Raw genomic sequence first — 55708 nt, 5'->3', positions numbered from 1 at the left:
GCCCCAGTGCAGGCATGTCGTGGCGCAGTGCGAGTCCGTCGCCGGGCCCAGGGTGCCGAGCACTGCTCCCGCTGCCACCTCGTCGCCCTTCTTCACCGAGGGCTCGACCGGGCCGTACGTCGTGCGCAGGGGAGGGTCGCCCGTCCCCGAGAGCTCGACCGAGACGACTCCGCGTCCCGCGACCCGGCCCGCGAAGGAGACCCGGCCGGGGGCGACCGCCCGTACGGCATCGCCCGGTGCCGCGGCCAGGTCCACGCCCCGGTGGCCGCGGCCGTACGCCGTGACCGGGGGTTCCCAGCCGCGTAGAACCGAGGGGCGCGGACCGGGACGCCCGCCCACCGGCCAGGCGCGGCCCACCGCCGGCACCGAGACGTCGATCCCGGGCGCCCCGGGCATTCCGTGCGGCCCCGGCGGGCCGGCCGCGCCCCCTTCCGGCGCGTACGTGTTCTCCGGCGTGTCCGTGCTCTCCGCCGTATCCGCGCTCTTCGCCCTGGCCGGGGTGGCGTCCGTCCCCGGCCGCCCGGCCCTCGCCGGCTTCCCCTCCGCACTGACCGTCGCCGGGTTTCCCGGTCGGCCCGGAGCTTCCTTCGGGCCCGGTGCGGAGAGGAAGGCCGCGCTCATGGCGTGGGTGACAGGCGGAGCCGGGGCTTCGGTGGGGAGAGTCGTCAGCACGGCCAGTAACACCAGCCACGTGAGGACGCGTTGTGTCGCTCGCATGCCGGAACCGTCCCGCACCTGGGCGGATCATGACCGGGATCTGTGGAGTACCCGCCGGTTGTGGACATCGGCGTCACCCGGCGCTCCGCGGGTCCCGTACACTTCTTGTGGCGATCCGGGTCACCGGGTCGACTTCGCACGCCCCGCATCCGGCCCACGTCGTTCGACGAAAGCCGGTGTCAGCGCCCCTCGGTCCTTTGTGGCAAGGCGCATCGCGGGCGTCAGGCGCGAGTGCCGTCCGGCACGCGCGGCACAACCGAGAACCTCAAGGAGAACGGCCATGGCCGTCGTCACGATGCGGGAGCTGCTGGAAAGCGGCGTCCACTTCGGTCACCAGACCCGTCGTTGGAACCCGAAGATGAAGCGCTTCATCTTCACGGAGCGCAACGGCATCTACATCATCGACCTGCTCCAGTCGCTGTCGTACATCGACCGCGCCTACGAGTTCGTCAAGGAGACCGTCGCCCACGGCGGCACGGTCATGTTCGTCGGCACGAAGAAGCAGGCGCAGGAGGCCATCGCCGAGCAGGCCACCCGCGTCGGCATGCCCTACGTCAACCAGCGCTGGCTGGGCGGCATGCTCACCAACTTCTCGACCGTCTACAAGCGTCTGCAGCGCCTCAAGGAGCTCGAGCAGATCGACTTCGAGGACGTCGCCGCGTCGGGTCTGACCAAGAAGGAGCTTCTCGTGCTCTCGCGCGAGAAGGCCAAGCTGGAGAAGACCCTCGGTGGTATCCGCGAGATGCAGAAGGTGCCCAGCGCCGTCTGGATCGTGGACACCAAGAAGGAGCACATCGCGGTCGGTGAGGCCCGGAAGCTCAACATCCCGGTCGTCGCCATCCTCGACACCAACTGCGACCCCGACGAGGTCGACTACAAGATCCCGGGCAACGACGACGCGATCCGCTCCGTCACCCTGCTCACCCGCGTGATCGCCGACGCCGTCGCCGAGGGCCTCATCGCCCGCTCCGGCGCCGGTAAGGCCGAGGGTGACAAGGCCGCGGGCGAGCCGCTCGCCGCGTGGGAGCGCGACCTGCTCGAGGGCGAGAAGAAGGCGGACTCCGAGGACGCTGCCGAGGCCCCGGCCGCCGAGGTCCAGACCTCCGCCGAGACCGAGAAGGTCGCCGACGCCGAAGAGGCCGAGGCCCCCGCCGCGGCCGAGGCCGCCGAGGCCACCACCGAGGCTCCGGCCGCGGACGCCGAGCAGGCCTGACCCTCACCCCTTTCGGGTTGTCGAACGGCGGGGGCCCACGAAGCCCCCGCCGTTCGGTCCGTAGATCTTCAGACTTCGAGAGAGATTCCAGGAATCATGGCGAACTACACCGCCGCCGACGTCAAGAAGCTCCGTGAGCTCACCGGCGCCGGCATGATGGACTGCAAGAAGGCGCTGGACGAGGCCGACGGCAACGTCGACAAGGCCGTCGAGGCGCTGCGCATCAAGGGCCAGAAGGGCGTCGCCAAGCGCGAGGGCCGTTCCGCCGAGAACGGCGCCGTGGTCTCCATCATCGCCGACGACAACACCTCCGGTGTGCTCGTCGAGCTGAAGTGCGAGACGGACTTCGTCGCCAAGGGTGAGAAGTTCCAGGCCGTCGCCAACCAGATCGCGCAGCACGCCGCCGCGACGTCCCCCGCCGACATCCAGGCGCTGCTCGCGTCCGAGATCGAGGCCGGCAAGACCGTCCAGGCGTTCGTCGACGAGGCCAACGCCAACCTGGGCGAGAAGATCGTCCTGGACCGCTTCGCCCAGTTCTCCGGCGCGTACGTCACCGCGTACATGCACCGCACCATGCCCGACCTGCCCCCGCAGATCGGTGTCCTGGTCGAGCTGGACAAGGCCGACGCCGACCTCGCCAAGGGCATCGCGCAGCACATCGCCGCCTTCGCGCCGAAGTACCTCTCCCGTGAGGACGTCCCGGCCGAGGTCGTCGAGTCCGAGCGCCGCGTCGCCGAGGAGACCACCCGCGCCGAGGGCAAGCCCGAGGCCGCTCTCCCGAAGATCGTCGAGGGTCGCGTCAACGGCTTCTTCAAGGAGGCCACCCTCCTCGGTCAGCCGTACGCGCTCGACAACAAGAAGTCCGTCCAGAAGGTCCTGGACGAGGCCGGTGTCACCCTGAAGCGCTTCACGCGCATCAAGGTCGGCATCTGAGTCCGTACCGCGATCGACGCGCGACCCCGCTAGGGTCGACAGCAGTCGTCCGCGTACGCCGGCACGCGTGCGTGCGTGACGGGCGACAGCAGATCTGACGAGGAGGCCATTGCCGCGTATGGGAGCCAACACCCCACCGGCAATGGCCTTCTTCGTATGTGCGACACGTAAAGAGGCGAGATCTTCATGACCACCACCCAGGCCGACAACGGCGAGAAGACCGACGACGGCAAAGGCACCGGACGCTTTCTGCTGAAGCTTTCCGGTGAGGCGTTCGCCGGTGGCGGCGGACTGGGCGTCGACCCCGACGTGGTGCACAAGATCGCCCGTGAGATCGCGGCCGTCGTGCGCGGCGGCGCGCAGATCGCGGTCGTCATCGGCGGCGGCAACTTCTTCCGCGGTGCGGAGCTCCAGCAGCGCGGCATGGACCGGGCCCGGTCCGACTACATGGGCATGCTCGGCACGGTCATGAACTGCCTGGCCCTCCAGGACTTCCTGGAGAAGGAGGGCATCGACAGCCGCGTGCAGACCGCCATCACCATGGGGCAGGTCGCCGAGCCCTACATCCCGCTGCGCGCCGTGCGCCACCTGGAGAAGGGCCGTGTGGTCATCTTCGGTGCGGGCATGGGCATGCCGTACTTCTCCACGGACACCACCGCCGCCCAGCGCGCCCTGGAGATCGACGCCGAGGCCCTGCTGATGGGCAAGAACGGCGTGGACGGGGTCTACGACTCCGACCCGAAGACCAACCCGGGGGCCGTCAAGTTCGACGCGCTCGGCTACGGCGAGGTCATCACCCGGGACCTCAAGGTCGCGGACATGACCGCGATCACGCTCTGCCGGGACAACAAGCTCCCCATCCTGGTCTTCGAGCTCCTGGCGGAGGGCAATATCGCGCGAGCGGTCAAGGGTGAGAAGATCGGCACACTCGTGGGTGACCAGGACAGCCGGGCCTGACCGGGGACGGACCCCGACGGGGTACGCACCCGGGCGGGGACGGACCCTGACCGGGGGATGGACAATGTCCTGCCGGTCGGGAACCGTGCAGGAACAAGACGCGACGCAGCCGGCCGCCGACCCCGACGAGGAACAGCTGCCGGGCCTACTCAAGACACGCAGGAGCAAGTGGTGATCGAAGAGACCCTCCTCGAAGCCGAGGAGAAGATGGAGAAGGCCGTCGTGGTCGCCAAGGAGGACTTCGCCGCGATCCGCACCGGTCGTGCGCACCCGGCGATGTTCAACAAGATCGTGGCGGACTACTACGGTGCGCTGACGCCGATCAACCAGCTGGCCTCTTTCTCGGTGCCGGAGCCGCGCATGGCCGTGGTGACCCCGTTCGACAAGAGCGCGCTGCGCAACATCGAGCAGGCGATCCGTGACTCCGACCTCGGGGTCAACCCGAGCAACGACGGCAACATCATCCGGGTGGTGTTCCCCGAGCTGACCGAGGAGCGCCGCAAGGACTACATCAAGGTCGCCCGGACCAAGGCCGAGGACTCCAAGGTGTCGATCCGCTCCGTGCGCCGCAAGGCCAAGGACGCGATCGACAAGCTCGTCAAGGACGGCGAGGTCGGCGAGGACGAGGGCCGCCGTGCGGAGAAGGAACTCGACGACACCACCCACAAGTACGTGGCCCAGGTGGACGAGCTCCTCAAGCACAAGGAAGCGGAGCTGCTCGAGGTCTGATGAACGACTCTTCCTGGGGAGCGCCGCCACAAGCCGGGTACTGGGGGCCGTCCGAGCAGGGGCCTGTCCAGGGGGCAGCCCCGGCGGGTCCCACGTACGATGCGCATGACGCCCAGCAGACTCGCCCCATGCCCATCGTGCCCGAGGTACCCGCATACGGCGGAGACCAGGATGACGACCGGGGGGCCGCTCGGCTGAGCGGCCCCTTGTTCCGCGACGAGACACCATCGGCGGCGCCCTACGCGGGCCCGTCGCACCACCCGCAGAGTCCGCAGGAGCCCATGCCCAGCGCCGCCCACCAGCCAGCGCCCGCACCTCAGAAGAAGAGTGCGGGCCGTGACCTGGGCGCGGCCATAGGAGTGGGCGTCGGGCTCGGTGCGGTGATCATCGCGTCGTTGTTCGTCGTCAAGGCCGTGTTCATCGGGGTGATAGCGGTCGCCGTGGTGGTGGGCCTGTGGGAGCTCACGTCACGGCTGTCCGAGCGCAAGGGCATCAAGGCGCCTCTCGTGCCGCTCGCGATCGGCGGTGCGGCCATGGTCGTCGCCGGGTACGCGCGGGGCACCGAGGGCGCCTGGGTGGCGATGGCGCTGACCGCGCTCGCGGTCCTGGTCTGGCGGATGACGGAACCCCCCGAGGGGTACCTCAAGGACGTCACGGCCGGGGTCTTCGCCGCCTTCTACGTGCCGTTCCTCGCCACGTTCGTCGCCCTCATGCTGGCGGCCGACGACGGTCCCTGGCGCGTCCTGACGTTCCTGCTGCTCACCGTCGTCAGCGACACCGGCGCGTACGCCGTCGGCTGGCGTTTCGGCACGCACAAGCTGGCGCCGCGCATCAGCCCCGGCAAGACCCGTGAGGGTCTCGGCGGCGCCATCGCCTTCGCCATGGCGGCGGGTGCGCTGTGCATGGAGTTCCTGATCGACGACGGCAGCTGGTGGCAGGGACTGCTCCTCGGGCTCGCGGTCGCGGTCAGCGCCACGCTCGGCGACCTCGGCGAGTCCATGATCAAGCGGGACCTCGGCATCAAGGACATGGGCACGCTCCTGCCGGGGCACGGCGGCATCATGGACCGGCTGGACTCGCTCCTGCCGACCGCGCCGGTGGTGTGGCTGCTGCTGGTCCTCTTCGTGGGGTCCGGCTGACCTGCGCCGCTGAGGCTTTGCTCCGAACGGGGGGCCCGCTGTCCACAGGACGGCGGGCCCCTCCTTCGTAGGGACGGGTCCCGGCGTCAGTCCGTGCCGTACTCGTGCGGCCGGCCGCCCTGCCACTCCACCCAGTCCGGGTCGTCCAGCAGCTCCCAGGCGTCCGGGAGTCCCGCGCGCCGCAGAAACTCGACCACGTCGGCGTCGCTGTGCGCGAGCCCGGCCACCTGGGCGCGGATCGTCACCCGGCGCCCGCCGGTGCCGGTGACGCGTTGGACGACGATGGGGCGAGACATGTTTTCGTACACCCGTTCGATACTAGGGGTAGGTGTGCCTCCGGCGACAGCGCCCCGCGTGACCGAGTGACTCCGGGCCCACTGCCGGGCGCAACGCGGCCCCCGGATCACACCATTGGATCTGCGACACTGGTACAGCCATGCCTAAGCCCGGAGAACTCACGTACTCCGGGCACGAAGAAGCCCCCTACCAGCGATGTTCTCGCCGGTAGGGGGCTGTCTTGTGCCCGCTGGGCCGTCTCTGGGCCGTCAGGGCTCCTGGGCCGTGTCGAAGACACTATTCAGGGCCCGGCGGGCTCGCTCGCTGCTGGTGGGCATCAGGTGGGCGTACACCCGCAGCGTCATCGCCGGGTCGGAGTGCCCGAGGTACTCGCTCACGGCCTTGATGCTCTCGCCCGCGTCCAGGAGGACCGAGGCGTAGAAGTGGCGAAGGGCGTGCATTCCGTGTTGCCGGGCGGAGGCGTACGGCTTCCCGGGATCGGGCGCCGGGATGAGGCCGGCGGCCGCAAGGGCGGGCTTCCACTCCTGGATGTTGAAGTTGCTCCGCCAGACGATTCCGTCGGCCGTGTTGGTGAAGATCAGTCGCCGCTCAGTGAGCGGGCCGTCCGGCCTGCCCCATGGCAGCTTGATGCCCACGGGCGGGTGACACTTCATGTGCTGCCGCAGGGCCGCCGCCACCGAGGACGGCAGCGGTACGTCCCGCTCCTTGTTGCCCTTGGGAGGGGCGAAGACCGCGACGCCCCGGATCAGCTTGATCTGAGTGGTAACCCGCAGCGTGTCGCCGCCGACGTGCACGGCATCCTCGGACAGACCGATGATCTCGCCCTGCCGGAGACCGCAGCCGCTGCCCACGGAGACCATCGCTTGGTACCGCTCGGGCAGAGCATCGCGGACCGCGCGCACCTGGGACGGGAGCCAGGGCACGACTCGGGCGGCCGAAACGGCCGGCGGACGGACCGATGCCGCCGAGCACGGATTGCGGGCGAGGTGGCCGTCATCCACGGCGGCCGACAACACCGCGCGGACGTTGGCGTAGATGTTGCGGGCGTAGCTGCCGCCTATCGAGGCGTTCTCCAGGTCGCGCACGAACTCGCGGATGTGGACTGGGCGGAAGGAGCCGAGCGGACGTGCCCCGATGCGGGGGAAGGCGTGCAGCCGAAGACGGGTCTCCGTCCCGATGCGTGTGTTCAGGTCGGTCGTCTGCCCGGCGATCCAGCGTTCCGCGTACTGCTGGAAGGTCGTCCGGGCGGCCTTGGGGTCGACGTACTGACCACGGGACATGTCGGCCGCCGTCTCGGCCAGCCACTCTTCGGCCTTGCGCTTCTGACGGTCGGGGAAGGACCGGCTCTTTTCGGTGCCGTCCGGCCCGACGTATCGGGCTCGGTAGCGAAGGCCGCTGCCGTAGCGATCGGTCTTCACCTTCACCGGGTTGCCGTCCGGACCCGCTTCGGTCCTGTACCAGCGGTCTTGCACGTGGCCAGGCATCAGGCGGCCACTTCGGACAGAGCGTCGACCCACTCGCGAAGTCGGACGGGGTCGTAGCGAAGGTGCCGGCCGACGCGGAAAGCCGGAGGACCTGTGCGCTTCCGCCGCCACTGGTACAGCGTCTCAACCGGAACGCCGAGCAGCTCGGCGACGTCGGCCGGGGTCAGGTACCGCTCGGGAAGCGCGTGAACGGTCATACGGCGACTCCTTCCAGGGCCAGGTCTTGCAGGGCTTCGCGAGCGGTTTCGCGGTTGAGTTGGAGGCCGCGGGCGATGGTGGCGGCGAGGGCGGATTCGCCGGGGGTGTGGCCGTGGCCGGCGTACTGCCAGTCGGCGAGGACGAGGACGGTGTCCGGCTCCTGGTCGTCGAGGCCGAGGGCGGCGTGTTCCTGGGCGGCGCGGTAGTCGGCGCGGGCCTGGCGGAGTTCGCCGAGGGTGGTGGAGTAGCGGCGGGACTTGGAGGAGAAGTGGCCCCGGAAGCCGAGCATGTGAGCCCAAGCCCACAGGCGACGATCGGGATACAGGGGGTCGAGCTGCTTGCAGGCTTCGATCAGTCGGCGGGTGTGTTCGGGGACGCCGTGGCGGTCGAGTTCGGAGAGTTCGCCGATGCGGCGGTCGAGGGTGCCGGTGTTCTCTGCGGCCTTGGTGGCGTACTTGGCGACGTAGGAGGCAACGGCCTGTTCCGTGATGTCGGAGCCGTCCCCGAAGGCCTTCACGGGGCGGACGTCGAGCTGGGTGCCCCAGCGGAAGGTGCGGGCAGGTTGGTCGGCGGCGGCCGGGACGGAGACCGAGGTGTAGGAGTGCGCGGCGGCGGCCCGGATCGCGTCCTCGAGGAGGCCGACGGTTGCCCAGGCCGGAGGCGGGGTGTCTGGTCCGTCGGGGCCGTCGAGCCGGATCACGGCATGGAAGTGCAGTGCGCCCCGTTTCTGAAACTCGGCGACCTTGCCGTAGGAGATCCGGGCGGCTTCTTTCAGCTCCCGTTGCGAGAGGCCGGCGCGGGCGGCGACTTCCCGGCGGAGCCGGTTGGTGAACCGCTGCCAGAGCTGTCCGGCGTGGTTGTTGAACAGCACCGCGCCCGCGTAGTCGTACGTGCTCGGGTCGAGGGCTGTGCCGAGGGCGGGATCGTCGGCGCTGTGATGGGTGCCGCAGCGGCAGATGCCCCGGTCGGGCCGGTTGTGGACCGGGCCGAAGGAGGGGGCGGTGAGGGTGGCGAAGACGCGGGGATGGTCGCGGACAGCGGCGGGGATGTCTCTGCGGTCGTCTCCGGCGAGGCCTGCGCGGATCAGGTGGTAGGTGTCGCCCGCGTAGGTCCAGGCGCAGGACGGGCAGCGGGAGGCGCGGCGGTTGCCACAGGCGAGGCGGAGTCGTCCGCCGGGCTCGTTCTCGGTGGAGTAGTGGTGCAGGGTCTCGCCGGTGGTCTTGTCCTTGGTGAGCGTCCAGCCGGTGAGGTGGATGGGGTCGGAGCAGCCGCCGGTGCGGCGGATCTGGTCTTCCCAGCGGTCGTAGTCGGACGCCGAAGCCACCCTCAGCAGGTCGCCGAGGGTGACCGGGTCGAGCAGCTGCTCAGGCACGGGCGCCCTCCCGGCTGCGGCGGGTGGGGGCGATGCCGGTGCCCTGGCAGGCCGTGCAGTGCGCGGTGATGGTGCGGAGGTGGCCACGGTTATCGCGGCTGCCGAGGGTGACGGCGACGGAGGCGAAGCCGTCGCAGGCCGGGCAGATCCTCGGCGGGCGCGGGCTGGGGTGGGCCATGATGGTGGTTCCTTTCGATTGCGGTTGGAAGGAACGGCCCCGGGTGGCGGCGTGCTTGGCGGCTTGTGCGCCACCCGGTGGCCTTTCAGCGCGTGGTGCGGGAGCCCCGGCGAGTGCGGCCCTTGGCGGCGTACATGGCCGCGTCAGCGGCAGCGAGCGCATCGGTCAGGACGGGCACCGCGAGATCCGCGAGGGGGCAGACGCCGACCGAGGCGGCCAGCGGCAGCGAGGCGCCTTCGTATCGCAGCGGCCGGTGCAGTGCGGCGGTGAGCGCGTCGAGGTCGACGGCGGCCAGCTCCCGGATCACGGCGACGAATTCGTCTCCTCCCAGGCGTCCGGCGGTGCCGTTGTGTCCGCACCAGGCGCGCAGGCGTTCGGCGGTGGCGATGAGGGCGGCGTCCCCGGCGGGGTGGCCGTGGGCGTCGTTCAGGTTCTTGAAGTGGTCGAGGTCGACCAGGAGGATGGCGGCGTTCGGGTGCCGGCGGATGCAGTGTTCGGCGCGGGCGGTCCATCCGGCGCGGGTGTGCAGGCCGGTGAGCGGGTCCCGGCGGGCGCAGGCGAGACGGCGGGTGAGGATGCCGCCGTGCACGGCCCAGCCGAGTAACGGCACGATGCTCGCAGCGGTGTTCAGGTCCATGACGTTCTCCCTGGCGATGGCGGTTGGCGTTCCGGACGCGGTCCCAGAGGCGGCGGCGTGCTTGGCGGCTTGTGCGTCGCCTCCAGGGCCTTTCAGCGGCTGTGCTGGGAGGAGATGAGAGAGCGGATAACCAGGGCGCAGACGGCGACCGAGGCGCCGGTGACGGCAACCGCGAGGAGCATCGAGACGATGACGGCGCCGACGACCAGGACCACGGCCGTGCCGCCACCGACGAGGGCGAGCACGGACCCCGGGGTGAGCTGCACCGTTGGCCGGGGCAGCGAGGCGGGCGAGACCTGGGCGGGCGTGACGGGGGTGTGCTGGATGACGGCGGTCGGCTCGACGACGGCGGGCCGGGAGACGAGCCCGGTCGGCGTGGGCATGGTCGGGATCTTGGGGCGGAGCATGGGGGTTCTCCCTACTTGATGGCGGTGTCGATGACCGGGGCGAGGAGGGTGTCGGCGATGAGGTAGCCGCCGAGAAGGAGCACCAGGACGAGCCAGAGCGGCGGGCGGATGAGCTTGCAGCCGAGGTAGCCAACGACGGCGAGGGCGAACCAGAGCGGGACCTGCATGGCGGTGATCTCCTAGCGGACGCGGCAGCGGTGGGTGCGGGCGGCGAGCTGGGCGGCGGTCTGGCTGGAGTAGTCGGCGGACCAGCCGCAGCGGTCGGCGGTGCACACGGCGGCATGCGCGGTCCGGCCGTGGCGGTCGCGGTGGGTGCCGATCTGCACGGGGCCGATCCGCATTACGGAGTGGAAGTGGTCACGGGCGGGCACAGCGGTTCTCCTTCCTGGTCAGGCGAGTTGAGCGGCGATGGCGTCGGCCAGGTGGGGCGGGACGCCGAGGCGGGCGCGGAGGGTCTCGGTGTCGATCGGGGCGCCGGTGCGGTCGCGGTAGTCGGCGGCGACCTTGCGGGCGTGGTCGATGAGGACGGCGGGAACCGCGGGCGCGGGTTCGGCGGGCGGAAGCGCCGGTGGTTCCTCGACCGGGGCCGGGACGGGCTCCGGGTCCGGCACGGGTCCGGGTGCCGGTTCGCGGTCCTCCGTCGGGTCGGGTTCCGGGGTCGGGATGGGTGCCGGCGGAGTGGGCGTGTTGGGGTCGGCGGAGTGGGCGAGGAGGGTGCCGCCGAGGAAGGCGAGGGCGGGCCATCCGGCGATGCCGAGGCGGAGCAGGGCGGGCGGGTCGGCCAGGTCGAGGAATCCGGCTGTGGCGACGTTGGCGCCGAGGGAGGCGAACAGGGCGATGAGGAACCAGCACCAGGCCAGCCGGGACGGACCCTCGCTCCGCAGTCGTCGCCAGGCGGCGACCAGGAGCAGGTCGACGCTGACCGGGTAGGCCCATGCCTTCCAGCCGTCCTGTCCGGCAGCGGCGGCCAGGTCGTGAAGGTGGGCGAAGGACAGGGCTCCGGCTATGACGGCCTGGACCAAGACGGCGTCGACGCGCAGGACACTGCGGGCGGCCATCAGGACTCCTCACCGGTCGGCGGCTGCGGGAGCGAGGCGGCCAGGGAAGGGCTGATGACGTCGACGAAGTCGAGGTCGGCGCCGCTGGTGTCGGCGTAGAGGGCGAGTTGGCCCAGGAGCAGGACGGTGCGGGCGAAGTCCTCGCAGTCGGGGCACATGACGCGGGGTTCTCCCTTCATCGGGCATGGCGGGGGTAGGGACGTGGCGCGAAGGGCGGTCGCGCCGACCGTGGAGCGAGAGGAGTCAGGCCGTGACAGGAGCCGTCTTGGAAAGCGGCACCCGGGCCTCGGAGGCGCTGGTCAGCTCGGGCCGGAAGGGGGCCAGTTCGGGCAGGACCGGGGTGCGGTCGGCGTGCCGGTTGCAGGTGTTCACGGCCTGACGCAGGGAGGTGTGCGGGGCGCGAATGCGATGCCAGCCTCCGGTGGAGTCTCCGGCGACGGCGAGGCCGCGCAGTTCGGCGGGGATCTGGATGGCGGCCAGGACGGCGTCCGGGGAGATGTCGCCGAAGGCCATGTTGGCGCTGGTTTCGTCGTTGACGCGGTGGGCGGTGCGGCCGGTGAGCTGGGCGCGGAGCATGGTGATGCCCTTGCCGAGTTCGGAGCCGAAGCGCTGTCCGCAGATCTCCAGGTAGATGCCGGCCGCGCGGCCGAGCTGGGCGAGGCGGACCAGGGCGGTGATGATGCGGTCGCGCCGCTTCTCCTCGTCCTTGCTGGCGAACAGGGCAAGCTCGGCGACCTCGTCCACCAGGACGACGACCGGGACGGGCCGCAGGTGCTCGGGCAGGTCCCAGATGTCGGCGGCTATCTCGGCTTCCGGGACGGCGGCGGTGAGGCGCTGTTCGGCGCGGATGAGCTGGTAGACGCCTTCCATGCGGGACACGAGCGCGTCGAGGAGGTCGGCGGCGGTGTCGGGGTTATCGGCCAGGGCGGAGAACCTGCGGGCCAGCGGGAACAGCTCGACCCCCTGTTTGCAGTCGATGCCGACCAGGGCAACGTCCATCGGGGCAAGCCCTGCGACCAGGTTGCGCTGGTAGACAGACTTGCCTGACTCGGTGGCGCCGAGGGTGAGGGCGTGCGGAACGGCGCGGTAGTCGCGATAGTGCACCGAGCCGTCCTGTCGTAGGGCGACGGGGACTCGCATGGGGCGGCTGTCGACCTTGGCAGGCATCTGCACCCGCTTGAGGACGTCGTAGCCGGTCATTCGTACCTCCACGACACCCGAGCGCACCTCACGCGAGGTGACGCCGTACATCGAGAAGGAGTGGCGCAGCCGGTCCGAGGCGGCGGCGAGGTCGAAGGCGTCCTGACCGGGGCGCAAGCCCAGCCGAAGGACCAGGCCGGTGCGGGTCGGCCGGAAGCGCAGGATGCGCGGCGGTCGGGACTGCGGCATGGGCCGGTTGGCGACCCGAGCCAGGGCCAGGCGCCAGCGCGGGGGCGGGACCGTCAGGCCGCAGGCGTCCATGACGGAGCTGTAGCGGACCAGGACCCGCAACGCGGCGACGGTGACGCCGAAGGTCAGCCAGTACCAGGCGGGGCGCCGCCACCGCAGGAGACCCGCAGCGGCGACGACCAGCACCAGAGCGACCGTAAAGGCGGTCATGATCAGGCAGCCTTGGAGTTCGCGGCAGCGGCGGCGAGGGACGTGACCGCGACGGCGCGGAAGGCGATGCCGTGCCGCTTCTGGCCGTTGAAGTCGTTCTCCCACGGCCGGGCGATCAGGCCCGTGAGCGCGACCGGCGTGCCCATGGCCAGTTCGCCGGTGATGCCCGGCTCCGGGACGGCGATGGACAGGATCTCCACCTCGTCGTTCGCCGCGAACATCACGTCCACGGTCATCATCGTCGCGCCGGTCTCGGCGTCGGTGGCGATCTCGCCGGTCCGGCGGTCCTTGACCTTGGGCTGCGGGGTCTTGGCGACCATCACGGTCGCGGCGGAGGTGTCCACGGGGATCTGACGCATCGTCTTGTCTCCTGCTGTGGTGAGCTTTTGGCCGACGTCTCGTCGGTGAGATCAGGAGACCGTGAGAGGGGGTGGACGCATCACGGTCCGTCTGGACGTTTAGGGACGTCTGAGCTACCGTCAAAACGTCCCTACGGGTCCCAATGAAGGGAACGCCATGGCGAACGAGCGTCTGCGCGCAGCGATTTCGGCGAAGGGCGAGACGATCCAGTCCGTTGCCGAGCACGTCGGAGTCGACCCCAAGAGCGTCGAGCGCTGGATCACCACGAACCGGACGCCGCACCGGGGGCACCGTTGGAAGGCCGCGAGCTTCCTCGGCGTTGACGAGGTCTACGTCTGGCCCTCAGTCGAGAAGCAGGCCGAGAAAGCGAGCGCCTCGGAGCTGATCACGTACTACCCGCACCGCGGCGCGGTTCCTGCCCCTCTGTGGTCGTCCCTGATCGAAAAGGCGACGGACCAGGTCGACATCCTCGTCTACGCGGGACTGTTCCTCTTCGACAGCCACCCGGACCTGCCGGACCAGTTGGCCGAGAAGGCGAAGGCCGGCGCCCAGGTCCGCATCCTGCTAGGCGACCCGGAGTCCGCGGCTGTCCGGCAGCGTGGCGAAGAGGAGGGCATCGGCGACGACCTGGCGGCACGAGCGCGGATCACTCGCCGGTACTTGCAGCCCGCCATGTCGACACCCGGCGTCGAAGTCCGGCTGCACGACACGATCCTCTACAACTCGATCTACCGGTTCGATGACGACGTGCTGGTGAACCCTCACGTCCTGGGAGCTCCCGCAGGGCAGAACCCGGTGATGCACTTCAAGTACCTGCCGGGAGCACGGACGTTCCGGCACTACATGCGAAGCTTCGATTACGCCTGGGACCAGGGCCGGAAGGCATAAGAGGCTCCCACCGTGCAACGCTGAACCTATGGCACGCGTCGACTACTTCAACGATCCGAACGCCCCGAAGGCGAACAGCCTGGTCCCCTCCGTGACCGCCGTTGCCCGCAACGAGGCCGGTGAGGTCCTGCTGATCCACAAGACCGACAACGACCTGTGGGCCCTGCCCGGTGGCGGCATCGATCTCGGCGAGTCAGCACCCGACGCGGCTGTACGCGAGACCAAGGAAGAAACCGGGTTCGACGTCGAGGTCACCGGCCTGATCGGGATCTACACGAACCCTGGACACGTCATGGCGTACGACGACGGCGAGGTCCGCCAGCAGTTCTCCATCTGCTTCCATGCCCGCATCGTCGGCGGCCGTCTGCGGACGAGCAGCGAGAGCAAAGAGGTCGCGTTCGTCGATCCGAGCAGGCTGGACGAGCTGAACATCCACCCGTCGATGCGCATGCGGATCGAGCACGGCTTGGCCGACCGGGCGGAGCCCTACATCGGCTGATGAGCCATGCGGCCGAGGGTCCGCTCGACGGCGGCCTGGAGGTACGGGCGCGCGTTGCTGATCGCGTTGTGCACTTCGCTGCCCGGCTCGTAGCGGACCAAGATCTCGTCAATCCGGGTGTCAAAGTCAAAGGACTGACCCGCGGGACCCGTGGTCATGTCGGCGAGGATCAGAGCGTCGAGCACCGGGGAGTCTTCCCGCTCGTAGACGGCCAGCTCTGCCGACAGCCCACGTTGCTCAGCTTCGTACACGGCACCCGAGTGGTGAGCGACCAGTCGCACCAAACGCGCCGGCGCACCCAGCGATTCGAGATGCCGGGCACCGTCGAGGGGATGGAACCCGGTCTCGCGCAGCTCGGGTGCGTAGCCGATGTCGTGCAGCCACGCGGCAGCGACGAGGAGATCCCGGTCAGCCTCGGACACAGCGGCAGCGGCTTCCTGAGCCCGAGCGGCCACAGCCTGCGTGTGCAGCCAACGGTTCCCGAGCTGGGGAAGTAGGGACTCGGCGAGTTCGGCCGCTCCCTGAGGCGTGTCCAGTGCATAAGGCATGGATGGAACGGTAGCCGAGTCGAGGAGTGAGCCGACAGGCCACGATCGAGCGGTTGCCGATCATGAGTGCGGTAGAACTTTCCCTACTTCATCAAGGCCCGCGCGCGGCGCGGGCGCGCGCCGCCTCTGCGGCGCGGCCTGCCTCCTGTCTGCGCCCCGGCTGGCCGCGCCCGGCGGCGCGCTTGGCGGCTGCGGGCATGAAGTGGGAGAGAGACCCTCTGGGGCTGGGGCGGTCGGCTCCACGGCTTTAGGCAGCCACTTTGGGGCGAGCCTCTAAGATCATGGCCCCAACGTCGTGCTTTAACGGGCAGGTCCACAGACTGCCCGACTCGCCGGAAGCTTACGGGGCCATGATCACTCGCCCCAAAGCAGCTCCAGCCCAAAGCCGCTCCGCCGACCTATAAGAGGAGTATTCACGCTATTTTTCATCAGAGGCGTCTTCACGCATATTTTCGACTCGACGAGAGACCCAACGATTCAAGCGACCGGTGCTATTTTCTGCGGCGACATATTCGCCCCCCGGGAGAATCGCCAGCCCGCATTCCTTCGTGATGAGTTTTAGTCGCTTCCCGGAGGAGGCGACAAGGCGAGTCTCAAGTAGACGGTTGCGCACGTCATCAATTTGGACCCCGCGAGACTCTAGCCAAGACAGTATCACAGGGTCGTCGCAACGAACTTCTTTCTCTTGGCAGAGCATTAGGAGTATTAGATATTCCTCCATTCTGATGAATTCTGGGCTCCACTCTTTCGTCGCCGGAATTCCGTTGAGTGTGTCATCGTCAACCTGATGCGCTTGGACTTGCCAGCCCTTCTTCCCGTCGGCGCATGTGGCGCGGAAGCTCAGGAGAGTCCTGCCGACTTCCGTTTCGAGGTCCTCTCCCCAGAGTTGTTGACCGAATCCATATAGTTCGTCTAGTCGTGTCCAAATAAACTCCAAGAGTAGCCTTAGCGGGTTTTCTGGCGTGGAGAAATAAAATGGCCACCATCCATCTACCAGGGGAGCCATAAAAGGTCGCCCATTAGCCTTCGCCAGAGAGTAACCCCCCGATATGATCAATTGAGGAAAATTTGTCGGACCGAATCCAAGGTTGCCAATATTCTGCTCAAGGAAGTCGACCATTGACGACCGGAATGCCTGTTCACTCTTGAATCCGTGCATCCCTAGGATGACTCGAATCGCAGATACCTGCTCCAGGGCAAGTGTGTGAAATAGAGCCTCCTCTTCATAGGTGAGAGCGGCTGGTCCTTCGGCATCCCAGGCAACCCGACCCGTCATTTCGGCAAAAGTCCTGACCGACGGGGCTAGACTGTGATCAGGGTCATCCAATTCCTCGTCGCCGCTCCGGTAATAATAGTCCTCTATTTCACTTACCGTTCTAAGTTGGGCGAATGCGTCGCGAAGCTCAGCCGAGTGAAGTCTTTTTTTGACTTCGATGACGGAAATAATGTCCTTGACGTGCCACACGTACGAGTCGGTGTATGGCAGTTGCTCCCCCTCGCCCCGCACAATCATGCAGTCAAGTTGACCGGAAAGGCGCCCTCGACCATCACGAGCAAATCCGGATACTATCCGCAGCCCCAATCCGTCCGGAAGGGCACGATCCAATATATCGGAAGACAAGCCCTCGTACATGTCTCCAATGGTAGGGGCATGCTTCACGGGGGAACTGTCGAGTTTAGGTAGCTCGCTTCGGAGAATGCCTGAAAGAAGGTCGGCAACCGTGCGGATCATGGGACCTCACTCACAACCTGATGTGCCGGTGGGGTGTGGAGTGGGCTTGAGGGGCTGTGATCGCTAACGCCGAATCCCCTTGACGCAGAGCCACTCCCCAACCTGCTAATCACAAGAGCAAACGCGGGATCAATCGACCCACCCCTCACCGTGCTTAGGGCAGAATGATATAGCTGCCCTAGCAGCAGCGGGGTGGCTTCGGGACCTTGTGCGCTCCAATCTTGGGTGGCTGTGCTGGTGCTACAGGACAAACCGAGCCGAGCGTGTCTACCCTTCATGTGGCCCTACAGGGAACAGTTCCCGGTCACTCCCGTTGAGATGGAGTGGTGGTCCATGCGGTGCCGCATGGACATCGTCTGCCCCAGGGCCGCTGAGTGCTGGGCCGTCGCTGGGCCGTCCGAGGTCGACCAACGCTGACAGACGGCGCCCACAGGTGACCACCCCCACCCCACTTTGGCCTGGGCCCCCGCGGATGATCTGCCACACTGGACGTGTTATGCCTGCACCCGGAGAACTTACTTTCGTCGCCCCCCGCGGAGCCAAGAAGCCGCCGCGGCACCTTGCCGATCTCACGCCCGCTGAGCGCAAAGAGGCGGTCGCCGCGATCGGCGAGAAGCCGTTCCGCGCCAAGCAGCTCTCGCAGCACTACTTCGCGCGGTACGCGCACGACCCGGTGGAGTGGACGGACATCCCGGCCGCCTCGCGCGGCAAGCTCCAGGAGGCGCTGCTCCCCGAGCTGATGTCGGTCGTGCGGCACATCAGCTGCGACGACGACACCACCCGCAAGACCCTCTGGCGGCTCTTCGACGGCACGCTCGTCGAGTCCGTGCTGATGCGCTACCCGGACCGGGTCACCATGTGCATCAGCTCGCAGGCCGGCTGCGGGATGAACTGCCCGTTCTGCGCCACCGGACAGGCCGGCCTCGACCGGAACCTGTCGACCGGCGAGATCGTGCACCAGATCGTCGACGGGATGCGGGCGCTCAGGGACGGCGAGATCCCCGGCGGCCCGGCGCGGCTCAGCAACATCGTGTTCATGGGTATGGGCGAGCCGCTCGCCAACTACAAGCGGGTCGTCGGCTCGATCCGGGCGCTCACCGACCCCGAGCCCGACGGCCTCGGGCTCTCGCAGCGCGGCATCACCGTGTCGACCGTGGGCCTCGTGCCCGCCATCCACCGGTTCGCCGACGAGGGCTTCAAGTGCCGCCTCGCCATCTCCCTGCACGCGCCGGACGACGAGCTGCGCGACACCCTCGTCCCCGTCAACACCCGGTGGAAGGTCCGCGAGGTCCTCGACGCCGGCTGGGAGTACGCCGCCAAGTCGGGGCGCCGCCTGTCCATCGAGTACGCCCTCATCCGGGACATCAACGACCAGGCGTGGCGAGGTGACCGGCTCGGCCGGCTGCTCCGGGGCAAGCCGGTCCACGTGAACCTGATCCCGCTGAACCCGACACCCGGCTCCAAGTGGACCGCCTCCCGTCCCGAGGACGAGAAGGCGTTCGTTGAGGCCATCGCGGCGCACGGCGTGCCGGTCACCGTCCGGGACACCCGCGGCCAGGAGATCGACGGGGCGTGCGGGCAGCTGGCCGCGTCCGAGCGGTAGGGGACGGACTCGTCCCGGCCCCGGTGACGGCGGTCGGGGCCGGCGGAACGGCGGGCGGTAGTCTGACTCCCGTACACACATCTTCATATTCCGACAGGGGAGCGCCACAGCGCTGAGAGTGCGGCACGGGCCGCAGACCCTCTGAACCTTGCCCAGGTCATTCTGGGTAGGAAGTTCGGTCATCACTCAAGCTGTTGCGCCCTGCCCGGGAACTTTCAGAGGTTCCCGGGCAGGGCCGCGTCTCTTCCTGGTCACTCCAGGAGGAATCCAGTGAGCACCACCACGAAGTTCACGGCCGCGATCGTGGCCACCGGACTCGGGCTCGTCACGCTGTCGGCGTGCGGCTCGTCCGACTCCGGGACCGACGCCGCCGGCTCCAAGACCGTCACCCTGGTCAGCCACGACTCCTTCATCGCCTCGAAGGGCGTGCTCAAGGAGTTCGAGAAGCAGTCCGGCTACCGGGTCAAGGTCCTCAAGGACGGCGACGCCGGGCAGGCGGTCAACAAGGCGATCCTCACCAAGGACAACCCGCAGGGCGACGTCTTCTTCGGCGTCGACAACACCCTGCTGTCCCGCGCGCTCGGCAACGGCCTCTTCCAGCCGTACGAGGCCAAGGGGGCGGACGGGGTGCTCCCCGAGTACCGGGCCGACCAGGGCAAGCACCGGGTGACCCCCATCGACACGGGCGACATCTGCGTCAACTACGACAAGGCCTGGTTCACCGAGCACAAGCTGACCCCGCCGAAGTCCTTCGACGACCTCACCGAGCCCGCGTACAAGAACCTCCTCGTCACGGAGAACGCCTCCACCTCCTCGCCCGGCCTCGGCTTCCTGCTCGGCACGGCCGCCGCGTACGGCGACGGCTGGCAGGGCTACTGGAAGAAGCTCAAGGCCAACGGCGTGAAGGTCGTCGACGGCTGGGAGCAGGCCTACAACGAGGAGTTCTCCGGCTCCGCCGGCGGCAGGAAGGCCAAGGCCGACCGCCCGCTCGTCGTCTCCTACGCCTCCTCCCCGCCCGCCGAGGTGATCTACGCCGACCCGAAGCCGAAGACCGCGCCCACCGGCGTCGCGACCGGCACCTGCTTCCGGCAGGTCGAGTACGCGGGCCTGCTCAGCAACGCGAAGAACACCGAGGGCGGCAAGGCGCTCGTCGACTTCCTGGTCTCCAAGCGGTTCCAGGAGGACATGCCGCTGAACATGTTCGTCTACCCGGTGATCGAGGGCGCCCGGGTGCCCGCCGAGTTCACCGCGTTCGGCCCGCAGGCGAAGGACCCCGAGACCCTCGCCCCCGCCCGGATCGCCGACCACCGCGACCAGTGGGTCAAGTCGTGGACCTCGCTCGTACTGAAGTAGGCAAGCCGCCCGCGAACGCGGCGACCGGGAGGCGCGGGAGTGCGGCGCGGCTCGGTCTGATGGCGCTGCCCGTCGCGTTCTTCGCGGTCTTCTTCGCCTACCCGGTCGCGGCGATCGTCGCCCGCGGGCTGCACGTCGGCGGTGCCTGGCGGTTCGCCAGGATCGCCGACGTGCTCGGGCAGTCCGACGTCCGGCACGTCCTGTGGTTCACCACCTGGCAGGCGTTCGCCTCCACCGCGCTCACCCTGATGGTCGCGCTGCCCGGCGCGTACGTCTTCGCGCGCTTCGATTTCCGGGGCAAGCAGGTGCTGCGCGCGGTGGTGACCGTCCCGTTCGTGCTGCCCACCGTCGTCGTCGGCACGGCCTTCCTGGCGCTGGTCGGCCGGGGCGGGCTGCTGGACGAGCTGTGGGGCGTACGCCTGGACACCACCGTGTGGGCGATCATGCTCGCGCACGTCTTCTTCAACTACGCGGTCGTCGTACGGACGGTCGGCGGCCTCTGGTCGCAGCTCGACCCGCGCCAGGAGGAGGCCGCCCGGGTGCTCGGCGCCTCCCGGTTCGCCGCCTGGCGCAAGGTGACCCTTCCCGCGCTCGGCCCCGCGCTGGCCGCCGCCACGCTCATGGTCTTCCTCTTCACCTTCACCTCCTTCGGTGTGGTGCAGATCCTCGGCGGCCCCACCTTCTCCACCCTGGAGGTGGAGATCTACCGGCAGACCTCCGAGATCTTCGACCTGTCCACCGCCGCGGTGCTCACCCTCGTGCAGTTCGCGGCGGTCGGCGCGATCCTCGCCGTGCACGCCCGGACCGTACGGCGCCGGGAGACCGCGCTGCGGCTCGTGGACGCCTCGCTGACCGCGCGCAGACCCCGCGGCGCCGGGCAGTGGGCACTGCTCGCCGGGGTCCTGGCGAGCATCGCCGTCCTGCTCGTACTGCCGCTCGCCGTGCTCGTCCAGCGGTCCCTGGACACCCCGGGCGGCCACGGCTTCGCGTACTACCGGGCGCTCACGTCGGAGGACGGCGGCATGTTCCTCGTGCCGCCGATCGAGGCGATCGGCAACTCGGTCCGGTACGCGCTCGCGGCCACCGCCGTCGCTGTGCTGATCGGGGGGCTCGCGGCCGCCGCCCTCACCCGGCGCGCGGGACGGCTCGTCCGCGGGTTCGACGCGCTGCTGATGCTGCCGCTCGGCGTCTCCGCCGTGACGGTCGGCTTCGGGTTCCTGATCGCCCTGGACGAGCCGCCGCTGGATCTGCGGTCCTCGTGGATCCTGGTGCCGCTCGCGCAGGCGCTGGTCGGTGTCCCCTTCGTCGTCCGCACGATGCTGCCCGTGCTGCGGGCGGTCGACGAGCGGCTCCGGGAGGCCGCCGCCGTGCTGGGGGCATCGCCGTGGCGGGTGTGGCGCGAGGTCGACCTGCCCATGGTGCGCCGCGCCCTGCTCGTCGCGGCCGGCTTCGCGTTCGCCGTGTCACTCGGCGAGTTCGGCGCGACGGTCTTCATCGCGCGGCCCGACAACCCGACGCTCCCGGTCACCGTGGCTCGGCTCCTCGGCCGCCCGGGTGACCTCAACTACGGCCAGGCCATGGCCCTTTCGACCATCCTGATGGCGGTGTGCGCGGTCGCGCTGCTGCTGCTGGAGCGCATCCGCACCGACCGTTCGGGGGAGTTCTGATGAGCCGGCTCACCAAAGGGGCCGACGCCCTGCTGAGGCTGGAGGGGGCGACCGTGCGCTTCGGCGGGCGGCCCGTGCTCGACGCCGTCGGACTCGACGTCGCCGAGCACGAGATCGTGTGCGTGCTGGGGCCGAGCGGCAGCGGCAAGTCGACCCTGCTGCGGGCCGTGGCCGGACTCCAGGCGCTCGACGCCGGCCGCGTACTGCTCGACGGCCGGGACCAGTCGGGGGTCCCCGCGCACAGGCGGGGCGTGGGTCTGATGTTCCAGGACCACCAGCTGTTCCCGCAGCGCGACGTCGGCGGGAACGTCGCCTTCGGGCTGCGGATGCACGGTGCGGCCAAGAGCGAACAGGCGCTGCGGGTAGGGGAGTTGCTGGAGCTCGTCGGGCTGCCCGGGTCCGCGTCCCGGGCCGTCGCCTCGCTCTCCGGAGGCGAGCAGCAGCGGGTGGCGCTGGCCCGCGCCCTCGCGCCCCGGCCCCGGCTGCTGATGCTGGACGAGCCCCTCGGACAGCTCGACCGCTCGCTTCGGGAGCGGCTCGTCGTCGAACTGCGGGAGCTGTTCAGCGAGTTGGGGACGACCGTGCTCGCTGTGACGCACGACCAGGGTGAGGCGTTCGCCCTCGCCGACCGGGTCGTCGTGATGCGCGACGGGCGGATCGCCCAGTCCGGCACGCCCCTTGACGTCTGGCAGCGCCCGGCGGACGCGTTCGTGGCCCGCTTCCTCGGCTTCGACAACGTGGTCCCGGCGACGGTGACCGGGGCCGCCGCGGACACCCCGTGGGGGAAGGTCCCCGTCGCGGACGGCGCGCCCCAGGGGCCGCGCACGCTGCTCGTCAGGCCCGCCGGGGTACGGCTCGTGGCACCGGCGGACGGGCTGCGCTGCACCGTGGCCGCACGCACGTTCCGCGGCACACACGTGGCCGTACGGCTGCAGCCGCGTGAGGCCCCACCGCTCGAAGCGGCCTGTGCGCTGCGGGACGCGCCCGGGCTCGGGGACGAGGTCGGCGTGGAGTTCGACGCGGCGGAAATCGTCGTGCTGGGGGAGGGGCCGGCTGCGTAGGGTGCGGGTCATGACGCGACTCGGACACGCACGGTACTGCGACTCGATCGAGCTCCAGGTACGGCAGTTGAGGGAGGTCGTGACCTCGGGCGCCGATCTGGCCGCCACCGTGCCGACCTGTCCGGACTGGTCGCTGGAGCAGCTCGTACGGCACACCGGCGGAGCGCTGCGCTGGGCCGAACTCCTCGTCCGGACCCGGGCCCGCGCCGACGTGCCCGAGAAGGAGGTGCCGCTCGGCGGGGGACCGGAGGCCGAGGGCGACCCGGCCGCACTGGACGCCTGGCTCGCCGAGACCGGCGAGATGATCGTCGGGACCCTGCGGGCGGCCGGCCCCGGCACACCCGTGTGGACGTGGGCCGAGGAGCAGGACTCGGGCTTCTGGGCCCGCCGGATGACGCACGAGCTGGCGATCCACCGGGCCGACGCGGCCGCGGCCGCCGGGCTGCCGTACGAGGTCGCGCCCGACGTGGCGGCGGACGCGATCGACGAGTGGCTGGAGATCGTGGAGTTCGTGCAGCGCACCCAGCCGGACGACCCGGCGCGCGAGCTGCGCGGCCCGGGCCGCAGCATCCACCTCCACGCCACGGACGGCACACCGGAGTCGGACGCCGAGTGGCTCGTCGAGCTCACCGAGGAGGGCATCGCCTGGCGCCGCGGCCACGAGAAGGCGACGGTGGCCCTGCGCGGCACGCTGACCTCCGTGCTCCTGGCCTTCTACCGGCGGCTGCCGCTGGACGACGGCCGGGTGGAGGTGCTGGGGGACCGGGAACTGCTCGAATTCTGGCTGGAGCGGGCGTCGTTCGACTGACGGACCCGCACCCCCCCCTGGACGGCGGGTGGCCCGCCCCCGGATGCGGGAGCGGGCCACACGGTCGTGCGAGGGGAGGGCGTCAGCCCGTCAGCCCGTCTTCGAGGTGTTGCGGCGGCGCATCCCGAAGTACACGGCGCCGCCACCGACGACGACGAACGCGCCGGCGACACCGGCGATCACACCGGTGTTGGAGTTGGCGCCGGTCTCGGCGAGGTTCGACTCACCGGCCGCGGCGGAGGGCGCGTTGTCGCCGGGGGCCGCGGGTGCCGTGCTGTCCGACTCCGAGGGCGTCGCCGACGGGGTGGTGGACGAGGACGGGGTCTCGGACGGCTTCGGGGTCTCCGAGGGCTTCGGGGTCTCCTCGGTCTTGCAGGCCGCCTCGGCAGGCGCGGTCAGGTTCGGCGTGATGTCCTCGTCGACGATCTTCCCGGCGGTGACGTGGACGCGGTACTCGGACTTCGGGGCCCAGGCCTCGGAGAAGGTGATGGTGACGCCCTCACGGGTGCCCTTCACCGTCTGCTTGCCGACGAGCCGCTCGTCCGCGCCGTTCGACTCCAGGTAGACGGAGACCTCGGCCTCGACGCCGGAGGCGTCGGTGTCGGTGACGGTGATGACGCCCTTGCCGTTGTCGTCGCAGACGGCGGCGGCCGAGAAGTCACGGATGTTGCAGGCAAGTGCGTTGCCCGCGACGCCGAGCGCGAGCGCGGCAGTGGCGGAGGCAACACCGAGAATGCGCACGGAACGTGCGGTACGGCGGGATATGGACACGATCGCCCTTCACGGAATGTGCAACTGCGGGGGGTTGTGCGGGTCCTGACGTGAGAACAGCACCCCCAGGAGTCTCACAGGTCTATAAGCGGAACCCGGCCACTGTCAATGAATATGCCCCGCGCGGGCGTCGGCTTTACGTTGTCATTAACCGCCGAGACGTTTGAGTGCCTCCGGGGCGTCCTCGATGCGGTCCACGAGCGCGATCCGGGACTCCATCGCCCGTTCGCGCGCAAGGGACTTGAGGAGCGGCCACGTGGGGTGCCGGTCCGTCCAGTGCGCCTCGTCCACGAGCACCATCGGCGTGGGCTCGCCGCGCGACTCGTAGTAGTTCGGCGTCGCGTTGTCGAAGATCTCCTGGACGGTGCCGGCGGCGCCCGGCAGGAAGACCACACCGGCGTTGCAGCGCGCCAACAGCCCGTCCTCGCGGGTGGCGTTGGCGAAGTACTTGGCGATGTGCGTGGCGAAGGCGTTCGGCGGCTCGTGGCCGTAGAACCACGTCGGGATGCCCACCGAGGGACCGCCCGCCGGGTGCCGCTCCAGCACGTCGAGGGCGGCGCGCGCCCAGTCGGTCACCGACGGCGCGAACGACGGTACGGGCGCGAGGAGTCGCAGCGCCTCCCCGAGCATCCCGTCGTCGAAGGGAGCGGCGTACGCGCCGAGGTTGGCGGCCTCCATCGCGCCGGGACCGCCCCCGGTGGCGACGGTGAGACCGGCCCGCGCGAGGGAGCGGCCGAGCCGCGCGGCGCCCTCGTACTCCGCAGTGCCGCGCGCCATCGCGTGACCGCCCATGACGCCCACCACCCGCGCGCCGGTGAGGAGTTCGTCCAGGGCGTCCGAGACGGAGTCGTCGTGGACCGCCCGCAGCATCGACGCGAATATGTCCCCGTCGGCCTTGGTCCGCTGGAACCAGGCGTACGCGCGGGCGTCCGGCGTCGCCTCGTACCCCGCGTCGAGCGCGTCGAAGAGCTCACCGGGGGAGTAGAGGGTCCCGCGGTACGGGTCGAAGGGCAGACCGGGGACCGGCGGGAAGACCAGCGCGCCGGAGATCCGGGTCCGTGCGGCGGCCTCGGGGTGCATCGGGCAGCCGAGGAACACGGCGCCCGCGCAGTCCACGGAGAGCAGGACCTCCGTACGCTCCGTCAGGTCGACGGCCTGGACGCGGAATCCGGCGAGGGAGCCGCGGGCCGCCACGACCTCGTCGAACTCGGCCAGAGACTCGATCTCGCGGTCGTGGGAGGCGGCGGGCGTCTCGGCCCGCGCGGAGGACGGGCGCTCGGGTATCGGCTGCACCCGGCCATGTTAGGGGGTGCCGTCCGGGTCACCCCGGGGGCCGTGAGCCCGGCCCGAACCTCGCCGCATTCTCGCGATCACCCGGGTGTGCCCGGTACGCGGCCGTGCTCCGCCGGGCACCGCGCGAGCCGCGGGACCGGGTACGCGGACCCCCGTACCGCGCGCCCGGTCCCGGGCCGGTCGTCTCGCGAACCGCCGGGCTCAGCCCTGGACGGCCGCCGGGTCCATCCACATGACCTCCCAGGTGTGGCCGTCCGGGTCGTCGAACGCGCGGCCGTACATCATGCCGTGGTCCTGGGTCTCGCCGGTGGCGGAGCCGCCCGCGGCGATGGCCTTCTCGACGAGCTCGTCGACCTTCTCGCGGCTCTCCGCGCTCAGACACAGCAGCACCTCGCTGGTCTTCGCCGAGTCCACGATCTCCTTCTTCGTGAAGTCGGAGTACCGCTGCCGGCTCAGCAGCATGGCGACGATCGTGTCGCTGATCACCACGCAGGCGCAGTCGTCCGTCGAGAACTGGGGGTTGATCGTGTAGCCGAGCTCCGTGAAGAACTTCTTCGAGGCGGCCACGTCGTTCGTGGCCAGGTTCACGAAGATCATCTGCTGGTACATGGGGGCCTCTCCCGTCGGTGTCGTGCCGTTCGCAGGGTTAGACCGGGGAGCCCCGGAGAACTCATCGTCCGGCGCGGACCTTTTTCCGGACGGGTTCCGTGCGGCTCCGTCCGGCGGGCGCCCGTCGCCGTCAGCGGACCAGCGGCAGCGCGGCGAGCTGGGCGACCGCCCAGGTCAGCGGCCCGAACACGGCGAGCAGCGCACCGATGCGCAGGGCCGCCGCACCGCGCAGCATCGTGACGGGGGCGCCGAGACGCAGCAGGGCGGCCGTGGTGTCGGCGCGCGCCTGCCGGGCCTCGACGGCGGCCGTGAGCACCGTCAGCAGGGTGCAGCCGCCCACCAGCAGCGCGCCGAGGGTGCTCAGCGGACCGAAGTCGGGGCGCTCGCCCGCGTACAGGGTCGCCATGGCGTACGCGCCGGAGGCCACCGCGCACAGCACGCCGAGCGGCTGCCCGATGCGCCGGGCCTCGGTCTGGAGAACGCGTCCGGCGAGCAGCCGCAGCGCGCCCGGCCGCACCGCCTGGAGCAGCCGCCCGCAGAGGTAGGTGATCGCAGGTCCCGCCAGCGCCAGGCCGACCGCGGTGAGCGCCCAGCCGGCGAGGACTCCGGCCGGGCCGCCGGCGAACCCGCCGGGCAGCGCGAGCCCGGGCGTCGCGTCCGAGCGGCTCGCGTACGTCTCCACGGCGAGGCCCGCCGCGAGGACGGCCGCGCCCCAGGGGAGCCCGCCGGGGGCGGTCTGCGCGGGGACGAGCAGGCGCGGGTCCAGCGCCTGGGCGGGCTGCTCGGGGGTGTCCGGCGCGACGGCGTACGCGTCGGGGGCGGGCGGGGCCGTGGCGACCACGGTGTCGGCGTCGACCAGGGTCCCCACGACCACCGGGGTGCCGGGTGCCGCGGAAGCGGCCTGGGCGGCGATGGCGTGGCGTCCGGTACGGCTCCCGCCGCTCCCGCCGGTGTGCCGCCGGCCGCGGGCCGTGCTCCGGCCGCGCGGGCGCAGGACCAGCGCGGTGGCCACGGAGGCGGCCGCCGGCACCAGGGACAGCAGCGTCAGGGCGGCCGGCAGCGGCAGGGGCCGGTCCGCCGCGAGGAAGTCCGCCGCCGCCCCGTCGAACGGCATGCCGGTCAGGTCCCCGCGCAGGTGCAGGAACAGGAGCAGCGCCAGCATCGAGCCGAGGACGGTCGACAGGGCGGTGGTGGTGGCGGAGATCGCCATCAGACGGCCGGGGCCGAGGCCGATCGCGGAGAGGCCGGGGCGCGGCCGGGTGCCGGGGTCGGTGCGGGCGACCGCGACCGCGAAGTACACCGTGGCGGCCAGCGGGGCGACGCACCAGACCAGTCGGAGCACCGAGGCGGTGGAGGCGTCCGGGTGCGTCATCGCGTACCCCAGCGTGCACAGCAGCAGGAAGCCGGTGCCCGCCGAGGCCGCGGCGACCAGGAGGCGGCGGATCTGGACCAGGGGCTGACCCCCGCGCGCTAGACGGAGAGCGAGCACGCGGCCCGGCCTTCGGTCTCGGCGACGGGCGGGAGGTGGACGGTGTTCACGCGCCGTCCGTCGAGCAGCGACACGGTCCGGTCGGCGAGGGCCGCGGTGTCCGCGTCGTGCGTGGCGAGGACGACCGTGATGCCGTGGGAGCGGGCCGCCGTGGTGAGCGTGCGCAGCACGTGCGCGCGGTCGGCCCGGTGCAGGGGGGCGGTCGGCTCGTCGGCGAAGAGCACGGTGGGGGAGGCGGCCAGGGCGCGGGCGATGACCACGCGCTGGCGTTCGGCCTGGAGGAGGGCGTGCGGACGCTTGCGGGCGCACTCGCCGATGTCGAGGCGCTCCAGCCACTCCAGGGCGACGGTCTTGGCGGCGCGGCGCCGGGTGCCGCGCAGCATGAGGGGCAGCGCGGCGTTCTCCCAGGCGTTCAGCTCGGGCACGAGGACCGGCGCCGGGTCGATCCAGCCGAAGCGGTCGCGGCGCAGCCGTTCGCGTGTGAGCGGGCCCATGGTGTGGACGGGGGTGCTGTTGAACCAGACCTCGCCCTGCTGGGGCAGCAGCTGTCCTGACAGGCACCGCAGGAGGGTCGTCTTGCCGGCGCCGCGCGGGCCGCTGACGGCGAGGATCTCACCCTCCCGGACGCCGAGCGAGACGCCGCTGAGTGCGGGCGAGCCGTTGTGCGTGACGTGCAGGGCGCGTGCCCAGAGCACGTCGTTGTCCGGCGGGGCCACCATCGCGTACACCTCGTTCAGATCAGTTGTTGCCGGTCGCGTCCCCCGTCCGGGGGAACGAAGGCAGGGCCGATCGGTCACTGGGCACGCTAGGTATTCGCCGGCGGCGGGGCGGACAGCACGCGGCCCCGGGACGCCCATTCTCACTCGAACGGGCGCCTTCGGGGCCGGTGTTGATCATCCAGGAGGAAGATCAGAGCTTCGTCCACGCCTCCGTCAGGACCTGGCGGATGATCCCCTCGATCTCGTCGAAGGTCGACTGGTCGGAGATCAGCGGCGGCGACAGCTGGATGACCGGGTCACCGCGGTCGTCGGCGCGGCAGTACAGGCCGTACTCGAAGAGCTTCTTGGAGACGAAGCCGTAGAGCACGCGCTCCGACTCCTCGTCCGTGAAGGTCTCCTTGGTGGCCTTGTCCTTCACGAGCTCGATGCCGTAGAAGAAGCCGTTGCCACGGACGTCGCCGACGATCGGCAGGTCGTGCAGCTTCTGGAGGGTCGTGAGGAAGGCGTTCTCGTTGTCCAGCACGTGCTGGTTGAGGCCCTCGCGCTCGAACAGGTCGAGGTTGGCGACGCCGACCGCGGCGGAGACCGGGTGGCCGCCGAAGGTGTAGCCGTGCAGGAAGGTGTTGTCGCCCTTGTAGAACGGCTCGGCGATGCGGTCCGAGACGATGCACGCGCCGATCGGCGAGTAGCCCGAGGTCATGCCCTTGGCGCAGGTGATCATGTCCGGTACGTAGCCGAACTTGTCGCAGGCGAACATCGTGCCGAGGCGGCCGAAGGCGCAGATGACCTCGTCCGACACCAGCAGGACGTCGTACTGGTCGCAGATCTCGCGTACGCGCTGGAAGTACCCGGGCGGCGGCGGGAAGCAGCCGCCCGCGTTCTGCACCGGCTCCAGGAAGACGGCGGCGACCGTCTCCGGGCCCTCGAACAGGATCTGCTGCTCGATCTGGTCGGCGGCCCAGCGGCCGAAGGCCTCGGGGTCGTCGCCGAACAGCGGGGCGCGGTAGATGTTGGTGTTCGGCACCTTGTGCGCGCCGGGGACCAGCGGCTCGAAGGGGGCCTTGAGGGCCGGCAGGCCGGTGATGGACAGGGCGCCCTGCGGGGTGCCGTGGTAGGCGACCGCGCGCGAGATGACCTTGTACTTGGTCGGCTTGCCCTGCAGCTTGAAGTACTGCTTGGCGAGCTTCCAGGCGGTCTCGACGGCCTCGCCGCCGCCGGTGGTGAAGAAGACCTTGTTCAGGTCGCCCGGGGCGTAGTCCGCCAGGCGCTCGGCCAGCTCGACGGCCTTCGGGTGGGCGTAGGACCACACGGGGAAGAAGGCCAGCTCCTGGGCCTGCTTGAACGCCGTCTCCGCGAGCTCGGTGCGCCCGTGGCCCGCCTGGACCACGAACAGCCCCGAGAGACCGTCGAGGTAGCGCTTGCCCTTGTCGTCGTAGATGTAGGTGCCCTCGCCACGCACGATGGTGGGAACGGGCGCGTTCTCGTACGAGGACATGCGGGTGAAGTGCATCCACAGGTGGTCGTACGCGGTTCGGCTGAGGTCCTTGCTCACGGCTATCGGGTTCCCCACATGTAGGTCTGCTTCTTGAGCTTCAGGTAGACGAAGCTCTCGGTGGAGCGCACGCCGGGCAGCGCCCGGATGCGTTTGTTGATGACGTCCAGCAGGTGGTCGTCGTCCTCGCAGACGATCTCCGCGAGGATGTCGAACGAGCCCGCGGTCATCACCACGTACTCGACTTCCGACATGGCCGTCAGCGCGTCCGCCACCGGGTCGAGGTCGCCCTCGACGTTCACGCCGACCATCGCCTGCCTGCGGAAGCCCACGGTGAGCGGGTCCGTGACGGCGACGATCTGCATCACGCCCTGGTCGAGCAGCTTCTGGACGCGCTGGCGCACGGCCGCCTCGGAGAGGCCGACGGCCTTGCCGATGGCGGCGTACGGACGGCGGCCGTCCTGCTGGAGCTGCTCGATGATGGCGAGGGAGACGGCATCCAGCTGGGGAGTGCCGTTCCTGGACTCCCGAGAGTCCCTGGGGTCTGCGCTTCGACTGGCCACGCGCCCACTCTGCACGACGTCTCGATAGTTCCGCAAGGCCGTAGCGATGAAATTCGTTGTTTACGAGGACGTGACTTGCGGATTTCGCAGATCTGGAGGGATCGAGGGTGTTGAAAACGTGGACACACCGATTAGGGTGGGTGTCTCAGTGATTGGACACCCGACAGGAGGGCCGGCAGTGAGCACCGAGCTGCGTCGTCTGCGCAACTACATCGACGGAGAATTCCGGGACGCCGCCGACGGACGGACCACCGAGGTGGTCAACCCCGCGACCGGCGAGGCGTACGCGACCGCGCCGCTGTCCCGCGAGGCGGACGTCGACGCCGCGATGGCGGCCGCCGCCGCGGCCTTCCCGGCCTGGCGCGACCAGACCCCGGCCGAGCGCCAGAAGGCCCTCCTGAAGATCGCGGACGCGTTCGAGGAGCGGGCCGAGGAGCTGATCGCGGCCGAGGTGGAGAACACCGGCAAGCCGATCGGACTCACCCGGTCCGAGGAGATCCCGCCGATGGTGGACCAGATCCGCTTCTTCGCGGGCGCCGCCCGGATGCTGGAGGGACGCAGCGCCGGCGAGTACATGGAGGGTCTGACCTCGATCGTCCGCCGCGAGCCGGTCGGCGTCTGCGCGCAGGTCGCGCCCTGGAACTACCCGATGATGATGGCCGTCTGGAAGTTCGCCCCGGCGCTGGCCGCGGGCAACACGGTCGTCCTCAAGCCGTCCGACACGACGCCCGCCTCCACGGTCCTGATCGCCGACATCATCGGCTCGATCCTGCCCAAGGGCGTCTTCAACGTCATCTGCGGCGACCGCGACACCGGCCGCGCGATGGTCGAGCACCCGACCCCGGCGATGGCGTCCATCACCGGTTCGGTGCGCGCGGGCATGTCGGTCGCCGAGTCGGCGTCCAAGGACCTCAAGCGGGTCCACCTGGAGCTGGGCGGCAAGGCCCCGGTCGTCGTCTTCGAGGACACCGACATCGCCAAGGCCGTCGAGGACATCTCCGTGGCGGGCTTCTTCAACGCCGGGCAGGACTGTACGGCCGCCACGCGCGTCCTGGTCCAGGAGGGCATCCACGACGAGTTCGTGGCCGCGCTCGCCAAGGCCGCCGCCGACACCAAGACCGGGCAGCCGGACGACGAGGACGTGCTGTACGGCCCGCTCAACAACCCCAACCAGCTCAAGCAGGTCGCCGGCTTCATCGAGCGCCTGCCCGCCCACGCCAAGGTCGAGGCGGGCGGCCACCAGGTCGGCGACAAGGGCTACTTCTACGCCCCGACCGTCGTCTCCGGCCTGAAGCAGGACGACGAGATCATCCAGAACGAGGTCTTCGGCCCGGTCATCACCGTGCAGTCGTTCTCGGACGAGAAGCAGGCGGTCGAGTGGGCGAACGGCGTGGACTACGCCCTCGCCTCCTCCGTCTGGACCAAGGACCACGGCCGCGCCATGCGCCTGTCCAAGGCCCTCGACTTCGGCTGCGTGTGGATCAACACCCACATCCCGCTCGTCGCCGAGATGCCGCACGGCGGCTTCAAGAAGTCCGGCTACGGCAAGGACCTCTCCGGCTACGGCTTCGAGGACTACACGCGCATCAAGCACGTGATGACGTCGCTCGACGGCTAGTCATCACCTGCGCGGCCCCGGACGGTGCTCACCGTCCGGGGCCGCGCACGTGTGTCCGGCCCCCGCGGGCGGTGCCCGGGCGCGCGCTTCGAGCCGCGCCCGCGTGTCCGGCCTCGGACGGGTGCGGCGGACGCCGGGGCGGTCGACAGGGTGTCGGCCCCGGAGGTGATCGCTCGACGCACCGTCCATTGCCCGCGCCGAGCCCCCGGCGGCAGGCTGCCCGGGTGTCCGTCACCCGCAAGTCCCCAGCCCTGTCCCGCCGTTCCCTGCTGAGCGCCCTGGGGGGTGCCGCCGCGCTCGGCCCGCTGGCCGGATGCGGGGTCCCGGCCGCGTACGTGGCACCGGGCGACCGGGCCGGCGCCGACCTCTCCGCCCGCGAGCGACGTCTGACCTGGTCGAACTGGCCGCTCTACATCGACACCGACGACGAGGACACCACACGCCGGCCCACCTTGGACGCCTTCCGGGAGCGCACCGGGATCGCCGTCGACTACGTCGAGGAGATCAACGACAACGACGAGTTCTTCGGCAAGCTCAGCCCCTCCCTGATGAACCACCAGCGGACCGGACGCGACCTGATCGTCGTCAGCGACTGGATGTGCGCCCGCTTCGTGCGCCTCGGCTGGGTCCAGGAGATGGACCGCGCCCGCCAGCCGAACGTCGTCAAGTACCTGGACCCGCTGCTGAGTTCGCCCGCCTTCGACCCCGGGCGCCGGTCCACCGTGCCCTGGCAGTCCGGCATCACCGGCATCGCGTACAACCGCCGTCGTCTCGGCCGCGAGATCCACCGCGTCTCCGACCTGTGGGCTGACGACCTCAAGGGACGGGTGACGCTGCTCTCCGGCCTGGACGAGGCGTTCGCGCTGCTCATGCAGGGCAACGGCGTCGACATCACCCGGTGGACGGCTGACGACTTCCACACCGTGTGCGACCAGGTCGAGGGGCATGTGCGCGAGGGCCGCATCCGGCGCTTCACCGGCAACGACTACATCAAGGACCTCGCCGCGGGCGACGTCCTCGCCTGCCAGGCGTACTCCGGTGACGTGATGCAGCTGCGGGCCGACGACCCCGACATCCGCTTCGTGGTCCCGGAGGAGGGCGCCGAACTGTGGTCGGAGTCCCTGATGATCCCGAACCTGGCCCGCCACAAGGCCAACGCGGAGGCGCTCGTCGACCACTACTACGACCCCGAGGTCGCCGCCGGACTCGCCGCGTGGGTCAACTACGTCTGCCCGGTCCCGGCCGCCCGGGACGTCCTCGCCTCCGCCGGGGACCGGGACACCGCCGCGCTCGCGGAGGACCCGCTGATCTTCCCGGACGCCGGCATGCGCGCGCGTCTCGCCATCGCCCGCGACGTCACGTCCGCGGAGCGCCCGGAGTTCGCGAAGCGGTGGAACGCGATCGCGGGGCTGTAGCAGGCCGCGATCAACGCGGGCTTCTCCCTACGGTTTCAGGGCCGCGCGGGCGATCCGCTCGGCCACCGGATTCATCGCCTCGCCCTTCGCCTCCGTGGAGTTGACCGAGTAGACCAGGGTGCGTGAGAGGTCGCGGGTGGCGCCCATCATGGTCGAATAGCCGTAGCGGGCGCCGGACTTGAGCCACAGGACCCTGCCCCCGAACTCGAAGCGCTGGAGCCCGGCGCTCATGTCGGCGCCCTCGATGCCCGCCGGGACGGTGAACATCTCCTCCAGCTGCGGCCCGGGCACCAGGTCGCCTCGGAACAGCCGGGTGACCAGGCGCTCCAGGTCGGCCGTGGTCGAGATCATGTCGCCCGCCGCCCAGCGGTCGGCCTGGTTCCAGTCGGTGACGTCGACCAGCCGGGTCGTGCCGTCGGCCCCCCGCACCGCCTGGTAGCCGTGGTTGTGCGGTCCGTGGATCCGGGGGTCGGTACCGGGGAAGTACGAGTGACGCATTCCCGCCGGACGGAACACCCGCCGGGCGGCCTCGGACTCGTACGGGCGGCCCGTGACCTTCTCGACCAGCATCCCGAGGACCGTGTAGTTGACGTTCAGGTAGTGCTGCTCGTCGCCGGGGCCGAACTCCGGGCCCTTCGCGACCGCCGAGGCGACCACGGCTTCCGGGGTCAGCGTGTCGAAGCGGTGCGCGTACACCTCCTCGAAGGAGTCCCCGAAACCGTCGCCGGGCCGGATGCCGCTGGTGTGGTTCAGCAGCTGCCGCACGGTGACGGGCTCCGTGAAGGAGGCGGGCAGCAGCCCGGGGAGGTAGTCCTCCACCGGTGCGCCGAGGTCGATCCGGTGCTCCGCCGCGAGTTGCAGCACCAGCGCCGCGGTCACCACCTTGGTCGTGGAGCCGGCGCGGAAGAGCGCGTCCGGGTCGGCGTCGCGGCCACCGCGCAGGTCGTGCACGCCGGCGCTGCCGCGCCAGGTCCCGTCGGTGCCGCCGACCCGGACGAGCGCCGCCGTCGCGTCCGGGCCCGGGAGCCCGGCGAGCGCGGCGCGCAGGGCCTCCGCGTCCGGCCCGGTGGCCGTGGCGTGCGCCGCGACCGGGGGAGCGGCGGGCGCGGCGAGGGCCGGGGCGGCGAGCGGTCCCGCCGTCACCCCCAGGACGAGCGCGGTGGCGACGGCGGTGAGGGGCCGGACGCTGAAGTGCGGCAAGGCTGCTCCCTGGGTGGAGGACGACGGGCCGGGCGGTGGCCGGCGAGATCATCCTGCGGCCGCGCGTTCCTGCGCGGATCGTCAGCGGGGAGGGCATGGACCCTGACCCCAGCCCGGAGCAACTGCCTTACAAGGGAGGGGTGTTGTGGGGGATAGCCCCTAGGGCCTGTCTGACAATTCCCGTCGTTGCCCGGAGGGCGGCCTCGCGGCGTCAGGTGCGTGCTCTCGGCGTGCCGGGCGTAGAGCCTCGTACTGGACGTACTTGGGTCTGCGCCCGGTGCGGCGAGAGTGCGTGCATGGCGTCGCGAGGCAGACGGGAATTGTCAGACAGGCCCTAGGGCGCCCGGTGCCGGGGAGGAGGCGGGCGGGGTGGGGAGGCCGAACGTGCGGTTCCCGGGGAGCGGCGAGGGCGAACCGCGGTCCTGAAGCGGTGAGTGCCGAACGGAGTCGCACTCGCTCAAGGGCACCCGCTCACCGTTTCCCGGGACGCCCTCCCGAAACGCCCTGCCTGAGCGCTCGCACGGAACGCCCTCGCGAAACACCTTGCCGGGTGCGGGAGTTCGCCCTGAGTCGACGCTTCCGCGGGTGCCCGCCCGGCCAACGGGCCCCTACTGCTCGCGCAGCGCCGTCAGGGCGTCGATGCGGTTCGTGGTGATCGAGTCGACCCCGAGGTCGAGCAGCCGCCGCATGGAGCGCCGGGTGTCCGGCGTCCACGCCGACAGCAGGTAGCCGTCGCGGTGCACCCGCGCCACCAGGTCCCGGTCGACCAGCCCGAAGCGGTAGTTGAGCCACCGGGGCCGTACCGCGCGCAGGAGAGCGGGCCGCGGGGGCGCCAGCGTCGTCCAGGTCAGCGCGATCTCCGCCGCCGGGTCGGCCGCGCGCACCGCGAGCATCGCCGGGGCGCCCGCGCAGTAGTACACCCGCTCCTCGGCCCCGCACGCGTGGACGACGTCGACGACCTCGCGCACGGTCCTGCGGTCCGCGCCGGGCAGGTCGATCATCAGCCGGCCGTCCCCGGTCGCGGCCAGCGCGTCCACAAGCGTCGGCACCCCGCCGGCCGTCAGCCCGCGCACCTCGTCGGAGGAGAGCGAGAGCAGCGGGCGGTCGTGCCCCCACAGGCGCTCCAGCGTCTCGTCGTGCAGCAGCACGGGAACGCCGTCGCGGGTGAGCCGGACGTCGATCTCCACCGCGTCCGCGCCCCTCCGGAGCGCGGAACGCAGGGAGTCGAGGGTGTTCTCGCGGACGCGGTAGGGGTCGCCGCGGTGGGCCACGGCAGTCACGGTGCGCATGCGCCCATTGTGGGGGCGGTGCGCACCGCGTCCGCTCATCGGGGTGCGGCGGCCCGGCGCCCGGACGTCAGGAGGCGAGCCACGCCGACGTGTACGTGTCGATCTCGTCCGTGAGCCGGCGCTTGCCCGCCGCGTCCAGGAAGGACGCCTCGACGGCGTTCTTCGCGAGCCCGGCGAGACCCCGCTCGTCCAGGTCGAGGAGCCGGGCGGCGACCGCGTACTCGTTGTTGAGGTCGGTGCCGAACATGGGCGGGTCGTCGGAGTTGATCGTGACGAGGACACCCGCGCCGACCATCTCCTTGAGCGGGTGCTCGTCGAGCGTGCGGACCGCGCGGGTCGCGATGTTCGAGGTCGGGCAGACCTCCAGCGCGATGCGGTGCTCGGCGAGGTGGGCGAGCAGCTTCGGGTCCCGCGCGGAACTGGTGCCGTGTCCGATGCGCTCGGCGCGCAGGTCCGTCAGCGCGTCCCACACCGTCTGCGGGCCGGTCGTCTCCCCGGCGTGCGGCACCGAGCGCAGGCCGGCGGCGATCGCCCGGTCGAAGTACGGCTTGAACTGCGGCCGGGGGACGCCGATCTCCGGGCCGCCGAGTCCGAAGGAGACGAGTCCCTCGGGGCGAATCCGGTCGTCGGTGGCGAGCCGGGTCGTCTCCTCGGCGGCTTCGAGGCCCGCCTCGCCGGGGATGTCGAAGCACCAGCGCAGGACGACGCCGAGCTCGGCCTCGGCGGCCTTGCGGGCGTCCTCGATCGCCTCCATGAAGCCGAGCTCGTCGATGCCGCGGCGGGTGGAGGAGAAGGGGGTGATGGTCAGCTCGGCGTACCGGACCTGCTGCCGGGCCATGTCCCGGGCGACCTCGTACGTGAGGAGCCGGACGTCCTCCGGGGTGCGGATGAGGTCGACGACGGACAGGTACACCTCGATGAAGTGGGCGAAGTCCGTGAAGGTGAAGTAGTCGGCGAGGGCCTCGGGGTCGGTGGGGACCTTCGAGTCGGGGTGGCGCGCGGCCAGCGTGGAGACGATCCGGGGGGAGGCGGAGCCGACGTGGTGCACATGCAGTTCGGCCTTGGGCAGCCCGGCGATGAAGGCGTGCGGGTCGCGGACGTCGAGGTGGTCGGTCAAGGGTTGCTCCCCGGGAACGGCGTCCCGCACGTGCGTGTCGGGGGACGCGGGTGATCGGCTGATCGGTGACTCGGGGATCATCGTAGGCCGCCGTCCGCACGCCCAGGGCGCGGGCCGTAGCATGACGGAACGTACAACTGAGGGGACCTCGCGCATGTCCGACGACGCCCGCACGCCGGAACCGCCGGACCACACCTGGCCGGCGGCCCCCGCCTCCCCGGACAGCGGACCCCACGCCGGCCCGCAGGACGCGCCCCCCACCCGCAAGGTCGGCCTGGACAAGCAGGCCCCCGCCCCCGAGCGCGACCCCTGGGCCGCTCCGGCGGACGCCGTGCCCCCGGGCGCCGGGCAGGGCGGCACCCCGCCGCCGCCCTCCGTCCACAACCAGCCCACCGTGACCTCGCTGCCCGCCATGGGCTCGGCGTTGCCGCCCGGCCCGGACACCTCGACGCCCGGCGCGGCGACCCCTCAGCCCTGGGCCAACCCCTTCGCGCCACCGGCGTCCGGCGGGTCCGCCGACCCGTACCCCCCGCCCGCCGGGACGATGCCGCCGGGCGGCGCCGCGCCGCACAACCCCTTCGCCCCGCCCGCCGGACCGGCCTCCTTCGGCGGGCCGCTCCCCGGTGAGCCCGTCCCGCCACCGCCCGTGGCCCCCGGCGGCCCGGGTCAGCCGCTGTACGGCTATCCCCAGTACCCCGGTCCCACGGTGCACGGCGGCCACAGCCCTTACCCCGGTGTGCACTCCGGTTACGGCTGGGGCGTCCCGCAGCCGATGCCGAGCAACGGGATGGGCACCACCTCGCTGGTGCTCGGCATCATCGCGGCCGTGCTCTTCTGCCTGTGGCCGGTGGCGATCGTGCTGGGCATCCTGGCGCTCGTCTTCGGCGTGATCGGCCGCCGCAGGGCGGGCCGGGGCGAGGCGACGAACCCGGGCCAGGCACTGGCGGGCATCATCTGCGGCGCGGTCGGACTGCTGCTCGGCATCGGCTTCGCCGTGCTGATCTTCGCCCTGCCCGACGACAACGACGAGGACCCGTACTTCGGCACTGACGACTACTCGACGTCCCTGGTGGTGGAGCAGGCGCGCTAGCGTCTGCTCCACCACCAGGGGACGGACACGGGGGGCGGCCCGCACCCCGGACGTCCTCCCCAAGATGCCGCAACGCTCCGGACGCCCCCTCTGACGACAGGGAGCCGCCCTTACGACAGGGAGCCGTCCGCTGCGGCGGGCGCCGGGACGCCGGCGGTTCTCAGCCGCTCCCGTGCCTCCATGAGCGCGAACCCCAGCAGGTTCGGGCCCAGCCAGCGCTCGGGGTCTCCCGCGCGTTCGTCGTCCGCGGCGAGCCCGATGCCCCAGATCCGGTCCACGGGGCTGGCCTCGACGAGCACCCGGTCGCCCGTGTCCAGCAGGAAGTGCCGCAGGTCGGGGTGGGCGGCGAACTTGTGCACGCTGCCCTCGGCCACGATCCGGAAGCGCTCCCGCTCCCAGATCTCGCCGTCGAAGTCCCGGACCAGCCGGCCCGCCTTCTTGGCCAGCGCCGGATTCGGCGCCAGCAGTGCCTGCCGCTCCGCCTCCGCGTCGCCGAAGAGGCGCGCCTTGCCCGCCATCATCCAGTGCTCGGCGGTCGCGTACTCGACGCCGGCCACCGTGAACGGCGACGGCCACCACTGGCTCAGGCAGCTCGCGCCGACCCGCCCGTCCGGCCGCGGCCGGTGCCCCCAGAAGTGCAGGTACTTGATCCTCGCCCCCGCGCGGACCTCCCTGACCAGGGCTTCCCTCGAATCGATCGTCCCCATGCACGCGAGTCTGGCACGCACCACTGACAGTCCGTCCCGCCTTTTCCAGGCTGACTCGACACCTGGTCGACAGATTCCGTCGCGTAACCAAAAGGCAACAACGGAATCACTTGTTGAGGTCACCTCTCTCTGTCAGGATCGGCACTCAAATCGAGCTGGAGCTACGCCGACCCCCGTGGGACGGGGAGGGCGGCGGAGGAGAGCGACATGCACAAACCGGGCCATCGCTTCCAGGCGCAGGACCGTTTCGCGGACGGCGCGCAGTACATCGCGGGCCGACTGGTCAAGGGCACCTCGGGCCGCACGCACGCGGTCGTCGACCCCGCCACCGGCGAGGAGGTCTACACGTACGAGCTGGCGTCCCCCGCCGACGTGGACGCCGCCGTCGCCGCCGCCCGAGCGGCGTTCCCCGGCTGGTCCGGCGCCACCCCCGGCGAGCGCTCCGACGCGCTGCACCGCTTCGCCGCCGTCCTCACCGAGCGGGCCGAGGAGTTCGCCCAGGCGGAGTCCCTGCAGTGCGGCAAGCCGCTCAAGCTGACCCGCGAGTTCGACGTCCCGGGGACCATCGACAACACGGCCTTCTTCGCCGGGGCGGCCCGCCATCTCCAGGGCCAGTCCGCGGGCGAGTACTCCGGGGACCACACCTCCTACGTACGCCGTGAGCCCATCGGCGTCGTCGGCTCCATCGCGCCCTGGAACTACCCCCTCCAGATGGCCGCCTGGAAGATCCTCCCGGCGATCGCCGCGGGCAACACCGTCGTCCTCAAGCCCGCCGAGCTCACCCCGCTCACCTCGCTGCTCTTCGCCCAGGCGGCCACCGAGGCAGGCATCCCCGACGGCGTTGTCAACATCGTCACCGGCGCGGGCAAGGACGCGGGCGAGCACCTCGTCGGCCACCCCGACGTCGCCATGACCTCCTTCACCGGGTCCACCGGCGTCGGCAAGCGCGTCGCCGAGATCGCCACCGCCACCGTGAAGCGGCTGCACCTGGAGCTCGGCGGCAAGGCACCCTTCGTGGTCTTCGACGACGCGGACCTGGAGGCAGCGGTGCACGGAGCCGTCGCCGGCGCCCTCATCAACACCGGTCAGGACTGCACGGCCGCCACCCGCGCGTACGTGCAGCGGCCCCTCTACGACGAGTTCGTCGCGAGGACCGGCGCCCTCATCGCGGGCGTCCGCGTCGGCGACCCGTTCGCGCCGGACACCGACCTCGGCCCCCTCATCTCGCACGCCCAGCGCGACCGGGTCGCCGGATTCGTCGACCGGGCCCGCGCCTACGCGCGCGTGGTGACCGGCGGCGAGATCCCGCAGGACCTGAAGGACGGCGCGTACTACCGCCCCACCCTCGTCGCCGACGCCGCGCAGGACAGCGAGATCGTGCAGTCCGAGATCTTCGGCCCCGTCCTCGTCGTGCTCCCCTTCGACACCGACGACGAGGGCATCCGGCTCGCCAACGACACCCCGTACGGCCTCGCCGCCTCCGCCTGGAGCCGCGACGTCTACCGGGCCAACCGCGCCACCCGGGAGATCAAGGCCGGGTGCGTGTGGGTGAACGACCACATCCCGATCATCAGCGAGATGCCGCACGGCGGCTACAAGGCGTCCGGCTTCGGCAAGGACATGTCTGCCTACTCCTTCGAGGAGTACACGCAGATCAAGCACGTCATGTTCGACAACACCGCGGTCGCCAGGAAGGACTGGCACCGCACGATCTTCGGGGACCGATAGCCAGAACAGGCCGCGTGACCACGGCCGCTTCCCTCCCGAAAGGGCACCAGGAGCATGGAGCAGTACGAGCCCGACCGTCCGTCCCCGGCCCAACTGGCCGCCTTTCACCGCAGTCTGAGGTACGGCAGGGCATCCCTCACCCGGCGTTCGCTGCTGCGCGCCTCCGCCGGCGGCGCGCTGGCCGTCGGCGGTCTCGGAGCACTGAGCGGCTGCGGGATCCCCGCCGCGGGCAAGACCCAGGGCGGCGTCTCCGCCGAGGACCACTCGGCCAAGGAGAAGACGATCAACTTCTCCAACTGGACCGAGTACATGGACGTGGACGAGAGCGAGAAGCACCACCCGACGCTCGACGCGTTCACCCGGCGTACCGGCATCAAGGTCAAGTACACCGAGGACATCAACGACAACGTCGAGTTCTTCGGCAAGATCAAGCCGCAGCTCGCGGCGGGCCAGGACACCGGGCGCGACATCATCGTCGTCACCGACTGGCTCGCGGCCCGGCTGATCCGCTTCGGCTGGGTGCAGAAGCTGGACGCCTCCAACCTGCCGCACGCCTACGCGAACCTCTCCCAGCAGTTCCGGAACCCCGACTGGGACCCCGGACGCGCCTACTCCTATCCGTGGCAGGGCATCTCGACCGTCATCGCCTACAACAAGAAGGCGCTCGACGGCGAGAAGGTCGAGTCGATCTCCGACATGCTCGACAACCCCAAGCTCAAGGGGCGCGTCGGCTTCCTCTCCGAGATGCGCGACAGCATCGGCATGACGCTGCTCGACATGGGCAAGGACCCGGCGAAGTTCACCGACGACGACTACGACGCGGCGATCGCCCGGCTCCAGAAGGCCGTCGACAAGGGCCAGATCCGCCGCTTCACCGGCAACGACTACACGTCCGACCTCACCAAGGGCGACCTGGCGGCCTGTGTCGCCTGGGCGGGTGACGTGGTCCAGCTCAAGGCGGACAGCCCGGACGTCGACTTCATCATCCCGGAGAGCGGCTACATCACGTCCACGGACAACATGCTCGTCCCCAACAAGGCACGTCACAAGACGAACGCCGAGCGGCTGATGGACTACTACTTCGAGCCGAGGCCGGCCGCCGAACTCGCCGCGTACATCAACTACGTGTGTCCCGTCGACGGCGTGAAGGACGAGCTCGCGAAGATCGACGAGGACGCGGCGAACAACCCGCTGATCATTCCCGACAAGGCCATGGCCGCCAGGTCACACCCCTTCCGCTCACTGAGCCAGAAGGAAGAGACGGCCTACGAAGAGAAGTTCGCGAAGCTCACAGGGGCGTGACGATGATGAAGACTGACAACAGCGGCGACGTCCGCCTCTCCGGCATCAGCAAGACCTACGGCGCGTTCACGGCCGTCCACCCGCTCGACCTGACCGTCCCCGAGGGCTCGTTCTTCGCGCTCCTCGGCGCCTCGGGCTGCGGCAAGACCACCACCCTGCGCATGATCGCCGGCCTGGAGGAGCCCACCTCGGGCACCGTCTCGCTCGGCGACCAGGACGTGACGAACCTGCCGCCCTACAAGCGGCCGGTGAACACCGTCTTCCAGTCCTACGCGCTCTTCCCGCACCTCGACATCTTCGAGAACGTCGCCTTCGGCCTGCGCCGGCGCGGCATCAAGTCGGTGAAGAAGCAGGTCGAGGACATGCTCGAACTGGTGCAGCTCGGCGAGCAGGCCCGCAAGAAACCGCACCAGCTCTCCGGCGGCCAGCAGCAGCGCGTCGCCGTGGCCCGCGCCCTCATCAACCACCCCAAGGTGCTGCTCCTCGACGAACCCCTCGGCGCCCTCGACCTCAAGCTGCGCCGCCAGATGCAGCTGGAGCTCAAGCGCATCCAGACCGAGGTCGGCATCACCTTCGTGCACGTCACGCACGACCAGGAGGAGGCCATGACCATGGCCGACACCGTCGCCGTGATGAACGCGGGCCGCGTCGAGCAACTGGGCTCGCCCGCCGACCTGTACGAGAACCCGAACACCACCTTCGTGGCGAACTTCCTCGGCACCTCGAACTTCATCGAGGCCGAGGTCGACACCCGCAGCGGCGACGAGATCGTCCTCAAGGCGGGCGGCGGCAAGCTCGTCCTGCCCGCCGCGCGATGTTCGGCGCCCGCGACGGCCGGCGGCAAGCTCCTGGCCGGTGTCCGCCCCGAGAAGATCACGCTCACGCACGCCGACGACGCCGGCGAGATCCCGGCCGGCCGCAACCGGATCACCGGCAGGATCGCCGACTCCAGCTTCATCGGCGTCTCCACGCAGTACGTCGTCGACAGCGCCGTCTGCCCCGGGTTCGAGGTCTACTCGCAGAACGTCGACCGCGACTCCCGGCTGCGGCCCGGCGCGGACGTCGTCCTGCACTGGAACCCGGCGCACACCTTCGGCCTGGACGCGGCGCAGGACATCGACGCGGGCGTCGAGTCGGTCGAGGAAGAGGCCGCCTGATGTCGACCCTCACCGAGGCGCCACCGCCTCTCGCGCCCACCGCCCCCGAGAAGAAGCCGCCGCGCCGACGCGGCCGCCTCACCCCGTACTGGCTGCTGCTGCCCGGCATCCTGTGGCTCGTCGTCTTCTTCGCGCTGCCGATGGTCTACCAGGCCTCCACGTCCGTGCAGACGGGCTCCCTGGAGGACGGCTACCGGGTCACCTGGCACTTCGCGACCTACTGGGACGCGCTGGCGGACTACTGGCCGCAGTTCCTGCGCTCGGTGCTGTACGCCGGTTCGGCGACGGTCCTGTGCCTGATCCTCGGCTACCCGCTCGCGTACCTCATCGCGTTCCGCGCGGGCCGCTGGCGCAACGTCGTGCTGATCCTGGTGATCGCGCCGTTCTTCACCAGCTTCCTGATCCGCACGCTCGCCTGGAAGACGATCCTCGCGGACGGCGGCCCGGTCGTCGGCGCGCTCAACTCGCTGCACCTCCTGGACATCACGAGCTGGCTCGGCATGACCTCGGGCGACCGGGTCCTCGCGACTCCGCTCGCGGTGGTCTGCGGACTCACGTACAACTTCCTGCCGTTCATGATCCTGCCGCTCTACACCTCGCTGGAGCGGATCGACGGACGGCTCCACGAGGCCGCCGGCGACCTCTACGCGAGGCCCGTCACGACCTTCCGCAAGGTGACCTTCCCGCTGTCGATGCCCGGCGTCGTCTCCGGCACCCTGCTGACCTTCATCCCCGCGAGCGGCGACTACGTGAACGCCGACCTGCTCGGCTCCACGGACACCCGGATGGTCGGCAACGTCATCCAGACTCAGTTCCTGCGGATTCTCGACTATCCGACGGCCGCCGCGCTCTCGTTCATCCTCATGGCCGCGATTCTCGTCATGGTCACGCTCTACATCCGCAAGTCCGGGACGGAGGATCTGGTCTGATGGCCCTCTTGCGCTGGCTCAAGCACCATCTCGTCGTCATCGCGGGTCTCGTGACCCTCGGATATCTGCTCCTTCCGAACGTCGTCGTCACGGTGTTCTCCTTCAACAAACCGAAGGGGCGCTTCAATTACGAATGGCAGGCTTTCTCCACGGACGCCTGGCGCGATCCGTGCGGGGTCGCCGACATGTGCGGCTCGCTCTCGCTCAGCCTCCAGATCGCCTTCTGGGCGACGCTCGGGGCCACCGCCCTCGGCACGATGATCGCCTTCGCGCTGGTCCGCTACCGCTTCCGGGCCCGCGGCGCCGTGAACTCGCTGATCTTCCTGCCGATGGCGATGCCCGAGGTCGTGATGGCCGCCTCGCTGCTGACGCTGTTCCTCAACATGGGGGCCCAGCTGGGCTTCTGGACGATCCTGATCGCCCACATCATGTTCTGCCTCAGCTTCGTGGTCACCGCCGTCAAGGCACGCGTGATGTCGATGGACCCGCGCCTGGAGCAGGCGGCCCAGGACCTGTACGCCGGTCCCGTGCAGACCTTCCTGCGGGTCACGCTGCCCATCGCAGCCCCCGGGATCGCCGCGGGCGCGCTGCTCGCCTTCGCGCTCTCCTTCGACGATTTCATCATCACCAATTTCAACGCGGGATCGACCGTCACCTTCCCCATGTTCGTCTGGGGATCGGCACAGCGCGGAACACCCGTTCAGATCAATGTCATCGGTACGGCCATGTTCGTTGTCGCCGTACTGTTCGTCCTGGCCGGAATGGTGATCGGCAATCGCCGCAACCGGCAGAAGGCGTAAGAGCAATTCTTTCGTAGGGAGTTGAAATCATGGCCCCAGGCGCCATGAACCGTTGGACGACGTCTCTTTCCGACGCCCGGCCGGTGTCCTACTGGCTGGACGACCCCGGCAAGCCCCGCCCCGAGCCCGCCCTCACCGGCGCCGAGACCTGCGACCTGCTCGTCGTCGGCGGCGGCTACAGCGGACTGTGGACCGCGCTCCTCGCCAAGGAGCGCGACCCGCGGCGCGAGGTGGTGCTGGTGGAGGGCCGCGAGGTGGGCTGGGCCGCCTCGGGCCGCAACGGCGGGTTCTGCGCCGCGTCCCTCACCCACGGGCTGGCCAACGGCCTGACCCGGTGGCCGGACGAGATCAGGAAGCTGGAGGAGCTGGGCGCCCGCAACCTCGACGGGATCGAGGCGGCGGTCGCCCGCTACTCCATCGACTGCGACTTCGAGCGCTCCGGCGAGATCGACGTCGCCACCGAGCCGTACCAGGCGACCGAACTGCGCGAGTGGTACGAGGAGTTGCGGCGCGAGGGCCTCGCGGACGGCATCGAGTACCTGGACGCCGACGCGGTGCGCGAGCAGGTCGACTCGCCCACGTTCCTCGCGGGGCTGCACGACCGGCGGGGCGTCGCCATGCTCCACCCGGCCAAGCTCGCCTGGGGACTGAAGCGCGCCTGCCGCGAACTGGGCGTGCGGATCTACGAGAACACCCCCGCGCTCGCCCTGCGGCCCCACGGCGCGGGCATGGCCGTACGCACCCCCTACGGCTCCGTCCGGGCCCGCCGGGTCGCCCTCGGCACGAACATCTTCCCGAACCTGGTCCGGCGGGTGCGCGCGTACACCGTCCCGGTCTACGACTACGCGCTGATGACCGAGCCGCTGACCGCCGACCAGCTGGCGTCCGTCGGCTGGAAGAACCGCCAGGGCCTGGGGGACTCGGCCAACCAGTTCCACTACTTCCGCCTCTCGGCCGACAACCGGATCCTGTGGGGCGGCTACGACGCGGTCTACCCGTACGGCGGCCGGGTGCGCGCCGAGCACGACGACCGCCCCGAGACGTACGCGAAGCTCGCCGAGCACTTCTTCACCTGCTTCCCGCAGCTGGAGGGCGTGCGGTTCACCCACGCCTGGGGCGGCGCCATCGACACCTGCTCGCGCTTCTCCGCCTTCTTCGGCACCGCCCATCAGGGCCGGGTCGCCTACGCGGCCGGGTACACCGGCCTCGGGGTGGGCGCGACCCGCTTCGGAGCCGACGTCATGCTCGACCTGCTGGCGGGGGAGCGCACCGAGCGCACCGAACTGGAGATGGTCCGCAAGAAACCGCTCCCGTTCCCGCCCGAGCCCTTCGCCTGGGCCGGCATCGCGCTCACCAAGTGGTCGCTCGCGCGTGCCGACGCGCGGGACGGGCGGCGCAACCTCTGGCTGAAGACGATGGACCGGCTCGGACTCGGCTTCGACAGCTGAGCCCGCGCCGGACGCCCGCCTTCCGGCACGGATGATCGCCGGGCGTACGCGGGAGCGACTGATCCACTCGCGTACGCCCTGCTCACACCCTGTGACACGGTTCACCACCGACAAGTCGCGGGAACCCGCGTAATGCCCGGCCCGGACCTCCCTCTCCCCAGTGACGCGACCAGCGTCGACACGAGAAAGGGAGGTTCCGTCATGACAGGCGCCAAGACGGCGGTCGAGTGGCTGGCATCCGCAGCGCCGGATCCCGAGGCCTGCCGCTGGGAGTGGGAACGCAACCCGACCGGGGTCGCGCTGCTGCCGGCCGGCCGGCTCTGGGACGTGCTCATCCTGCCGGGGGAGCTGGGCTATCCCACGCTCGACGTGCTGACCCGGGTGATCGACCAACTCGGGCCGGTGCTGGTCGACTTCGGTGACGCCCGGATGGGGTTCTTCGTGCCCGCAGGCACCGCCACCCGCTGGCTCGGCACCGGGGTGCGCACCGCGGGCCGCGGCACGTGGATCGTGGTGCCGTACCCCGGCAGGTCGACCGGCGGAGTGCGCTGGCTGGTGCCGCCGGACGGCTCGGGCACCCTCACCGATCCGGCGCTGCTGGAGCTGGCGATGCACGAGGCGGCGGCGGGTCTGGCGGGCGAGGAGGGCCCCTGACCGCACGCCGGTCCCGCGCGGGATCACGCCGGAGGTCTTGACAACGCAATTGGTCTGGACCAAGTTGGGCGCGCTCCACCCTCCAATTCCCCCATGCCCGGAGGCAGCTGTGGACCGCACCGGACCCGACAGACCATTCGCACGGCGCAGACTTCTCGCCGTCTGCACGGCCACCGTCCTGGCCGTCCCCGGCCTCACCGTCCTCTCGTCGGCCGCCCGTGCGGCCGACGCGGACCTCGTCAGGAACGGCGGGTTCGAGGCGGGCCTGGACAACTGGACCTGCACGGCGGCCAGTACCGTCACCTCGCCCGTGCGCACCGGCGCCTCCGCGCTGAAGGCGACCCCGGCCGGCAACGACTACGCCCAGTGCAGCCAGACCGTCACCGTGAAGCCGGACGCGCAGTACACCCTCACCGGCCATGTGCGCGGCAGCTACGTCTACCTCGGCGCGAGCGGCACCGGCACCACCGACGTCTCCACCTGGACGCAGTCCGCCGCCGACTGGCAGCAGCTCACCACCACCTTCCGCACCGGCCCGTCCACCACGAAGGTCACCCTCTACACGCACGGCTGGTACGGCACCGGCACCTACTACGCCGACGACGTCTCCCTGGTCGGCCCGGGTGCCGACGCGAGCCAGCCGCCCGCCCCGCCCACCGGCCTGAAGACCGGAACGGTGACCTCCGGCAGCGTCGCGCTGTCGTGGTCCGCGGTCCCCGGCGCGACCGGGTACGCGGTCTACCGCAACGGCGTGAAGGCGCAGACGGCGAGCGGGACCTCGGTCACCGTCACCGGCCTGTCACCGGCCACCGCGTACAGCTTCCAGGTGGCGGCCGTGAACGACGCGGGCGAGTCGGCGAAGTCGGCGGCCGTCACCGCGACCACCTCTCCGGGCACCGGCGACGGCTCCTCCGGCCTGCCCGCGCACGCCCTGGTCGGCTACCTGCACGCGAGCTTCGCCAACGGCGCCGGCTACACCCGCCTGGCCGACGTCCCCGACAGCTGGGACGTCATCGACCTGGCCTTCGGCGAGCCGACCTCCACCACCTCCGGCGACATCCGCTTCAACCGCTGCCCGGTCACCGAGTGCCCGAACGTGGAGAGCGACGCCGAGTTCAAGGCCGCCATCAAGGCCAAGCAGGCGGCGGGCAAGAAGGTCCTGATCTCCATCGGCGGCCAGAACGGCCAGGTCCAGCTCACCACCGCCGCGGCCCGCGACACCTTCGTCTCCTCGGTGTCGAAGATCATCGACGAGTACGGCCTCGACGGCCTGGACATCGACTTCGAGGGCCACTCCCTTTCCCTGAACGCCTCCGACACCGACTTCAGGAACCCCACGACCCCGGTCGTCGTGAACCTGATCTCCGCGGTGAGGACCCTCAAGGCCCGGTACGGCGCCAAGTTCGTCCTGACGATGGCGCCCGAGACCTTCTTCGTCCAGCTCGGCTACCAGTACTACGGCACCGGGAAATGGGGCGGCCAGGACCCGCGCGCCGGCGCCTACCTGCCCGTCATCCACGCCCTGCGCGACGACCTGACGCTGCTGCACGTCCAGGACTACAACTCGGGCTCGATCATGGGGCTCGACAACCAGTACCACTCCATGGGCGGCGCCGACTTCCACATCGCCATGACCGACATGCTGCTCACCGGCTTCCCGGTCGCGGGCGACGCGAACAACGTCTTCCCGCCGCTGCGCCCCGACCAGATCGCGATCGGCATGCCGGCGACCACGAACGCGGGCAACGGCCACGTCTCGCCCGCGGAGGTCACCAAGACCCTCGACTGCCTGACGAAGAGGACCAACTGCGGCTCGTACAGCCCGCACGGCACCTGGCCCGCCCTGCGCGGCCTGATGACGTGGTCGATCAACTGGGACCGGTTCGGCGGCTGGGAGTTCTCGAAGAACTTCGACGCCTACTTCGGCTGAGGAACAGCGCGAGCCCCGCCAGCAGCAGCGCGCACAGGCACCAGCTCGCCACCACGTCCAGCGGCCAGTGGTAGCCGCGGACGACGAGGCCGGTGGCGACCGCCAGGTTCAGGACCAGGCAGGCGGCGAGCAGGGCGCGACGGGCCGGGGCGGTGCGCAGCCCCGGCAGGAGGAGCAGGGTCGCGGCGCCGTACGCGACGGCGGCGGTCGCCGTGTGACCCGAGGGGTAGAAACCCGTACCCGGGCCCATCACCGGTGGGCCCGGGCGGGCGATCAGTTCTTTCGCCGGCACGATCACGGCCGGTACGGCGGCCATCAGGACGGCCGCCGCGACGGACGGCAGCCACCATCGGGCGGCGCCTTCGCGGCGGGAGCGACGGGCCGCGAGGACGAGGGCGACGGCCAGGACCGGGACGGCGACGGAGACGTTGCCGAGGTCGGCGAGCAGCTCGAAGAACCGGTTCGGGCGGACGACGGCGTCACTGACGCGTTCCTCCGCGCGGGCGAGGGGGCCGTGGGCCGCGACCTGCCAGGTGATCAGCGCGAGAAGGAGGGCCGGAAGGCCGAGGAGGATGGTCGGCCACCCCGGAACAGGGGGGGTGGTTCCGGGGTGGCCGTCCGGATCGGTGTGCCGCGCGCCCCGGGGGGTTTGGGGCGGGCGGCCATCCGATCGGTGAGGTGTTCCGGAGCCGGAAGCTCCGGGTGTGTGCGCGAGGGCACGACCAGGGCGAAGCTGGGGAGGCCCCGACCCGGCGTCGCCCACAGTCCCCTGTGGGCGGGGTGTTTCTCTCATCTGCGTAGAACCTACGACAGCGGATGCGGCTCCGACAGCCACATTCGCGTCCCGTCATCCACCTCGCACACCTTCTTCACACGCTCTGCCTCTCGGTGCGCCCGCCCCGGCCGGAAACGGAATCCGAGACGGGCGCCGGTCCGGCCCCGCGGCCGGGACCGGTGAGACGTCAGATGCGGGCGAAGGCCTGCTCGATGATGTCCAGGCCCTCGTTCAGGAGGTCCTCGCCGATGACCAGCGGGGGCAGGAAGCGGAGGACGTTGCCGTAGGTGCCGCAGGTGAGGACCAGCAGACCCTCCTGGTGGCAGGCCTTGGCGAGCGCGGCCGTGGCGGCCGGGTTCGGCTCCTTGGTGTCGCGGTCCTGCACCAGCTCGATCGCGATCATGCCGCCGCGCCCGCGGACGTCGCCGATGATGTCGAACTTCTCGGCCATCGCGCCCAGGCGGGCCTTCATGACCGCCTCGATCCTCTTCGCCCGCGCGTTGAGGTCCAGCTCCTTCATCGTCTCGATCGCGCCGAGCGCACCCGCGCAGGCGACCGGGTTGCCGCCGTAGGTGCCGCCCAGGCCGCCCGCGTGCGCGGCGTCCATGATCTCGGCGCGGCCGGTGACCGCGGCCAGCGGCAGGCCGCCCGCGATGCCCTTGGCGGTGGTGATCAGGTCCGGGACGATGCCCTCGTCCTCGCAGGCGAACCACTGGCCGGTGCGGCAGAAGCCGGACTGGATCTCGTCCGCGACGAAGACGATGCCGTTGTCCTTGGCGAACTGGCTGATCGCCGGCAGGAAGCCCTTCGCGGGCTCGATGAAGCCGCCCTCGCCGAGCACCGGCTCGATGATGATCGCGGCGACGTTCTCGGCCCCGATCTGCTTGTTGATCATGTCGATGGCCTGCGCGGACGCCTCGGCACCGGCGTTCTCCGGACCCGTCAGCCAGCGGTAGCCGTAGGCCACCGGCACGCGGTAGACCTCGGGCGCGAACGGGCCGAAACCGTGCTTGTACGGCATGTTCTTCGCGGTCAGCGCCATCGTCAGGTTCGTCCGGCCGTGGTAGCCGTGGTCGAAGACGACGACCGCCTGGCGCTTGGTGTACGCCCGCGCGATCTTGACGGCGTTCTCGACGGCCTCGGCGCCCGAGTTGAACAGCGCCGACTTCTTGGCGTGGTCACCCGGGGTCAGCTCCGCCAGCGCCTCGGCGACGGCGACGTAGCCCTCGTACGGCGTGACCATGAAACAGGTGTGGGTGAAGTCCTGGAGCTGCGCGGAGGCCCGGCGTACGACGGCCTCGGCGGAGGCGCCGACCGACGTCACGGCGATACCGGAGCCGAAGTCGATCAGGCGGTTGCCGTCGACGTCCTCGATGATGCCGCCGCCCGCGCGCGTGGTGAAGACCGGCAGCACCGAGCCCACACCGGCCGCGACCGCCGCGGTACGGCGGGCCTGCAGCTCCTGCGACTTCGGGCCGGGGATGGCGGTGACGACGCGGCGCTCCTGCGGAAGTGCGGTCATGAGGGGCTCCCTGAAGATCTTGCGAACCGGTGTTCCGGCGGACCGGGGGTTTCCGGGCGGGGGTGTTTTCGGACGCTTCTCCGCAGGCTAGGGCCGCGGCAGGGGGCGGGGCATGCTCCATGTGGGCGTTGTCGCAGGAATCGGTTGTCCGCCGTGGACATAGAACAGATGGCGGCCGGACCCGACCGGGTCCGCGCGGGTCCGGCCGCGTAAGCGGTGAACTCCCCCGGCAGGGGCACTAGATTGACCCGCGTACGAGGCACGGACCGGCTGGTCAGGGGGCAACGGCGATGGACGGCGACGGCACGCAGGACGCACGGGGCACACACGCGGGCCCCGTGCCGCGCCCGGCGGGACCCCCCGCCGTGCCCGCGACCCCGCACCCCGCGCGGCCCCCGGCCCCCGCGACACCCCCGCGGCCCGCCCGGGCACCGGGCATGCCGCCGCTGCCGGACGGGTCCGCCTTCCTGACCTGGCTGCGCACACCACGGCCGGAGGCCGCACCCGGCGTGTGGCGCTTCGGGCACCGGCCCAGGCCCGCGGAGGAACCCGAGACCGTGCCCGCGCGCCAGCTCCTCAGCGGCGCGCTCATCGCCTTCCTCGTCGGCTGGCTGCTCTGGTCGCTGCTGTGGAACGGCTACCTCGGCGGCTGGTGGCTGCTGCCGCTCTACGCGATGATCCCCGACTCCTGGGCCGAGCCCCACAGCTTCGGCTCCGTCGTGGCCGTCTACGCCTACTACACCGCCGTCGCCCTCGCGATCATGATCGGGGTCGGGCGGCTCGGCCGTTGGGGTGAGGTCTGGCGGCGCTACGGGCTGCCCGCCTGGCGCCGGTCCGCGCCCGTGGACGTACGGCCGCCCGCCCCCGAGGACGACCCCGCCCAGTGGAACCAGCTCCGCGCCGCCGGAGCCGCCGACGCCGCCGACCGGCTCGCCGCCGAGGCCCGCACCGGGCTCATGCGCGACGTCGACCACGCCCGCATCGCCCGCGCCTGGCAGGGCGTACGCAGCGGCCGGCACAGCCTCGCCACCTTCACCGGCGCCGTGCTGAAGGACGGCGCCGCCGCCTGCCTCCACCCCTCCGGGCACCGCGACCTGCCCGGCCGGCACGCCCGGCACGACCTGCTCACCGGACAGGTCCGGCTCGGCACCACCGCCGACGACCCCCGCAACCCCTACGCCTACCGCGCCACCGGACTCGCCCTCGGCCCCGACCTCCTCGGCACCTCGCTACTCGCCGTCGGCCCCGCCGGATCCGGCAAGACCGGCGGCGTCGTCCGGCCCCTCGCCGAGTCCCTGTGCCTGCACGCCCTCGCCGGACGCGCCGCCGTCGTCGTGGTGGGAGCCGCCGGCGCCGGGCTCGGCTCCGCCGACGCCTACGACGTCGTCGTGCGCGTCGGGAACCCCGAGTCCGTCTACGACCTCGACCTCTACGGCGGCACCACCGACCCCGACGAGGCCGCGGCCGTACTCGCCGAGGCCCTCGTCGGCGACCTCGCCGACCCGCACCCCGGCGGCGACAGCCGGCGCTCCACCACCGTCCTCGCCCAGCTCCTCGGCCCCTACCGCGCCGTCCACGGCCGCTTCCCCTCCGTCCCCGAACTGCGCCAGCTGCTCGACGGCTCTCCCGCCCCCCTCGCCGCCCTGCGCCGCGGCCTGGAGGAGGCCGGGCAGGAGTCGCTGCTGCGCGAGCTCGACGCCCGCGAACGGCAGCTCGGACACCCCGGGGACGTCGGCGGCGTCCTCGCCGACCGCGTCGCCCTCCTCGACCGGCCCGCCTTCGCCGGGTTCTTCGACACCTCCGGACAGTCCCGGCCCTTCTCGCTGCGCGCCCTCGACCACCCGGTCCGGGTCCGCATCGACCTGCCCCAGCGCGGCCACGCCGACGCCTCGCGCATCCTCGCCCGGCTCGTGCTCGCCCAGTTCACGGCCGGCGTCGCCGTCCGCGAGGACCGTTCGCTGTTCGCCTGCCTCGTCCTCGACGACGCGACCGGCGTCATCACCCCCGAGGCCGTCCGCGGCATCCAGCGGCTGCGTTCCGCCAACGCCGGGACCGTCCTCACCCTGCGCACCCTCGACGACGTCCCCCGGGCCCTGCGCAGTCCGCTGCTCGGCGCCATCGGCTGCCGCATGGCGCTCTCCGGCCTCACCCCCTGGGACGGCCAGGACTTCGCCGAGGTCTGGGGCAAGGAATGGACCGAGGCCCGGGACGTCACCGACCGGCAGATCATCGCCGAGACCCCCGCCGGCAAGGCCGTCCACATGCTGCGGCGCGTCATCACCGGCAACGCGCCGACCGCGCGCGCCGTCACCGTCCGGCAGGTCGAGCGCGAACGCTGGTCGGCGTCCGAGCTGGCGCACGGGGTGCCGCCGGGGCACGCGGTGCTCTCGCTCACCACCGTGCAGGGTGAGCACGCGCCACCGCTCCTGGTGGATCTGCGCGGCTGAAACGGCGCGCGGGGCACTCCTACGGTGAGGCAGAATCGATAGCGGCCCTTCATACGAAGCGGCCAAAAGATCACCCCGGCCGATCGCCCCGCGCCCGCCTCAGACCTGAAGGTCCCATGCCCCCCACGCTCGCCTCCCTCGTCCACCACTCCGCGCTCAAGCTGACCGTGCGGGCGGGCGGGGGACGCCTGGACGTGCCCGTCCGCTGGGCGCACGTCAGCGAGCTCGCGGACCCCGTGCCGTACATGGAGGGCGGGGAGCTGCTCCTCATCACCGCGCTCACCCTGGACGCGGAGGATCCCGACGCCATGCGCCGGTACGTCAAGCGGCTGGCCGCCGCGGGTGTCGTCGGCCTCGGGTTCGCCGTCGGCGTCAACTACGACGACATCCCCGACGCCCTCGTCGACGCCGCCGAACAGGAAGGGCTCCCCCTGCTGGAGGTGCCCCGGCGCACCCCCTTCCTCGCCATCAGCAAGGCCGTCTCCGCCGCCATCGCCGCCGACCAGTACCGGGCCGTCACCGCCGGGTTCGCCGCCCAACGCGAGCTGACCAAGCAGGCACTGAACGACGGCCCCGAGAAGCTGCTCGCCGCGCTCGCCGGGCAGGTCGACGGCTGGGCCGCCCTGTACGACGCGTCCGGCGCCGTCGTCGCCACCGCGCCCGAGTGGGCCGGGCGCCGCGCCGCGCGGATCACCGCCGACGTCGAGCGGCTGCGGGAGCGGCCCGCGCCCGCCAGCTCCGTGGTCGGCGGCCCCGACGGCGAGGACCGCATCGAGCTGCACTCCCTCGGCACCGGGCGGCGGCCCCGCGCCGCGCTCGCCGTCGGGACGGCCGCCGCCCTCGGCACCGCCGAGCGGTACGCCGTGCACTCGGCGATCGCCCTGCTGACGCTCACCACCGAGCGGTCGACCTCACTGCACGCCGCCGAGCAGCGGATCGGGGCGGCCGTGCTGCGGATGCTGCTCGCCGGGGAGTCCGACCACGCGCGCGCCGTCGCCGGGGGCCTGTACGGGGAGCTCCTCGACGCGCCCTTCCGGCTGATCCTCGCCGAGTCCGCGTCCGCGTCGGCCGCGCGGGCGCATGCCGACGGGCACGCGCGCGTCGCCCCCAAGCCCGCCGTCGCCTCCGTCGCGGTGGCCGACGCGCACGGTGATCCGCTGGGCGGGCTCGCCGAGGTCGTCGAGTCCGCCGCCGCCCGGTCCGGCGAGTCCGTGCTGGTCGTCCCGGACGGGGAGCGGCTCGTCGTGCTCGCCGCGGACGGGGGTGCCGCGGTGGCGGCCTGCCAGGCGCACGCGGAGGCGCTGGACGCGGCGCGGGCCGCGGGGCGCGCGGCCGGGCGGGAGCAGGCCGCGGCGGACGAGGGCGAACTGGTCGTGGGATTGTCGGCGCCGGCCGGGCCCATCGCGGCGGGGGCGGCCTACAAGCAGGCCGAGCAGGCGCTGTCGGTGGCCCGGCGGAGGGGGCGGGCGCTCGTCGAGCACGAGGAGGTGGCCGCGGGGTCCGTGGTGCCGTTGCTCGCGGACGACGCGGTGCGGGCGTTCGCGGACGGGTTGCTGCGGGCGCTGCGCGAGCATGACGCGACGGGGCGGGGGGATCTGGTGGCCTCCCTGCGGGCGTGGCTGTCCCGGCACGGGCAGTGGGACGCGGCGGCGGCGGATCTCGGGGTGCACCGGCACACGTTGCGGTACCGGATGCGCAGGGTCGAGGAGATCCTCGGACGCTCGCTGGATGATCCGGACGTCCGGATGGAACTGTGGCTGGCGCTGAAGGCCACGGGGGTGGGGGAGTAGGTCGGTCGGGTGGGTCGGTGCGGTGACCGTCGGGCGCCTTCGGGCCGGTGGGTGGGTCGGGGCCGTGCCGGTACATCCGGCCGTCGGTAGTTGGTGTGGGCGTCCGTCACCAGCGTTCCTCGGTCGGGTACGTCCCCGTCTCGACGGCCATTTGATGTACCGGCACGGCCCCTTCGGTCGTAGGGCGACTGCGGGCCATGGGGGCTGAGCTGCGGGGGGCGCGGGTCCGGTGGCTCCGGTGCGGGGCCGGTGGGCGACGCCCACCTGCGGCACGGCCCCTTCGGTCGGATGGCGGCTGCGGGTCGTGGGGGTTGAGCCGCGGGGGCGCGGGTCCGGTGGCTCCGGTGCGGGGCCGGTGGGCGACGCCCACCTGCGGCACGGCCCCTTCGGTCGGATGGCGGCTGCGGGTCGTGGGGG

Annotated in this window: 54 protein-coding genes (1 of these 54 running past the window's edge); 25 read left to right on the top strand and 29 right to left on the bottom strand. The window is 71.0% G+C overall.

Annotation, left to right across the window (positions count from 1 at the left end):
• Positions 1-717 carry the 5' portion of a murein hydrolase activator EnvC family protein gene (locus tag ACZ4VA_RS34955; protein WP_388906732.1) on the bottom strand. 93 nt of this gene lie to the left of the window's left edge, so the window shows 717 of its 810 coding nt (coding positions 1-717); it begins with the start codon at positions 715-717; the stop codon falls past the left edge of the window.
• A 280-nt stretch (positions 718-997) separates the two neighbouring features.
• On the opposite strand from ACZ4VA_RS34955, the gene rpsB reads away from it, so the two are divergent.
• From rpsB to ACZ4VA_RS34930, 5 genes are all read left to right on the top strand, one after another.
• Positions 998-1930, top strand: coding sequence for a 30S ribosomal protein S2 (gene rpsB, locus ACZ4VA_RS34950; protein WP_355779961.1), 933 nt, complete (start codon positions 998-1000; stop codon positions 1928-1930).
• A gap of 96 nt (positions 1931-2026) precedes the next feature.
• Complete coding sequence (tsf, locus tag ACZ4VA_RS34945; protein ID WP_355779964.1) at positions 2027-2863, top strand: translation elongation factor Ts; 837 nt, start codon at positions 2027-2029, stop codon at positions 2861-2863.
• Positions 2864-3049: 186 nt separating this feature from the next.
• On the top strand, positions 3050-3820 hold the full coding sequence (gene pyrH / locus ACZ4VA_RS34940; protein ID WP_355779967.1) for a UMP kinase: 771 nt from the start codon (positions 3050-3052) through the stop codon (positions 3818-3820).
• A 171-nt stretch (positions 3821-3991) separates the two neighbouring features.
• Positions 3992-4549, top strand: coding sequence for a ribosome recycling factor (gene frr, locus ACZ4VA_RS34935; protein ID WP_121406225.1), 558 nt, complete (start codon positions 3992-3994; stop codon positions 4547-4549).
• The gene (locus ACZ4VA_RS34930) at positions 4549-5688 is read left to right on the top strand and encodes a phosphatidate cytidylyltransferase (RefSeq protein WP_355779970.1); all 1140 of its coding nucleotides are present in this window, start codon (positions 4549-4551) and stop codon (positions 5686-5688) included. The genes frr and ACZ4VA_RS34930 overlap by 1 nt, the downstream gene beginning before the upstream one ends.
• Before the next feature lie 86 nt (positions 5689-5774).
• Here ACZ4VA_RS34930 and ACZ4VA_RS34925 read toward each other — a convergent pair whose 3' ends face one another.
• From ACZ4VA_RS34925 to ACZ4VA_RS34865, 13 genes are all read right to left on the bottom strand, one after another.
• Complete coding sequence (locus tag ACZ4VA_RS34925) at positions 5775-5984, bottom strand: hypothetical protein (RefSeq protein ID WP_355779973.1); 210 nt, start codon at positions 5982-5984, stop codon at positions 5775-5777.
• Positions 5985-6233: 249 nt separating this feature from the next.
• Positions 6234-7469 (bottom strand): tyrosine-type recombinase/integrase, encoded by a 1236-nt coding sequence (locus ACZ4VA_RS34920; RefSeq protein WP_468083982.1) that lies wholly within the window; start codon positions 7467-7469, stop codon positions 6234-6236.
• Positions 7469-7666, bottom strand: a complete 198-nt coding sequence (locus ACZ4VA_RS34915) for a helix-turn-helix domain-containing protein (protein WP_468083981.1) — start codon at positions 7664-7666, stop codon at positions 7469-7471. Before ACZ4VA_RS34915 ends, ACZ4VA_RS34920 begins: the two co-directional genes overlap by 1 nt.
• Positions 7663-9039, bottom strand: a complete 1377-nt coding sequence (gene repSA / locus ACZ4VA_RS34910; RefSeq protein ID WP_468083980.1) for a replication initiator protein RepSA — start codon at positions 9037-9039, stop codon at positions 7663-7665. Before repSA ends, ACZ4VA_RS34915 begins: the two co-directional genes overlap by 4 nt.
• Entirely contained in the window at positions 9032-9217 is a 186-nt protein-coding gene (locus tag ACZ4VA_RS34905; protein ID WP_468083979.1) for a hypothetical protein, read from the bottom strand. Before ACZ4VA_RS34905 ends, repSA begins: the two co-directional genes overlap by 8 nt.
• 85 nt (positions 9218-9302) lie before the next feature.
• Positions 9303-9854: a GGDEF domain-containing protein gene (locus tag ACZ4VA_RS34900; protein ID WP_468083978.1), complete on the bottom strand. Its 552-nt coding sequence runs from the start codon at positions 9852-9854 to the stop codon at positions 9303-9305.
• Between the two features lie 92 nt (positions 9855-9946).
• On the bottom strand, positions 9947-10261 hold the full coding sequence (locus ACZ4VA_RS34895) for a SpdD-like protein (protein WP_468083977.1): 315 nt from the start codon (positions 10259-10261) through the stop codon (positions 9947-9949).
• A gap of 11 nt (positions 10262-10272) precedes the next feature.
• Positions 10273-10428 carry a hypothetical protein gene (locus tag ACZ4VA_RS34890; RefSeq protein ID WP_189264482.1) on the bottom strand — a complete coding sequence of 52 codons (156 nt, stop codon included), beginning with the start codon at positions 10426-10428 and terminating at the stop codon, positions 10273-10275.
• Positions 10429-10440: 12 nt separating this feature from the next.
• Positions 10441-10632: a mobile element transfer protein gene (locus ACZ4VA_RS34885; RefSeq protein WP_356169374.1), complete on the bottom strand. Its 192-nt coding sequence runs from the start codon at positions 10630-10632 to the stop codon at positions 10441-10443.
• Between the two features lie 18 nt (positions 10633-10650).
• Positions 10651-11319 (bottom strand): DUF2637 domain-containing protein, encoded by a 669-nt coding sequence (locus ACZ4VA_RS34880; RefSeq protein WP_468083976.1) that lies wholly within the window; start codon positions 11317-11319, stop codon positions 10651-10653.
• The gene (locus ACZ4VA_RS34875; RefSeq protein ID WP_358853926.1) at positions 11319-11477 is read right to left on the bottom strand and encodes a hypothetical protein; all 159 of its coding nucleotides are present in this window, start codon (positions 11475-11477) and stop codon (positions 11319-11321) included. The genes ACZ4VA_RS34880 and ACZ4VA_RS34875 overlap by 1 nt, the downstream gene beginning before the upstream one ends.
• 85 nt (positions 11478-11562) lie before the next feature.
• Positions 11563-12918 carry an FtsK/SpoIIIE domain-containing protein gene (locus tag ACZ4VA_RS34870; protein WP_468083973.1) on the bottom strand — a complete coding sequence of 452 codons (1356 nt, stop codon included), beginning with the start codon at positions 12916-12918 and terminating at the stop codon, positions 11563-11565.
• A 2-nt stretch (positions 12919-12920) separates the two neighbouring features.
• Complete coding sequence (locus ACZ4VA_RS34865) at positions 12921-13277, bottom strand: SCO3933 family regulatory protein (RefSeq protein WP_358853924.1); 357 nt, start codon at positions 13275-13277, stop codon at positions 12921-12923.
• Between the two features lie 157 nt (positions 13278-13434).
• Here ACZ4VA_RS34865 and ACZ4VA_RS34860 point away from each other — a divergent pair, with 157 nt between their 5' ends.
• Positions 13435-14166: an XRE family transcriptional regulator gene (locus ACZ4VA_RS34860; RefSeq protein ID WP_358853923.1), complete on the top strand. Its 732-nt coding sequence runs from the start codon at positions 13435-13437 to the stop codon at positions 14164-14166.
• A gap of 28 nt (positions 14167-14194) precedes the next feature.
• Positions 14195-14665: an NUDIX hydrolase gene (locus tag ACZ4VA_RS34855; protein WP_468083971.1), complete on the top strand. Its 471-nt coding sequence runs from the start codon at positions 14195-14197 to the stop codon at positions 14663-14665.
• Here ACZ4VA_RS34855 and ACZ4VA_RS34850 read toward each other — a convergent pair.
• Both ACZ4VA_RS34850 and ACZ4VA_RS34845 read right to left on the bottom strand, forming a co-directional pair.
• Positions 14653-15213 (bottom strand): HDIG domain-containing metalloprotein, encoded by a 561-nt coding sequence (locus tag ACZ4VA_RS34850; RefSeq protein ID WP_468083969.1) that lies wholly within the window; start codon positions 15211-15213, stop codon positions 14653-14655. The two genes, ACZ4VA_RS34855 and ACZ4VA_RS34850, sit on opposite strands and share 13 nt — an antisense overlap.
• A gap of 418 nt (positions 15214-15631) precedes the next feature.
• Positions 15632-16945, bottom strand: coding sequence for a DUF6602 domain-containing protein (locus ACZ4VA_RS34845; protein ID WP_468083967.1), 1314 nt, complete (start codon positions 16943-16945; stop codon positions 15632-15634).
• Positions 16946-17441: 496 nt separating this feature from the next.
• Between ACZ4VA_RS34845 and rlmN the strand changes: the two genes are divergently transcribed.
• The 5 genes from rlmN to ACZ4VA_RS34820 all read left to right on the top strand — a co-directional run bounded on the left by rlmN (position 17442) and on the right by ACZ4VA_RS34820 (position 23437).
• A complete protein-coding gene (gene rlmN / locus ACZ4VA_RS34840) occupies positions 17442-18548 on the top strand; it encodes a dual-specificity RNA methyltransferase RlmN (RefSeq protein ID WP_468083965.1) in 1107 nt (368 codons plus the stop codon).
• A 270-nt stretch (positions 18549-18818) separates the two neighbouring features.
• Positions 18819-19901: a thiamine ABC transporter substrate-binding protein gene (locus tag ACZ4VA_RS34835; RefSeq protein WP_452922527.1), complete on the top strand. Its 1083-nt coding sequence runs from the start codon at positions 18819-18821 to the stop codon at positions 19899-19901.
• Positions 19877-21568, top strand: coding sequence for an ABC transporter permease (locus ACZ4VA_RS34830; protein ID WP_356243126.1), 1692 nt, complete (start codon positions 19877-19879; stop codon positions 21566-21568). Before ACZ4VA_RS34835 ends, ACZ4VA_RS34830 begins: the two co-directional genes overlap by 25 nt.
• Complete coding sequence (locus tag ACZ4VA_RS34825) at positions 21568-22629, top strand: ABC transporter ATP-binding protein (RefSeq protein ID WP_356171991.1); 1062 nt, start codon at positions 21568-21570, stop codon at positions 22627-22629. The genes ACZ4VA_RS34830 and ACZ4VA_RS34825 overlap by 1 nt, the downstream gene beginning before the upstream one ends.
• 10 nt (positions 22630-22639) lie before the next feature.
• Positions 22640-23437 carry a maleylpyruvate isomerase family mycothiol-dependent enzyme gene (locus tag ACZ4VA_RS34820; protein ID WP_356171994.1) on the top strand — a complete coding sequence of 266 codons (798 nt, stop codon included), beginning with the start codon at positions 22640-22642 and terminating at the stop codon, positions 23435-23437.
• A gap of 90 nt (positions 23438-23527) precedes the next feature.
• Here ACZ4VA_RS34820 and ACZ4VA_RS34815 read toward each other — a convergent pair whose 3' ends face one another.
• The 7 genes from ACZ4VA_RS34815 to ACZ4VA_RS34785 form a co-directional block, all read right to left on the bottom strand.
• Positions 23528-24178, bottom strand: a complete 651-nt coding sequence (locus ACZ4VA_RS34815) for an LAETG motif-containing sortase-dependent surface protein (RefSeq protein WP_356171997.1) — start codon at positions 24176-24178, stop codon at positions 23528-23530.
• A gap of 177 nt (positions 24179-24355) precedes the next feature.
• A complete protein-coding gene (locus tag ACZ4VA_RS34810; RefSeq protein WP_356243121.1) occupies positions 24356-25501 on the bottom strand; it encodes an LOG family protein in 1146 nt (381 codons plus the stop codon).
• Positions 25502-25702: 201 nt separating this feature from the next.
• Complete coding sequence (locus ACZ4VA_RS34805; RefSeq protein ID WP_355794373.1) at positions 25703-26110, bottom strand: VOC family protein; 408 nt, start codon at positions 26108-26110, stop codon at positions 25703-25705.
• A 130-nt stretch (positions 26111-26240) separates the two neighbouring features.
• Positions 26241-27599, bottom strand: coding sequence for a hypothetical protein (locus ACZ4VA_RS34800; RefSeq protein ID WP_468083961.1), 1359 nt, complete (start codon positions 27597-27599; stop codon positions 26241-26243).
• Positions 27581-28318 (bottom strand): ABC transporter ATP-binding protein, encoded by a 738-nt coding sequence (locus ACZ4VA_RS34795; protein WP_355794047.1) that lies wholly within the window; start codon positions 28316-28318, stop codon positions 27581-27583. Before ACZ4VA_RS34795 ends, ACZ4VA_RS34800 begins: the two co-directional genes overlap by 19 nt.
• 190 nt (positions 28319-28508) lie before the next feature.
• The gene (locus ACZ4VA_RS34790) at positions 28509-29888 is read right to left on the bottom strand and encodes an aspartate aminotransferase family protein (RefSeq protein WP_356172006.1); all 1380 of its coding nucleotides are present in this window, start codon (positions 29886-29888) and stop codon (positions 28509-28511) included.
• Entirely contained in the window at positions 29873-30388 is a 516-nt protein-coding gene (locus ACZ4VA_RS34785) for an Lrp/AsnC family transcriptional regulator (RefSeq protein ID WP_355794328.1), read from the bottom strand. The genes ACZ4VA_RS34790 and ACZ4VA_RS34785 overlap by 16 nt, the downstream gene beginning before the upstream one ends.
• 163 nt (positions 30389-30551) lie before the next feature.
• Here ACZ4VA_RS34785 and ACZ4VA_RS34780 point away from each other — a divergent pair, with 163 nt between their 5' ends.
• Positions 30552-31991 (top strand): gamma-aminobutyraldehyde dehydrogenase, encoded by a 1440-nt coding sequence (locus ACZ4VA_RS34780; protein ID WP_356172009.1) that lies wholly within the window; start codon positions 30552-30554, stop codon positions 31989-31991.
• A 224-nt stretch (positions 31992-32215) separates the two neighbouring features.
• On the top strand, positions 32216-33406 hold the full coding sequence (locus ACZ4VA_RS34775) for an ABC transporter substrate-binding protein (RefSeq protein WP_468083957.1): 1191 nt from the start codon (positions 32216-32218) through the stop codon (positions 33404-33406).
• 27 nt (positions 33407-33433) lie between these two features.
• Here ACZ4VA_RS34775 and ACZ4VA_RS34770 read toward each other — a convergent pair whose 3' ends face one another.
• The 3 genes from ACZ4VA_RS34770 to ACZ4VA_RS34760 form a co-directional block, all read right to left on the bottom strand.
• The gene (locus tag ACZ4VA_RS34770) at positions 33434-34606 is read right to left on the bottom strand and encodes a serine hydrolase domain-containing protein (RefSeq protein WP_452922517.1); all 1173 of its coding nucleotides are present in this window, start codon (positions 34604-34606) and stop codon (positions 33434-33436) included.
• 608 nt (positions 34607-35214) lie between these two features.
• Positions 35215-35895, bottom strand: coding sequence for a glycerophosphodiester phosphodiesterase (locus ACZ4VA_RS34765; RefSeq protein WP_389391754.1), 681 nt, complete (start codon positions 35893-35895; stop codon positions 35215-35217).
• A gap of 67 nt (positions 35896-35962) precedes the next feature.
• On the bottom strand, positions 35963-37012 hold the full coding sequence (locus tag ACZ4VA_RS34760) for an adenosine deaminase (protein ID WP_452925030.1): 1050 nt from the start codon (positions 37010-37012) through the stop codon (positions 35963-35965).
• Positions 37013-37166: 154 nt separating this feature from the next.
• Between ACZ4VA_RS34760 and ACZ4VA_RS34755 the strand changes: the two genes are divergently transcribed.
• Entirely contained in the window at positions 37167-38102 is a 936-nt protein-coding gene (locus ACZ4VA_RS34755) for a DUF4190 domain-containing protein (RefSeq protein WP_452925028.1), read from the top strand.
• 110 nt (positions 38103-38212) lie between these two features.
• Here the strand turns inward: ACZ4VA_RS34755 and ACZ4VA_RS34750 are convergent, their stop codons facing one another.
• Positions 38213-38809: an NADAR family protein gene (locus ACZ4VA_RS34750; RefSeq protein WP_468083955.1), complete on the bottom strand. Its 597-nt coding sequence runs from the start codon at positions 38807-38809 to the stop codon at positions 38213-38215.
• A 207-nt stretch (positions 38810-39016) separates the two neighbouring features.
• On the opposite strand from ACZ4VA_RS34750, the gene ACZ4VA_RS34745 reads away from it, so the two are divergent.
• The 8 genes from ACZ4VA_RS34745 to ACZ4VA_RS34710 all read left to right on the top strand — a co-directional run bounded on the left by ACZ4VA_RS34745 (position 39017) and on the right by ACZ4VA_RS34710 (position 48757).
• Entirely contained in the window at positions 39017-40537 is a 1521-nt protein-coding gene (locus ACZ4VA_RS34745; protein WP_389391757.1) for a gamma-aminobutyraldehyde dehydrogenase, read from the top strand.
• Between the two features lie 54 nt (positions 40538-40591).
• Positions 40592-41839 carry a polyamine ABC transporter substrate-binding protein gene (locus ACZ4VA_RS34740; protein WP_468083953.1) on the top strand — a complete coding sequence of 416 codons (1248 nt, stop codon included), beginning with the start codon at positions 40592-40594 and terminating at the stop codon, positions 41837-41839.
• Complete coding sequence (locus ACZ4VA_RS34735) at positions 41836-42996, top strand: ABC transporter ATP-binding protein (RefSeq protein ID WP_355794711.1); 1161 nt, start codon at positions 41836-41838, stop codon at positions 42994-42996. Before ACZ4VA_RS34740 ends, ACZ4VA_RS34735 begins: the two co-directional genes overlap by 4 nt.
• Positions 42996-43925, top strand: coding sequence for an ABC transporter permease (locus ACZ4VA_RS34730; RefSeq protein ID WP_356170958.1), 930 nt, complete (start codon positions 42996-42998; stop codon positions 43923-43925). The genes ACZ4VA_RS34735 and ACZ4VA_RS34730 overlap by 1 nt, the downstream gene beginning before the upstream one ends.
• Positions 43925-44725, top strand: coding sequence for an ABC transporter permease (locus ACZ4VA_RS34725; protein ID WP_355784938.1), 801 nt, complete (start codon positions 43925-43927; stop codon positions 44723-44725). The genes ACZ4VA_RS34730 and ACZ4VA_RS34725 overlap by 1 nt, the downstream gene beginning before the upstream one ends.
• Positions 44726-44754: 29 nt before the next feature.
• Positions 44755-46173, top strand: a complete 1419-nt coding sequence (locus tag ACZ4VA_RS34720) for an NAD(P)/FAD-dependent oxidoreductase (RefSeq protein ID WP_468083950.1) — start codon at positions 44755-44757, stop codon at positions 46171-46173.
• A gap of 201 nt (positions 46174-46374) precedes the next feature.
• Positions 46375-46827 (top strand): bifunctional DNA primase/polymerase, encoded by a 453-nt coding sequence (locus ACZ4VA_RS34715; protein ID WP_355784932.1) that lies wholly within the window; start codon positions 46375-46377, stop codon positions 46825-46827.
• A gap of 109 nt (positions 46828-46936) precedes the next feature.
• Positions 46937-48757, top strand: a complete 1821-nt coding sequence (locus ACZ4VA_RS34710; RefSeq protein WP_468083948.1) for a chitinase — start codon at positions 46937-46939, stop codon at positions 48755-48757.
• Here the strand turns inward: ACZ4VA_RS34710 and ACZ4VA_RS34705 are convergent.
• Positions 48696-49550, bottom strand: coding sequence for a phosphatase PAP2 family protein (locus ACZ4VA_RS34705; RefSeq protein WP_356170950.1), 855 nt, complete (start codon positions 49548-49550; stop codon positions 48696-48698). The genes ACZ4VA_RS34710 and ACZ4VA_RS34705 overlap by 62 nt on opposite strands.
• Positions 49551-49719: 169 nt before the next feature.
• On the bottom strand, positions 49720-51054 hold the full coding sequence (gene gabT, locus ACZ4VA_RS34700) for a 4-aminobutyrate--2-oxoglutarate transaminase (protein WP_355784923.1): 1335 nt from the start codon (positions 51052-51054) through the stop codon (positions 49720-49722).
• Positions 51055-51344: 290 nt separating this feature from the next.
• On the opposite strand from gabT, the gene ACZ4VA_RS34695 reads away from it, so the two are divergent.
• Positions 51345-53501 (top strand): ATP-binding protein, encoded by a 2157-nt coding sequence (locus ACZ4VA_RS34695; protein ID WP_356243287.1) that lies wholly within the window; start codon positions 51345-51347, stop codon positions 53499-53501.
• A gap of 116 nt (positions 53502-53617) precedes the next feature.
• Complete coding sequence (locus tag ACZ4VA_RS34690) at positions 53618-55291, top strand: PucR family transcriptional regulator (RefSeq protein ID WP_388906705.1); 1674 nt, start codon at positions 53618-53620, stop codon at positions 55289-55291.
• The last annotated feature ends 417 nt before the right edge of the window (positions 55292-55708 follow it).

Source organism: Streptomyces sp. NPDC028308 (assembly GCF_055565855.1).
Note: the sequence above shows the minus strand (reverse complement) of the source record. Positions and strands in the feature narration are given on the sequence as shown.

Bases quoted from the DNA above. Each gene is read 5' to 3' on its own strand.
- ACZ4VA_RS34820 (WP_356171994.1), top strand. From the start codon at position 22,640: ATGACGCGACTCGGACACGCACGGTACTGCGACTCGATCGAGCTCCAG.
- ACZ4VA_RS34705 (WP_356170950.1), bottom strand. From the start codon at position 49,550: ATGAGAGAAACACCCCGCCCACAGGGGACTGTGGGCGACGCCGGGTCG.
- rlmN (WP_468083965.1), top strand. From the start codon at position 17,442: ATGCCTGCACCCGGAGAACTTACTTTCGTCGCCCCCCGCGGAGCCAAG.
- ACZ4VA_RS34690 (WP_388906705.1), top strand. From the start codon at position 53,618: ATGCCCCCCACGCTCGCCTCCCTCGTCCACCACTCCGCGCTCAAGCTG.
- ACZ4VA_RS34900 (WP_468083978.1), bottom strand. From the start codon at position 9,854: ATGGACCTGAACACCGCTGCGAGCATCGTGCCGTTACTCGGCTGGGCC.
- ACZ4VA_RS34930 (WP_355779970.1), top strand. From the start codon at position 4,549: ATGAACGACTCTTCCTGGGGAGCGCCGCCACAAGCCGGGTACTGGGGG.
- ACZ4VA_RS34905 (WP_468083979.1), bottom strand. From the start codon at position 9,217: ATGGCCCACCCCAGCCCGCGCCCGCCGAGGATCTGCCCGGCCTGCGAC.
- rpsB (WP_355779961.1), top strand. From the start codon at position 998: ATGGCCGTCGTCACGATGCGGGAGCTGCTGGAAAGCGGCGTCCACTTC.
- ACZ4VA_RS34755 (WP_452925028.1), top strand. From the start codon at position 37,167: ATGTCCGACGACGCCCGCACGCCGGAACCGCCGGACCACACCTGGCCG.
- tsf (WP_355779964.1), top strand. From the start codon at position 2,027: ATGGCGAACTACACCGCCGCCGACGTCAAGAAGCTCCGTGAGCTCACC.
- ACZ4VA_RS34850 (WP_468083969.1), bottom strand. From the start codon at position 15,213: ATGCCTTATGCACTGGACACGCCTCAGGGAGCGGCCGAACTCGCCGAG.
- ACZ4VA_RS34725 (WP_355784938.1), top strand. From the start codon at position 43,925: ATGGCCCTCTTGCGCTGGCTCAAGCACCATCTCGTCGTCATCGCGGGT.
- ACZ4VA_RS34875 (WP_358853926.1), bottom strand. From the start codon at position 11,477: ATGTGCCCCGACTGCGAGGACTTCGCCCGCACCGTCCTGCTCCTGGGC.
- ACZ4VA_RS34890 (WP_189264482.1), bottom strand. From the start codon at position 10,428: ATGCAGGTCCCGCTCTGGTTCGCCCTCGCCGTCGTTGGCTACCTCGGC.
- ACZ4VA_RS34895 (WP_468083977.1), bottom strand. From the start codon at position 10,261: ATGCTCCGCCCCAAGATCCCGACCATGCCCACGCCGACCGGGCTCGTC.
- ACZ4VA_RS34730 (WP_356170958.1), top strand. From the start codon at position 42,996: ATGTCGACCCTCACCGAGGCGCCACCGCCTCTCGCGCCCACCGCCCCC.
- ACZ4VA_RS34855 (WP_468083971.1), top strand. From the start codon at position 14,195: ATGGCACGCGTCGACTACTTCAACGATCCGAACGCCCCGAAGGCGAAC.
- ACZ4VA_RS34715 (WP_355784932.1), top strand. From the start codon at position 46,375: ATGACAGGCGCCAAGACGGCGGTCGAGTGGCTGGCATCCGCAGCGCCG.
- gabT (WP_355784923.1), bottom strand. From the start codon at position 51,054: ATGACCGCACTTCCGCAGGAGCGCCGCGTCGTCACCGCCATCCCCGGC.
- ACZ4VA_RS34720 (WP_468083950.1), top strand. From the start codon at position 44,755: ATGGCCCCAGGCGCCATGAACCGTTGGACGACGTCTCTTTCCGACGCC.
- ACZ4VA_RS34695 (WP_356243287.1), top strand. From the start codon at position 51,345: ATGGACGGCGACGGCACGCAGGACGCACGGGGCACACACGCGGGCCCC.
- ACZ4VA_RS34920 (WP_468083982.1), bottom strand. From the start codon at position 7,469: ATGCCTGGCCACGTGCAAGACCGCTGGTACAGGACCGAAGCGGGTCCG.
- ACZ4VA_RS34740 (WP_468083953.1), top strand. From the start codon at position 40,592: ATGGAGCAGTACGAGCCCGACCGTCCGTCCCCGGCCCAACTGGCCGCC.
- ACZ4VA_RS34870 (WP_468083973.1), bottom strand. From the start codon at position 12,918: ATGACCGCCTTTACGGTCGCTCTGGTGCTGGTCGTCGCCGCTGCGGGT.
- ACZ4VA_RS34915 (WP_468083981.1), bottom strand. From the start codon at position 7,666: ATGACCGTTCACGCGCTTCCCGAGCGGTACCTGACCCCGGCCGACGTC.
- ACZ4VA_RS34860 (WP_358853923.1), top strand. From the start codon at position 13,435: ATGGCGAACGAGCGTCTGCGCGCAGCGATTTCGGCGAAGGGCGAGACG.
- ACZ4VA_RS34795 (WP_355794047.1), bottom strand. From the start codon at position 28,318: ATGGTGGCCCCGCCGGACAACGACGTGCTCTGGGCACGCGCCCTGCAC.
- ACZ4VA_RS34865 (WP_358853924.1), bottom strand. From the start codon at position 13,277: ATGCGTCAGATCCCCGTGGACACCTCCGCCGCGACCGTGATGGTCGCC.
- ACZ4VA_RS34880 (WP_468083976.1), bottom strand. From the start codon at position 11,319: ATGGCCGCCCGCAGTGTCCTGCGCGTCGACGCCGTCTTGGTCCAGGCC.
- ACZ4VA_RS34845 (WP_468083967.1), bottom strand. From the start codon at position 16,945: ATGATCCGCACGGTTGCCGACCTTCTTTCAGGCATTCTCCGAAGCGAG.
- ACZ4VA_RS34805 (WP_355794373.1), bottom strand. From the start codon at position 26,110: ATGTACCAGCAGATGATCTTCGTGAACCTGGCCACGAACGACGTGGCC.
- ACZ4VA_RS34925 (WP_355779973.1), bottom strand. From the start codon at position 5,984: ATGTCTCGCCCCATCGTCGTCCAACGCGTCACCGGCACCGGCGGGCGC.
- pyrH (WP_355779967.1), top strand. From the start codon at position 3,050: ATGACCACCACCCAGGCCGACAACGGCGAGAAGACCGACGACGGCAAA.
- ACZ4VA_RS34825 (WP_356171991.1), top strand. From the start codon at position 21,568: ATGAGCCGGCTCACCAAAGGGGCCGACGCCCTGCTGAGGCTGGAGGGG.
- ACZ4VA_RS34745 (WP_389391757.1), top strand. From the start codon at position 39,017: ATGCACAAACCGGGCCATCGCTTCCAGGCGCAGGACCGTTTCGCGGAC.
- ACZ4VA_RS34765 (WP_389391754.1), bottom strand. From the start codon at position 35,895: ATGCGCACCGTGACTGCCGTGGCCCACCGCGGCGACCCCTACCGCGTC.
- ACZ4VA_RS34750 (WP_468083955.1), bottom strand. From the start codon at position 38,809: ATGGGGACGATCGATTCGAGGGAAGCCCTGGTCAGGGAGGTCCGCGCG.